General features: G+C 59.3%; 54 protein-coding genes (1 of these 54 running past the window's edge). 33 read left to right on the plus strand and 21 right to left on the minus strand.

Annotated features, from left to right (window positions below; genetic code table 11):
- Positions 1–45: 45 nt before the first annotated feature.
- Positions 46–1,563 carry an MDR family MFS transporter gene (locus tag AC1D2Q_RS13270; RefSeq protein ID WP_477813457.1) on the plus strand — a complete coding sequence of 506 codons (1,518 nt, stop codon included), beginning with the start codon at positions 46–48 and terminating at the stop codon, positions 1,561–1,563.
- 71 nt (positions 1,564–1,634) lie between these two features.
- Here AC1D2Q_RS13270 and AC1D2Q_RS13275 read toward each other — a convergent pair whose 3' ends face one another.
- From AC1D2Q_RS13275 to AC1D2Q_RS13285, 3 genes are all read right to left on the minus strand, one after another.
- Entirely contained in the window at positions 1,635–2,504 is an 870-nt protein-coding gene (locus AC1D2Q_RS13275; protein ID WP_477813458.1) for an ATPase, read from the minus strand.
- A gap of 116 nt (positions 2,505–2,620) precedes the next feature.
- On the minus strand, positions 2,621–3,613 hold the full coding sequence (locus AC1D2Q_RS13280) for an NAD-dependent epimerase/dehydratase family protein (protein WP_230174919.1): 993 nt from the start codon (positions 3,611–3,613) through the stop codon (positions 2,621–2,623).
- 68 nt (positions 3,614–3,681) lie between these two features.
- Complete coding sequence (locus AC1D2Q_RS13285; protein WP_477813459.1) at positions 3,682–4,575, minus strand: LysR family transcriptional regulator ArgP; 894 nt, start codon at positions 4,573–4,575, stop codon at positions 3,682–3,684.
- Between the two features lie 96 nt (positions 4,576–4,671).
- Between AC1D2Q_RS13285 and AC1D2Q_RS13290 the strand changes: the two genes are divergently transcribed.
- The 10 genes from AC1D2Q_RS13290 to AC1D2Q_RS13335 all read left to right on the plus strand — a co-directional run bounded on the left by AC1D2Q_RS13290 (position 4,672) and on the right by AC1D2Q_RS13335 (position 18,643).
- Positions 4,672–5,073 (plus strand): ACT domain-containing protein, encoded by a 402-nt coding sequence (locus AC1D2Q_RS13290; protein WP_477746898.1) that lies wholly within the window; start codon positions 4,672–4,674, stop codon positions 5,071–5,073.
- A 7-nt stretch (positions 5,074–5,080) separates the two neighbouring features.
- Positions 5,081–5,683, plus strand: a complete 603-nt coding sequence (locus AC1D2Q_RS13295) for a LysE/ArgO family amino acid transporter (protein ID WP_477813460.1) — start codon at positions 5,081–5,083, stop codon at positions 5,681–5,683.
- A 176-nt stretch (positions 5,684–5,859) separates the two neighbouring features.
- Complete coding sequence (locus AC1D2Q_RS13300; RefSeq protein WP_007938876.1) at positions 5,860–6,456, plus strand: superoxide dismutase; 597 nt, start codon at positions 5,860–5,862, stop codon at positions 6,454–6,456.
- A gap of 341 nt (positions 6,457–6,797) precedes the next feature.
- The gene (locus AC1D2Q_RS13305) at positions 6,798–8,849 is read left to right on the plus strand and encodes a putative bifunctional diguanylate cyclase/phosphodiesterase (RefSeq protein ID WP_477813461.1); all 2,052 of its coding nucleotides are present in this window, start codon (positions 6,798–6,800) and stop codon (positions 8,847–8,849) included.
- Between the two features lie 206 nt (positions 8,850–9,055).
- Complete coding sequence (locus AC1D2Q_RS13310) at positions 9,056–10,399, plus strand: imelysin family protein (protein ID WP_477813462.1); 1,344 nt, start codon at positions 9,056–9,058, stop codon at positions 10,397–10,399.
- A gap of 251 nt (positions 10,400–10,650) precedes the next feature.
- Positions 10,651–12,078 carry a di-heme oxidoreductase family protein gene (locus AC1D2Q_RS13315; RefSeq protein ID WP_477813463.1) on the plus strand — a complete coding sequence of 476 codons (1,428 nt, stop codon included), beginning with the start codon at positions 10,651–10,653 and terminating at the stop codon, positions 12,076–12,078.
- A 27-nt stretch (positions 12,079–12,105) separates the two neighbouring features.
- Complete coding sequence (locus AC1D2Q_RS13320) at positions 12,106–13,170, plus strand: imelysin family protein (protein ID WP_477813464.1); 1,065 nt, start codon at positions 12,106–12,108, stop codon at positions 13,168–13,170.
- A 14-nt stretch (positions 13,171–13,184) separates the two neighbouring features.
- On the plus strand, positions 13,185–14,285 hold the full coding sequence (locus tag AC1D2Q_RS13325) for a DUF1513 domain-containing protein (protein WP_477813465.1): 1,101 nt from the start codon (positions 13,185–13,187) through the stop codon (positions 14,283–14,285).
- A 169-nt stretch (positions 14,286–14,454) separates the two neighbouring features.
- Complete coding sequence (locus AC1D2Q_RS13330) at positions 14,455–15,603, plus strand: efflux RND transporter periplasmic adaptor subunit (RefSeq protein WP_477813466.1); 1,149 nt, start codon at positions 14,455–14,457, stop codon at positions 15,601–15,603.
- 13 nt (positions 15,604–15,616) lie between these two features.
- On the plus strand, positions 15,617–18,643 hold the full coding sequence (locus AC1D2Q_RS13335) for a multidrug efflux RND transporter permease subunit (RefSeq protein ID WP_477813467.1): 3,027 nt from the start codon (positions 15,617–15,619) through the stop codon (positions 18,641–18,643).
- A 57-nt stretch (positions 18,644–18,700) separates the two neighbouring features.
- On the opposite strand, the gene AC1D2Q_RS13340 is transcribed toward AC1D2Q_RS13335, so the two are convergent.
- The 4 genes from AC1D2Q_RS13340 to colR form a co-directional block, all read right to left on the minus strand.
- Positions 18,701–18,928 (minus strand): hypothetical protein, encoded by a 228-nt coding sequence (locus AC1D2Q_RS13340; RefSeq protein ID WP_253416541.1) that lies wholly within the window; start codon positions 18,926–18,928, stop codon positions 18,701–18,703.
- Positions 18,929–19,069: 141 nt separating this feature from the next.
- Positions 19,070–19,738 (minus strand): class I SAM-dependent methyltransferase, encoded by a 669-nt coding sequence (locus AC1D2Q_RS13345; RefSeq protein ID WP_477813468.1) that lies wholly within the window; start codon positions 19,736–19,738, stop codon positions 19,070–19,072.
- A gap of 148 nt (positions 19,739–19,886) precedes the next feature.
- Positions 19,887–21,161: a sensor histidine kinase gene (locus AC1D2Q_RS13350; protein WP_477813469.1), complete on the minus strand. Its 1,275-nt coding sequence runs from the start codon at positions 21,159–21,161 to the stop codon at positions 19,887–19,889.
- Positions 21,151–21,834 (minus strand): two-component system response regulator ColR, encoded by a 684-nt coding sequence (gene colR / locus AC1D2Q_RS13355; RefSeq protein WP_305411321.1) that lies wholly within the window; start codon positions 21,832–21,834, stop codon positions 21,151–21,153. Before colR ends, AC1D2Q_RS13350 begins: the two co-directional genes overlap by 11 nt.
- Positions 21,835–22,035: 201 nt before the next feature.
- On the opposite strand from colR, the gene AC1D2Q_RS13360 reads away from it, so the two are divergent.
- Entirely contained in the window at positions 22,036–23,985 is a 1,950-nt protein-coding gene (locus tag AC1D2Q_RS13360) for an LTA synthase family protein (RefSeq protein WP_477813470.1), read from the plus strand.
- A gap of 53 nt (positions 23,986–24,038) precedes the next feature.
- The gene (locus tag AC1D2Q_RS13365) at positions 24,039–24,782 is read left to right on the plus strand and encodes a phosphatase PAP2 family protein (protein ID WP_477813471.1); all 744 of its coding nucleotides are present in this window, start codon (positions 24,039–24,041) and stop codon (positions 24,780–24,782) included.
- A gap of 150 nt (positions 24,783–24,932) precedes the next feature.
- On the opposite strand, the gene groL is transcribed toward AC1D2Q_RS13365, so the two are convergent.
- From groL to AC1D2Q_RS13385, 4 genes are all read right to left on the minus strand, one after another.
- The gene (gene groL / locus AC1D2Q_RS13370; protein ID WP_305411318.1) at positions 24,933–26,579 is read right to left on the minus strand and encodes a chaperonin GroEL; all 1,647 of its coding nucleotides are present in this window, start codon (positions 26,577–26,579) and stop codon (positions 24,933–24,935) included.
- A gap of 49 nt (positions 26,580–26,628) precedes the next feature.
- Positions 26,629–26,922: a co-chaperone GroES gene (locus AC1D2Q_RS13375; protein ID WP_018926588.1), complete on the minus strand. Its 294-nt coding sequence runs from the start codon at positions 26,920–26,922 to the stop codon at positions 26,629–26,631.
- A gap of 245 nt (positions 26,923–27,167) precedes the next feature.
- Complete coding sequence (locus AC1D2Q_RS13380; RefSeq protein ID WP_477813472.1) at positions 27,168–27,644, minus strand: FxsA family protein; 477 nt, start codon at positions 27,642–27,644, stop codon at positions 27,168–27,170.
- A gap of 66 nt (positions 27,645–27,710) precedes the next feature.
- Positions 27,711–28,442, minus strand: a complete 732-nt coding sequence (locus tag AC1D2Q_RS13385) for a HugZ family pyridoxamine 5'-phosphate oxidase (protein ID WP_026286457.1) — start codon at positions 28,440–28,442, stop codon at positions 27,711–27,713.
- A gap of 165 nt (positions 28,443–28,607) precedes the next feature.
- On the opposite strand from AC1D2Q_RS13385, the gene AC1D2Q_RS13390 reads away from it, so the two are divergent.
- Entirely contained in the window at positions 28,608–29,366 is a 759-nt protein-coding gene (locus AC1D2Q_RS13390; RefSeq protein ID WP_477813473.1) for an SDR family oxidoreductase, read from the plus strand.
- Between the two features lie 110 nt (positions 29,367–29,476).
- On the opposite strand, the gene apbC is transcribed toward AC1D2Q_RS13390, so the two are convergent.
- Positions 29,477–30,571: an iron-sulfur cluster carrier protein ApbC gene (gene apbC, locus AC1D2Q_RS13395; protein WP_019581546.1), complete on the minus strand. Its 1,095-nt coding sequence runs from the start codon at positions 30,569–30,571 to the stop codon at positions 29,477–29,479.
- A gap of 254 nt (positions 30,572–30,825) precedes the next feature.
- On the opposite strand from apbC, the gene metG reads away from it, so the two are divergent.
- From metG to AC1D2Q_RS13435, 8 genes are all read left to right on the plus strand, one after another.
- Entirely contained in the window at positions 30,826–32,880 is a 2,055-nt protein-coding gene (gene metG, locus AC1D2Q_RS13400; RefSeq protein WP_018926594.1) for a methionine--tRNA ligase, read from the plus strand.
- Between the two features lie 172 nt (positions 32,881–33,052).
- On the plus strand, positions 33,053–33,622 hold the full coding sequence (locus AC1D2Q_RS13405) for an electron transport complex protein RnfA (protein WP_477813474.1): 570 nt from the start codon (positions 33,053–33,055) through the stop codon (positions 33,620–33,622).
- Positions 33,619–34,623 (plus strand): electron transport complex subunit RsxB, encoded by a 1,005-nt coding sequence (gene rsxB / locus AC1D2Q_RS13410; RefSeq protein ID WP_477813475.1) that lies wholly within the window; start codon positions 33,619–33,621, stop codon positions 34,621–34,623. Before AC1D2Q_RS13405 ends, rsxB begins: the two co-directional genes overlap by 4 nt.
- A complete protein-coding gene (locus AC1D2Q_RS13415) occupies positions 34,610–35,602 on the plus strand; it encodes an RnfABCDGE type electron transport complex subunit D (protein ID WP_477813476.1) in 993 nt (330 codons plus the stop codon). The genes rsxB and AC1D2Q_RS13415 overlap by 14 nt, the downstream gene beginning before the upstream one ends.
- Positions 35,599–36,210, plus strand: coding sequence for an RnfABCDGE type electron transport complex subunit G (locus tag AC1D2Q_RS13420; RefSeq protein WP_477813477.1), 612 nt, complete (start codon positions 35,599–35,601; stop codon positions 36,208–36,210). The genes AC1D2Q_RS13415 and AC1D2Q_RS13420 overlap by 4 nt, the downstream gene beginning before the upstream one ends.
- Positions 36,203–36,817, plus strand: a complete 615-nt coding sequence (locus AC1D2Q_RS13425) for an Rnf-Nqr domain containing protein (protein ID WP_477813478.1) — start codon at positions 36,203–36,205, stop codon at positions 36,815–36,817. Before AC1D2Q_RS13420 ends, AC1D2Q_RS13425 begins: the two co-directional genes overlap by 8 nt.
- Positions 36,814–37,452, plus strand: coding sequence for an endonuclease III (gene nth, locus AC1D2Q_RS13430; RefSeq protein ID WP_019651361.1), 639 nt, complete (start codon positions 36,814–36,816; stop codon positions 37,450–37,452). Before AC1D2Q_RS13425 ends, nth begins: the two co-directional genes overlap by 4 nt.
- 107 nt (positions 37,453–37,559) lie before the next feature.
- Entirely contained in the window at positions 37,560–37,739 is a 180-nt protein-coding gene (locus AC1D2Q_RS13435; RefSeq protein ID WP_018926601.1) for a PA3496 family putative envelope integrity protein, read from the plus strand.
- A gap of 91 nt (positions 37,740–37,830) precedes the next feature.
- Here AC1D2Q_RS13435 and AC1D2Q_RS13440 read toward each other — a convergent pair whose 3' ends face one another.
- Positions 37,831–38,457, minus strand: a complete 627-nt coding sequence (locus tag AC1D2Q_RS13440) for a response regulator transcription factor (RefSeq protein ID WP_018926602.1) — start codon at positions 38,455–38,457, stop codon at positions 37,831–37,833.
- Positions 38,458–39,029: 572 nt separating this feature from the next.
- On the opposite strand from AC1D2Q_RS13440, the gene AC1D2Q_RS13445 reads away from it, so the two are divergent.
- Entirely contained in the window at positions 39,030–39,611 is a 582-nt protein-coding gene (locus AC1D2Q_RS13445) for a hypothetical protein (protein ID WP_477813479.1), read from the plus strand.
- Positions 39,612–39,781: 170 nt separating this feature from the next.
- Here the strand turns inward: AC1D2Q_RS13445 and AC1D2Q_RS13450 are convergent, their stop codons facing one another.
- Positions 39,782–40,999, minus strand: coding sequence for an argininosuccinate synthase (locus AC1D2Q_RS13450; protein WP_020799894.1), 1,218 nt, complete (start codon positions 40,997–40,999; stop codon positions 39,782–39,784).
- 129 nt (positions 41,000–41,128) lie between these two features.
- Positions 41,129–42,037, minus strand: coding sequence for a flagellar protein MotY (locus tag AC1D2Q_RS13455; protein WP_018926605.1), 909 nt, complete (start codon positions 42,035–42,037; stop codon positions 41,129–41,131).
- Positions 42,038–42,194: 157 nt separating this feature from the next.
- Here AC1D2Q_RS13455 and pyrC point away from each other — a divergent pair, with 157 nt between their 5' ends.
- Positions 42,195–43,241 (plus strand): dihydroorotase, encoded by a 1,047-nt coding sequence (gene pyrC / locus AC1D2Q_RS13460; protein WP_477813480.1) that lies wholly within the window; start codon positions 42,195–42,197, stop codon positions 43,239–43,241.
- Positions 43,238–43,915, plus strand: coding sequence for a ribonuclease T (rnt, locus tag AC1D2Q_RS13465; protein ID WP_007938919.1), 678 nt, complete (start codon positions 43,238–43,240; stop codon positions 43,913–43,915). The genes pyrC and rnt overlap by 4 nt, the downstream gene beginning before the upstream one ends.
- Positions 43,916–43,991: 76 nt before the next feature.
- Here the strand turns inward: rnt and AC1D2Q_RS13470 are convergent, their stop codons facing one another.
- Positions 43,992–44,594 (minus strand): peroxiredoxin, encoded by a 603-nt coding sequence (locus tag AC1D2Q_RS13470; RefSeq protein WP_477813481.1) that lies wholly within the window; start codon positions 44,592–44,594, stop codon positions 43,992–43,994.
- Between the two features lie 313 nt (positions 44,595–44,907).
- Between AC1D2Q_RS13470 and AC1D2Q_RS13475 the strand changes: the two genes are divergently transcribed.
- Positions 44,908–45,126 (plus strand): bacterioferritin-associated ferredoxin, encoded by a 219-nt coding sequence (locus tag AC1D2Q_RS13475; RefSeq protein WP_007938921.1) that lies wholly within the window; start codon positions 44,908–44,910, stop codon positions 45,124–45,126.
- A 200-nt stretch (positions 45,127–45,326) separates the two neighbouring features.
- Positions 45,327–45,800, plus strand: coding sequence for a bacterioferritin (gene bfr, locus AC1D2Q_RS13480; protein WP_007898512.1), 474 nt, complete (start codon positions 45,327–45,329; stop codon positions 45,798–45,800).
- A gap of 117 nt (positions 45,801–45,917) precedes the next feature.
- Here bfr and grxD read toward each other — a convergent pair whose 3' ends face one another.
- From grxD to AC1D2Q_RS13495, 3 genes are all read right to left on the minus strand, one after another.
- Positions 45,918–46,259, minus strand: a complete 342-nt coding sequence (gene grxD / locus AC1D2Q_RS13485; RefSeq protein ID WP_007938922.1) for a Grx4 family monothiol glutaredoxin — start codon at positions 46,257–46,259, stop codon at positions 45,918–45,920.
- A gap of 97 nt (positions 46,260–46,356) precedes the next feature.
- Positions 46,357–48,465: a molybdopterin oxidoreductase family protein gene (locus AC1D2Q_RS13490; protein WP_477813482.1), complete on the minus strand. Its 2,109-nt coding sequence runs from the start codon at positions 48,463–48,465 to the stop codon at positions 46,357–46,359.
- A 135-nt stretch (positions 48,466–48,600) separates the two neighbouring features.
- Positions 48,601–48,891, minus strand: coding sequence for a hypothetical protein (locus AC1D2Q_RS13495; RefSeq protein ID WP_018926610.1), 291 nt, complete (start codon positions 48,889–48,891; stop codon positions 48,601–48,603).
- 407 nt (positions 48,892–49,298) lie between these two features.
- On the opposite strand from AC1D2Q_RS13495, the gene argF reads away from it, so the two are divergent.
- A complete protein-coding gene (gene argF, locus AC1D2Q_RS13500) occupies positions 49,299–50,219 on the plus strand; it encodes an ornithine carbamoyltransferase (protein WP_019581556.1) in 921 nt (306 codons plus the stop codon).
- The gene (locus AC1D2Q_RS13505; RefSeq protein WP_305411303.1) at positions 50,216–51,325 is read left to right on the plus strand and encodes an ABC transporter ATP-binding protein; all 1,110 of its coding nucleotides are present in this window, start codon (positions 50,216–50,218) and stop codon (positions 51,323–51,325) included. Before argF ends, AC1D2Q_RS13505 begins: the two co-directional genes overlap by 4 nt.
- A 48-nt stretch (positions 51,326–51,373) precedes the next feature.
- Here the strand turns inward: AC1D2Q_RS13505 and AC1D2Q_RS13510 are convergent, their stop codons facing one another.
- On the minus strand, positions 51,374–52,156 hold the full coding sequence (locus AC1D2Q_RS13510; protein ID WP_477813483.1) for a PhzF family phenazine biosynthesis protein: 783 nt from the start codon (positions 52,154–52,156) through the stop codon (positions 51,374–51,376).
- 117 nt (positions 52,157–52,273) lie between these two features.
- On the minus strand, positions 52,274–52,744 hold the full coding sequence (ybaK, locus tag AC1D2Q_RS13515) for a Cys-tRNA(Pro) deacylase (RefSeq protein WP_477813484.1): 471 nt from the start codon (positions 52,742–52,744) through the stop codon (positions 52,274–52,276).
- A gap of 369 nt (positions 52,745–53,113) precedes the next feature.
- On the opposite strand from ybaK, the gene AC1D2Q_RS13520 reads away from it, so the two are divergent.
- From AC1D2Q_RS13520 to glpD, 4 genes are all read left to right on the plus strand, one after another.
- The gene (locus AC1D2Q_RS13520) at positions 53,114–53,965 is read left to right on the plus strand and encodes an MIP/aquaporin family protein (RefSeq protein WP_138866891.1); all 852 of its coding nucleotides are present in this window, start codon (positions 53,114–53,116) and stop codon (positions 53,963–53,965) included.
- 75 nt (positions 53,966–54,040) lie between these two features.
- On the plus strand, positions 54,041–55,546 hold the full coding sequence (glpK, locus tag AC1D2Q_RS13525) for a glycerol kinase GlpK (RefSeq protein ID WP_018926616.1): 1,506 nt from the start codon (positions 54,041–54,043) through the stop codon (positions 55,544–55,546).
- Between the two features lie 95 nt (positions 55,547–55,641).
- The gene (locus AC1D2Q_RS13530) at positions 55,642–56,397 is read left to right on the plus strand and encodes a DeoR/GlpR family transcriptional regulator (RefSeq protein WP_007938932.1); all 756 of its coding nucleotides are present in this window, start codon (positions 55,642–55,644) and stop codon (positions 56,395–56,397) included.
- Positions 56,398–56,642: 245 nt separating this feature from the next.
- Positions 56,643–56,649, plus strand: partial view of a glycerol-3-phosphate dehydrogenase gene (gene glpD / locus AC1D2Q_RS13535; RefSeq protein WP_477813485.1) — the start only. It continues 1,532 nt past the right edge of the window; 7 of the gene's 1,539 nt are visible here — the first part of the coding sequence; it begins with the start codon at positions 56,643–56,645; its stop codon lies off the right edge, out of view.

Consider the following 56,649-nt stretch of genomic DNA (forward strand, 5'->3'; position numbering starts at 1 on the left):
CTCGCCTTGCCCCCTGCGGGTCCATCACTGCCCGCAGGTTTTACCGTGACCAATCTCAACCGGCCTGAAACGCCCAAACCAGCCATTCGCAGCGTGCTGATCGCCCTGATGCTGGCGATCTTTCTGGGCGCGCTGGACCAGACCATCGTCGCTGTGTCGATGCCGGCGATTTCCGCGCAGTTCAAGGACGTCAGCCTGCTGGCCTGGGTGATTTCCGGCTACATGGTGGCGATGACCGTGGCGGTGCCGATCTACGGCAAGCTCGGCGATCTGTATGGCCGCCGCCGGTTGATGCTGTTCGGCATGGGCTTGTTCACCCTGGCTTCATTGTTCTGCGGCATGGCGCAAAGCATGGAGCAACTGGTGCTGGCGCGGATCTTTCAAGGCATCGGCGCCGGCGGGATGATTTCGGTGAGCCAGGCGATCATCGGCGACATCGTTCCACCGCGCGAACGCGGTCGCTATCAGGGCTACTTCAGCAGCATGTACGCGGTGGCCAGCGTGGCCGGCCCGGTACTCGGTGGCTACATGACCGAATACCTGTCCTGGCGCTGGGTATTCCTGATCAACCTGCCGTTGGGCCTGGGTGCCTGGTGGGTGGCTTATCGCACGCTGGTAGGGCTGCCGGTGCCGCAGCGCAAGCCGATCATCGACTACCTCGGTACGTTGCTGATGATCATTGGCCTGACGGCGTTGTTGCTGGGCATCACTCAGGTTGGCCAAGGGCATTCGTGGCGCAGTCCCGAAGTGGCGGGTTTGCTCGGTTGTGCGGTGGCGGTGCTGGCGGTGTTCGTCTGGCATGAACGGCAGGTGCGGGAACCGTTGCTGCCGATGCACTTGTTCGCCAACCGCAATACAATCCTTTGCTGGTGCACGATTTTCTTCACCAGTTTCCAGGCGATTTCCCTGATCGTGCTGATGCCGCTGCGCTTCCAGAGCGTCACCGGCGCCGGGGCCGACAGCGCGGCACTGCACCTGTTGCCGCTGGCCATGGGCTTGCCGATAGGCGCCTATTTCGCCGGGCGCCGGACCTCGGTGACCGGTCGTTACAAACCGATGATCCTGACCGGCGCGTTGCTCATGCCGTTGGCGATTCTCGGCATGGCGTTCAGTGCGCCGCAGGCGTTTGTGCTGAGCAGCCTGTTCATGTTGCTCAGCGGCATCGCCAGCGGAATGCAGTTCCCGACGTCGTTGGTGGGCACGCAAAACTCGGTGGATCAACGGGACATTGGCGTTGCCACCAGCACCACCAATCTGTTCCGCGCTCTGGGCGGTGCAGTGGGCGTGGCGTTGATGTCGGCGCTGTTGCTGGCGTTGTTGCAGGATTCCAGTTTCGCGCACCTGGCCGGCTCGTCGCTGATTGCCGAGGGCCGTTCGGGGAATGTCTTGCTCGATGGTTTGAACGCCGCGCCGGGGGATGCGCAAAACGCCTTGCGCGCCGAGTTGCTGCTGACCTTCAGGCATTTGCTGATGGTCAGCGCGGCGGTGTCGCTGCTGGGGCTGGCGGCAGCGATTGCCATGCCGAAYAGGGTGTTGCGCGGGCGGGAAGACAAGGTTCGGTAACCCCTCCGACCGATCGTTCCCACGCTCTGCGTGGGAACGATCAACGCCACAGGCCCCATCCCTGCATCGGGCTATTGAGGCCGGGCGTGCAGCTGTTGTTGCAGGTTCTGGATCTGCGCCTGCAGGGTGTTGATGTTGCGGGTGACCTGGCCACGGAAGGCGTCGAACTCGGCGGTATTGTTACCACCTTGCGCGGCGGCCGGGCGGTTGTCCTGTTGGCTTTTGAGCACGATCATGTCTTGCTCCAGACGCTCGACTGCAGCGCTCGGGTTGCCTTGGCGCTTCAGCGCAGCGATATCGGCGCCAAGGCTTTTGAGTTGGGCGTCGACTTTGCTGGTATCGGCCGGCGCACTCTTCAACGCGGCCAGTTCGCCGCTCAAGGCTTTGACCTGGGCCTGCAACTGGGCATTGGCGGCTTGTTGTTCGCTGGCCTGCGTGGTCATTTGCGCCAGGCGCTTGTCCAGATCGGAGGTCTGGCCGAGCACGCCTTGCTGCTGTTTGCTCTGATCCTGGAGTTTGCTTTCCAGCTGTTTGCTCTGGTCCTGGAGCTTGCCTTCCAGTTGTTTGATTTGCAGCTTCAACGCTTCACTGCCGGTGTTGACGGTGGACTGGCTGGCCACGACCTTGCCGGAAATGTCCTGCAAGCGCCCCGCCGCTTCCTCACTGATACGGGCGAAACTTTCCTGGGTCGCCACCAGTTGTTGTTCCATCAGCGAGATCTGCTGAAAACTCCACCAGGCAAGGCCGGCGAAGGCAAAGAATAACGCACCGACCAACGCCCACAGCGGGCCGGTGCTCGGGCCTTTGACCTTGACTACCGGCGCGGTGCGCGAATGCACGGAAGTGCGAGCGGTGGTCGGAAAATCATCGTCGTCGAGGCTGTCGGCACGCAGGCTCGGTACATCGTCGAAGTCGTCGTTGGCATCGTTACGCATGGACATTGAGTCAACCTTTGTAAAACGCGGTGATGGCTTGATGCGGCGAAGTATAACTCCCGCTGGCGCACCGGTTGACCCTGAACCCCTAACTCGGTTCAGTAGGGGGCGGCCCTTGTGTGTCAGCGAATGTCCTGAGCCTTCCACCAGGCGCAAAATTCATCGAGGGCGGTCCAGAGGCTGACTTTCGGATCGTAATCCAGATAATGCCGGGCGCGACTGATGTCCAGGGTGAAATTTTTGTTCATTACCTGCATGCCCAGCCGCGACAGGGTCGGCTCGGGACGACCCGGCCACAGCTTGCAAACACCCTCGTTGAGCGCGGCAAGGCTGTAGGCCAAGCCGTAGGAACGGTAACGGGTCACCTGTGGCACATCCATTTTTCGCATCACGTAATTGACCACATCCCACAACGGCACCGGCGCTCCGTTGCTGATGTTGTAGGCCTTGCCCAAGGCCGAACCGCTGGCCAGCAAGCTGCTGAACAACGCCTCATTGAGGTTTTGCACACTGGTGAAGTCAACCTTGTTCAGGCCATTGCCGATAATCGCCAACCGCCCTTTGCGCTGCATCTTCAGCAACCTGGGGAAAATGCTCATGTCGCCTGCGCCCGTCACGAAACGCGGGCGCAGGGCCAGGGTTTCGAGGCCGAACTCCTGCGCACCGAAAACTTTTTGCTCGGCCAGGTATTTGGTTGCGGCGTAGGGATGCTTGAAGCGCTTGGGCACCTGGTCTTCGGTCAACCCCAGATGATCGCGGCCATCGAAGTAAATCGATGGCGACGACAAATGCACCAGGCGCCTCACCCGTTGTTTCAGGCAGGCCTCGACCACGTTTTCGGTGACTTCGACGTTGCCTTGATGAAAGTCCTGATAGCGCCCCCACAGACCGACGGCGCCGGCGCAATGGACCACGGCTTCGACGTCGGAACACAGGTCGCGCGCCAGTTGCGGGTCGCTCAAGTCGCCCTGGATGAACTCGGCACCACGGCGCACCAGATGCTCGACGCTCTCGGCCCGGCGACCGTTGACCCGCACGTCCAGGCCCTGCTCCAGGGCGAAACGCGCAAAGCGTCCACCAATGAAGCCGCTTGCGCCGGTGACCAGAATCTTCATGTATTGCTCCGAATATTTCGTTTTGCGTTTTACGTTTTGCATAGGGCGTGAGGTCTTGACGCCAGCCGTCAGTCCAACGGCACCAGCCATTGTTTCGACGAGCGCACCAATTGATCGGTGAGTAACCCCAACAGCTGACCGCCATTGCGCCAATGATGCCAGTACAGCGGCACATCGATCGGCTTATCTGGCAAAAGCTCCACCAATTGGCCGCGCGCCAGTTGCTCGCGCACCTGCAATTCAGGCACCAGGCCCCAGCCAAGCCCTGCTTCCGTGAGACGAAGAAACCCTTCGGAAGACGGGCATAAATGGTGTTCGAAACCGCCATCCACGCCTAATGACGCGAGGTAACGATGCTGCAGGAAATCGTCCGGGCCAAACACCAGGGCCGGGGTTCTGGCCAGCCGATCGGCGCGCACGCCTTCGGGAAAATGCCGGGCAATGAACGCCGGGCTGGCCAACGCACGGTAGCGCATCGCCCCCAACAGCACGCTGCGCGCGCCGGCCACCGGCCGCTCACTGGCGCAAAGACATCCCGCCACTTCACCCGCGCGCATGCGTTTGAGGCCCACGGTCTGGTCTTCCACCACCAGGTCGAGCAACAGATGCTCCTGCGCGCAAAAGTCCCCCACCGCCGCCGCCCACCAGGTGGCCAGGCTGTCAGCGTTCAACGCGATGCGCAGGCGGTCCGGCAGGCCTTCCTCGTCCAGCGCCGGCACCAGGCTTTGCAGATCGCGCTCCAGCAATCGCACCTGCTGCACATGGTTGAGCAATCGCCGGCCAATCTCCGTCGGAGCCGGAGGCGTGACCCGCACCAGCACCGGTTGGCCGACCCGCGCCTCGAGCAGTTTGATGCGCTGGGAGATGGCTGATTGGGACAAGCCCAGGACCTGCGCGGCGCGTTCGAATCCGGCCTGCTCGATCACGGCGGCGAGCGCGGACAGTAATTTGTAGTCGAACATCAGCTCTCCTAATGAGCGATCATCACTATTGGTTTTTCTTATACAACTTCCCACCGGAGAATGGCCAGCAAGAACTCTTGAACAAGGATCACCGACATGGCTGGCGAAACCTCATTGGCAACCCTGCTGCGCAGCATGAGCCCGCAACTCAACGACGGCGAATACGTGTTCTGCACGTTGCCTGACGGCAAGCTGCCCACAGGCCTTGAGATTGTCGGCAGCTTTCGCGAACAGGAAGGGCTGACGGTGATTCTGCAACGTTCCCACGCCGAGAAGGCCGGTTTCAGCTTCGACTACATCGCTGCCTGGATCACCTTGAACGTGCACTCAGCCCTTGAAGCCGTCGGCTTGACCGCCGCGTTCGCCACGGCACTGGGCCAGGCCGGCATCAGTTGCAACGTGATTGCCGGCTACTACCACGACCATTTGTTCGTCGGCCAGGCCGATGCCGAACGCGCCCTGCAGGTACTGCGGGATCTGGCGGCCAACGCGGAGTAAAAATCTTATGTGGCAAAGCTATGTGAACGGCCTGTTGGTGGCCGCCGGGCTGATCATGGCGATCGGCACTCAGAATGCGTTTGTGTTGGCGCAGAGCCTTCGACGTGAACATCACCTGCCGGTGGCGGCGCTCTGCGTCACCTGCGATGCGTTGCTGGTAGCCGCCGGGGTGTTCGGCCTGGCGACGTTGCTGGCGCAGAACCCGACTCTGTTGGCCATCGCCCGTTGGGGTGGCGCGGCGTTTCTGCTGTGGTATGGCAGCCTTGCGCTGCGTCGGGCCTGCTCGAAACAAAGCCTGCAACACGGCGAGAACCGGACCGTGCGCTCGCTGCGGGCGGTGCTGCTCAGCGCTTTGGCGGTGACCCTGCTCAACCCGCACGTTTATCTGGACACCGTGTTGCTGATCGGCTCCCTTGGCGCACAACAGACCGAGCCCGGTGCTTATGTCGTGGGCGCAGCCAGTGCTTCGTTGCTGTGGTTTTTTACCCTGGCCCTCGGCGCAGCGTGGCTGGCGCCGTGGTTGGCGCGGCCGAGCACATGGCGAATTCTCGACCTTTTGGTGGCCGTAATGATGTTCACCGTAGCGTTCCAGTTGATCATCGCTTCATGATTTATTCCAAAAGGCTCTGGAACCTCTATCCCACACAGTTGTTGCGTGGTTATGCCGCACCCCCGGTGCTATGATCCGATCCCTGCGCCGCAAAGAGTACAAACTCCCCGGCGTATGTCTGGCCGCCCGTGATCGGCCTTGCGCTCACCGCAACTGACCTGATTAGGAGAATCATCATGGCTTTCGAATTGCCGCCGCTGCCTTACGCGCACAATGCCCTGCAGCCGCACATTTCAGAGGAAACTCTGCAATACCACCACGACAAGCACCACAACACCTATGTCGTGAACCTGAACAACCTGGTGCCAGGCACCGAGTTCGAAGGCAAGACCCTGGAAGAAATCGTCAAGACTTCCTCGGGCGGTATCTTCAACAACGCCGCTCAGGTCTGGAACCACACTTTCTACTGGAACTGCCTGGCGCCAAACGCCGGCGGTCAACCAACCGGCGCCCTGGCTGATGCCATCAACGCTGCTTTCGGTTCGTTCGACAAGTTCAAGGAAGAGTTCAGCAAAACGTCCATCGGCACCTTCGGTTCCGGTTGGGGCTGGCTGGTGAAAAAGGCTGACGGTTCCCTGGCCCTGGCCAGCACCATCGGCGCCGGCAACCCGCTGACCAGCGGCGACACCCCGCTGCTGACCTGCGACGTCTGGGAACACGCTTACTACATCGACTACCGCAACCTTCGTCCGAAGTACGTCGAAGCGTTCTGGAACCTGGTCAACTGGAAATTCGTGGCTGAGCAGTTCGAAGGCAAAACCTTCACCGCTTAAGCTTCGCGCCAGTCAAGAAACCCGGCTTTTATGCCGGGTTTTTTACGCCATCGAAAATCCGTACGTGGGGCGTGCTTTCCCACAACGCGAGCCGCATTCGCCCTCTTGCCCCCGCAGCACAGCGGTCTAACATCAACACAAGGAAAAATTGCCTCAACCTCCTCAAGTTGAAGGCCTCGGCAACCGACACAGTGTTAATAGGGCAAATACTCCAAACAGCAGCCTATCGGCCAAGCTACCGGCAATATCCCCCGGGTTGGATTGTCCCTTTGACTGCCATCACGGGATTGCCAATACTCATGGCAACTTGACGCTACCCGCACGGAACAAGGAATAACCCTTTGAAGCTGGAACTCAAGAACAGCTTGTCGGTGAAGTTACTCCGGGTCGTGCTCCTGTCGGCATTGATCGTCGGCGTGGTCTTGAGCTGCGCACAAATTGTTTTCGATGCCTATAAAACACGTCAGGCGGTTGCCAACGATGCCCAGCGCATCCTCGACATGTTCCGCGATCCCTCCACTCAGGCGGTCTACAGCCTGGATCGGGAAATGGGCATGCAGGTGATCGAAGGCCTGTTCCAGGATGACGCCGTGCGCATGGCCTCCATCGGCCACCCTCACGAAGCCATGCTCGCGCAAAAATCCCGCGAGCTGCAGCAGTCCCACAGCCGCTGGCTGACAGACCTGATCCTCGGCCAGGAACGCACATTCACCACCCAACTGGTGGGTCGCGGTCCCTACAGCGAGTACTACGGCGACCTGAGCATTACCCTCGACACCGCCACCTACGGCCAGAGCTTCATCGTCAGCTCGGTGATCATCTTCATCTCTGGTGTCTTGCGCGCCCTGGCCATGAGCCTGGTGTTGTATCTGGTTTACCACTGGCTGCTGACCAAACCATTGTCGCGGATCATCGAACATCTGACTGAAATCAACCCGGACCGGCCCAGCGCCCACAAGATCCCACAGCTCAAGGGTCATGAAAGAAACGAGCTGGGAGTCTGGATCAACACTGCCAACCAGCTGCTCGAATCCATTGAGCGCAACACTCACCTGCGCCACGAAGCGGAAAACAGCCTGCTGCGCATGGCCCAGTACGACTTTCTCACCGGTCTGCCGAACCGCCAGCAATTGCAGCAACAGCTGGACAAGATCCTCGTCGACGCCGGCAAATTGCAGCGTCGGGTCGCGGTGTTGTGTGTCGGGCTCGATGACTTCAAAGGCGTCAACGAACAGTTCAGCTACCAGACCGGCGACCAGTTGCTGCTGGCCCTGGCCGATCGCCTGCGGGCTCACAGCGGCCGCCTCGGCGCCCTCGCCCGCTTGGGTGGCGACCAGTTCGCGCTGGTCCAGGCCGACATCGAACAACCCTACGAAGCCGCCGAACTGGCCCAAAGCATTCTCGATGATCTGGAAGCGGCGTTCGCCCTCGATCATCAGGAAATCCGCCTGCGCGCCACCATCGGCATCACCCTGTTCCCCGAGGACGGTGACAGCACCGAGAAGCTGCTGCAAAAAGCCGAGCAGACCATGACCCTGGCCAAGACGCGCTCACGCAACCGCTATCAGTTCTATATCGCCAGCGTCGACACGGAAATGCGTCGGCGTCGCGAGCTGGAAAAAGACCTGCGCGACGCCTTGATCCGTGACCAGTTCTACCTCGTCTACCAGCCGCAGATCAGCTACCGCGATCATCGCGTGGTAGGTGTCGAGGCGTTGATTCGCTGGCAGCATCCCGAGCATGGGCTGGTACCGCCGGACCTGTTCATCCCGCTGGCCGAGCAGAACGGCACCATCATCGCCATTGGCGAATGGGTGCTGGACCAGGCCTGCAAACAACTGCGCGAGTGGCACGATCAGGGCTTCGTCGACCTGCGCATGGCGGTGAACCTGTCCACCGTGCAATTGCACCACGCCGAGTTGCCGCGGGTGGTCAACAACCTGCTGCAGATCTACCGCCTGCCGCCGCGCAGCCTGGAGCTGGAAGTCACCGAAACCGGCCTGATGGAAGACATCAGCACCGCCGCCCAGCACTTGCTGAGCCTGCGTCGCTCCGGCGCGCTGATCGCCATCGACGACTTCGGCACCGGTTATTCGTCATTGAGTTATCTGAAAAGCCTGCCGCTGGACAAGATCAAGATCGACAAGAGCTTCGTTCAGGACCTGCTCGATGACGACGACGATGCGACCATCGTCCGGGCCATCATCCAGCTGGGCAAAAGCCTGGGCATGCAGGTGATTGCCGAAGGCGTGGAAACCGCCGAACAAGAGGCCTACATCATCTCCGAAGGCTGCCACGAAGGTCAGGGCTATCACTACAGCAAACCGCTGCCGGCGCGGGAATTGAGCGTCTACCTCAAGCAGGCCCAGCGCAGTAATGCGTTCATTTTGTAAGGGCACAAAGATCGCAGCCTCGTTTCACTGTAGGAGCTGTCGAGTGAAACGAGGCTGCGATCCTTTAATGCGTCACACCTCTTTGCGTGAATAAGAAATATTTACAGGCGCAACCCTTTACAGATAATGCGAAAGATTTGCATTATGTCGCAGTTTTGCGCGCCGCCCGTGCGCGCCCAATCCATTACCGAAGCAGGATGTTCGCCATGATTCGTATGCCTCTGGCCACCGCCAGTCTGCTGGCCATCGCTATTTCCCTCGCTGGTTGCGGCGAAGGCAAAGACAAGGCCGCCGCTCAACAAGCGCCGACCCCGGCCGCCAGCACCGCTGCCCCGGCTGCACCTGCTGCCACCGCTAAAGTCGACGAAGCCGCCGCCAAGGCTGTGGTCGCGCACTACGCCGACATGGTCTTCGCCGTTTACAGCGATGCCGAATCCACCGCGAAAACCCTGCAAACCGCCGTCGACGCGTTCCTCGCCAAGCCGGACGCCGACACCCTCAAAGCCGCCCGGGCTGCCTGGGTAGCGGCCCGCGTGCCTTACCTGCAGAGCGAAGTGTTCCGCTTCGGCAACACCATCATCGACGACTGGGAAGGTCAGGTGAACTCCTGGCCACTGGACGAAGGCCTGATCGACTACGTCGACAAATCCTACGAACACGCACTGGGTAACCCGGGCGCCACTGCCAACATCATCGCCAACACCCAGGTTCAGATTGGCGAAGACAAGGTCGACGTGAAAGACATCACCCCGGAAAAACTTGCCAGCCTGAACGAGCTGGGCGGTTCCGAGGCCAACGTCGCCACCGGCTACCACGCCATCGAATTCCTGCTCTGGGGCCAGGACCTGAACGGCACCGGCCCTGGCGCCGGCAACCGTCCAGCCTCCGACTACCTGGAAGGCAAAGGCGCTACCGGCGGTCACAACGATCGTCGTCGCGCTTACCTGAAATCCGTGACCCAACTGCTGGTCAACGACCTGGAAGAAATGGTCGGTAACTGGAAGCCGAACGTGGCCGACAACTACCGCGCCACCCTGGAAGCGGAACCGGCTGAATCCGGTCTGCGCAAAATGCTGTTCGGCATGGGCAGCCTGTCCTTGGGCGAACTGGCGGGCGAGCGCATGAAGGTTTCCCTGGAAGCCAACTCCCCGGAAGACGAACAGGATTGCTTCAGCGACAACACCCACAACTCGCACTTCTACGATGCCAAAGGCATTCGTAACGTGTACCTGGGTGAATACACCCGTGTCGACGGCACCAAAATGACCGGCGCCAGCCTGTCGTCCCTGGTGGCCAAGGCCGACCCGGCTGCCGACACCACGCTGAAAGCCGACCTGGCGGCGACCGAAGCCAAGATCCAGATCATGGTCGATCACGCCAACAAAGGTGAGCACTACGACCAACTGATCGCTGCCGGTAACACCGCTGGCAATCAGATCGTGCGCGACGCCATCGCCTCGCTGGTCAAGCAGACCGGTTCGATCGAAGCCGCTGCTGGCAAACTGGGCATCAGCGACCTGAACCCGGACAACGCTGATCACGAGTTCTGATCAACGCTGGCTGAGTGAATAGAAAGGCGACCTTCGGGTCGCCGATCGTTCCCACGCTCTGCGTGGGAATGCCTCAACGGACGCTCCGCGTTCGGCTGTTGATGTGACGCAGAGCGTCACGGGCTGCATTCCCACGCAGAGCGTGGGAACGATCAGTGCCTCACATCAAGCAAACGATAATTCCTCTTATTCAAACTCCCCTGCCCTGTTAGACTTTGCGCCCTTGTTTTGCTCGTCTTGCAGGATGTCCGATGCCCACGCTGCCTCTTCGCTTGTCTGCACTGTTGCTGGCCCTGGGCCTGAGTGCCTGCGATGACGCCCCGCGTTTTACCCAGGCCGAACCCGGTGAAGCCCGGTCCGGTGGCAGCGCGACAGTGCGCAAGACCGATAAGAACGCATTCTCCTTGCCGTCCGCCAATCTGCCGCCATCACGGCGCGTCGATTTCAGCGTCGGCAACAGCTTCTTTCGCAGCCCCTGGGTGATCGCGCCGTCGACCACCACCGCCCGCGATGGCCTCGGCCCGTTGTTCAATACCAACGCCTGCCAGAACTGCCACATCAAGGACGGGCGCGGTCATCCGCCAACGCCCGATGCGCCGAATGCGGTGTCGATGCTGGTACGCCTGTCGATTCCCAATTCGCCGGCCTACGCCAAAGTCATCGAACAACTGGGCGTGGTGCCGGAGCCGGTCTACGGCGGCCAGTTCCAGGACATGTCGGTGCCCGGCGTCGCGCCGGAAGGCAAGGTGCGCGTCGATTACACGCCGGTCCCGGTACGCTTCAAGGACGGCAGCGAAATCGAGTTGCGTAAACCAATCTTGCAGATGACCCAACTCGGCTACGGCCCAATGCACCCGGATACACGTTTCTCGGCGCGCATCGCACCGCCGATGATTGGCCTGGGCTTGCTTGAAGCGATTCCCGACGAGGCCATCCTGGCCAACGCCGAGGCTCAGGCCCGGGAGAAAAACGGCATCGCCGGACGACCGAACCGGGTCTGGGACGACGCGCAGCAGAAGACTGTTCTCGGACGATTTGGCTGGAAAGCCGGGCAACCGAACCTCAATCAGCAGAATGTTCATGCGTTCTCTGGTGACATGGGCCTCACGACCAGCCTGAAACCCATTGATGACTGCACCGACGCCCAAACTGCTTGCAAGCAGGCGCCCAACGGCAATGGCCCGGATGGCGAGCCGGAAGTCAGCGACAACATTTTGCGTCTGGTGCTGTTCTACAGCCGTAACCTCGCCGTGCCGGCCCGTCGCGATGTTGGCGCACCTGAGGTGCTGGCCGGCAAGAATCTGTTTTTCCAGGCCGGATGCCAGTCCTGTCACACCCCTCAATACACCACCGCCGCCAACGCCGCGGAACCTGAATTGGCCAATCAAGTGATTCGCCCTTACAGCGATCTGCTGCTGCACGACATGGGCGACGGTCTGGCCGACAACCGCACCGAGTTCCAGGCCAGTGGCCGCGACTGGCGTACGCCGCCGTTGTGGGGCATCGGCCTGACGCAGACGGTCAGCGGCCACACCCAGTTTTTGCATGACGGCCGCGCCCGCAACCTGCTCGAAGCCGTGCTCTGGCATGACGGCGAGGCAAAAGCGGCGCAGCAACAGGTTTTGTCTTTCAACGCCGAGCAGCGCGCGGCGTTGCTGGCGTTTTTGAATTCCCTTTAATACGTATTCCTTCAGCGGGAGCCCGACATGTTCCGTCCCAAATTGTTGTTCACCAGCCTTGCCGCCCTCGCCCTGGGCGCCTGTTCGCCCCAGGATCCGCAAGCGGTCACCTCGGCGGCCATCGCCAAGCAAGTGATTCTGCCGAGCTACAGTCGTTGGGTGGAAGCCGACCGGCAATTGGCGGTCAGCGCCTTGGCGTTTTGCCAAGGCAAGGAAACCCTCGACACCGCTCGCGCCGACTTCCTGCACGCGCAAAAAGCCTGGGCCGAGTTGCAACCGCTGCTGATCGGGCCGCTGGCCGAGGGCAACCGTTCATGGCAGGTGCAGTTCTGGCCGGACAAGAAAAACCTCGTCGGCCGTCAAGTCGAGCAACTGGTCACTGCGCAGCCGCAGATCGATGCTGCAGCCCTGGCCAAGTCCAGCGTCGTGGTACAAGGCCTCTCGGCTTATGAATACATCCTGTTCGACAGCAAGATCGACATGGCCGATAGCGCTCAGAAAGCCAAATACTGCCCGCTGCTGACCGCCATTGGCGAGCGTCAGAAGCAACTGGCCGAAGAGATCCTGTCGCGCTGGAACACCACCGACGGCATGCTCGCGCAGATGAGCAAATTCCCTAACCAGCGCTACGCCGACTCACACGAAGCGATCGCCGATCTGCTGCGTGTGCAAGTGACTGCGCTGGACACCCTGAAGAAAAAACTCGGCACGCCGATGGGCCGTCAGAGCAAGGGTACGCCACAGCCATTCCAGGCCGATGCCTGGCGCAGCCAATCGTCGCTCAAAGGCATGGAAGCAAGCCTGACTGCTGCGCAAACCGTCTGGGTGGGTGTCGACAACAAAGGTCTGCGCGGTCTGTTGCCGAGCGAGCAAAAACCGTTGGCCGACAAGATCGACGCGGCCTACGCAGCGTCCCTGAAACTGCTTGCCGGCAACCAGCGCTCGCTGACCGACATGCTCACCGACGATGCCGGTCGCCAGCAGTTGAACGACATCTATGACAGCCTCAACGTTGTCCACCGCTTGCACGAAGGCGAACTGGCCAAGGCGCTGGGCATCCAACTGGGCTTCAACGCCAACGACGGCGACTGATGAGGGCAAGTGCCATGCTGCGACGCCAGGCTCTGACGTTAGGGAGTTTGCTGCTGGGTGCGGTGACACTGGGCGGCTGGACGCTGTTCAAGCAAAAGGACAAAAGCCCGCTGCTGCTCTCGGCGCGGGACGACGGTGACGGCAAGCACTATGCCGTCGGTTATCGGCTGGACGGCACCCGGGTGTTTGCGACCCAGGTCGGCCAGCGCTGCCATGACATCATCAACCACCCGACACTGCCGATTGCGCTATTCGTCGCTCGGCGTCCGGGCACCGAGAGCTACCTGATCGACCTGCGCGACGGCACGCTATTGCAAACCGTGGTGTCGCAGCCGAACCGGCACTTCTACGGTCACGCGGTGATTCACCAGAGCGGTGACTGGTTGTACGCCACCGAGAACGACACCTCCGATCCGGGCCGTGGCCTGCTTGGTGTGTATAAGTTCGAAGGTGAGCGACTGGTGCACAGCGGCGAAATTTCCACCCACGGCGTCGGCCCGCATCAGGTGTCGTGGATGCCCGATGGCGAAACACTGGTGGTGGCCAACGGCGGCATTCGCACCGAGGCCGAAAGCCGGGTCGAGATGAACCTCAATGCCATGGAACCGAGCCTGGTGCTGATGAAGCGCGACGGCACGCTGCTGAGCAAGGAAACACTGGCCCAGCAGATGAACAGCGTGCGGCACTTGGGTATCGCCAGTGACGGCACCATCGTCGCTGGTCAGCAGTTCATGGGCGATGCTCACGAGTCTTCGGAGCTGCTGGCGATCAAGCGTCCCGGCCAACCGTTCGTGGCGTTCCCGGTGCCTGAGCATCAGTTGCAGGCCATGGGGCATTACACCGCCAGCGTTGCCGTGCACAGCGAACTGCGCCTGGTCGCCCTGACCGCGCCGCGGGGCAACCGCTTTTTCATCTGGGACCTGGACAGCGGTGAAGTACGCCTGGATGCACCGCTTCCCGATTGTGCCGGGGTCGGTGCCGTGGCCGACGGGTTTGTCGTGACCTCGGGTCAAGGCCGCTGCCGGTTCTACGATTGCCGCCAGACAACCGTTGTGGCAAAACCTCTGGAATTGCCTGCTGGTCTCTGGGACAACCACCTGCATTTGATGGCTTGAAAGATCGCAGCCTGCGGCAGCGCCTACAGGGGAATGCGTACCCTTAGGAGCTGCCGAAGGCTGCGATCTTTTTCGTAAGAACACGCAAAAAACATCCATTGGAATCCCCCTCATACTCGGAGTAATGTTCCCGACAGTCTCACCTGATTTTCTCCAAGGAAATGGAAATATGCTGCGTCGCCGCATGCTGATCATGTTGGGTGTTGTCCTGCTAATCGTGATGGTCCTGGCCGGTTACAAAGCCTTCTCCATCTATACGATGATGAAGGGCTTCTCTGTGCCGAAACCACCGATCAGTGTCGCCGTGGCCACCGCCACCGAACGTCCGTGGCAAAGCCGTTTGCCAACGGTCGGCACCCTTACGGCGCTGCAGGGAGTCGATCTGAGCCTGGAGGTCGACGGCACCGTCAAGGAAGTTCAGTTCGAGTCAGGACAGAAGGTCAAGGTCGGTCAGCCGCTGCTGCAACTCGACAGCGCCGTGGAAACCGCCCTGCTGGCAACCGCCCAGGCCGACCTGGGACTGGCGCAACTGGATTACGGTCGGGGTAGCCAACTGGTGGGCAGCCAGGCTATTTCCAAAGGCGAGTTCGACCGACTCTCGGCGGTATTGCAAAAGAGCCGGGCCACGGTCAATCAGCTCAAGGCGGCGCTGGAGAAAAAACGAATCCTCGCACCGTTCAGCGGGACCATCGGTATTCGTCGGGTAGACGTCGGCGACTACGTGGCCAGCGGCACGATGATCGCCACCCTGCAAGACCTCAGCAGCCTCTACGTCGACTTCTTTGTACCCGAGCAGGACGTGCCGAAGATCACCCTCGGCCAATCGGTACAGGTCATAGTCTCGGCCTACCCGACGGAGACTTTCCCCGGCACCGTCAGCGCGATCAACCCGAAGGTAGAAAGCAGCACCCGCAACGTGCTGGTGCGCGCGACCCTGGCCAACCCCGATGGCAAACTCCTGCCGGGGATGTTTGCCAGCCTGCAGGTGTTGTTGCCCGCCCCGCAGCCGCACATCGTGGTGCCGGAAAGCGCGATCAGCTACACCCTTTATGGCAACTCGCTGTATGTCGTCGCGCAGAAAAAGGCCGAAGACGGCAGCCTCGAAAAAGACGATAAGGGCCAACCGGTTCTGATCGCCGAACGACGTTTCGTCGAAACCGGCGAGCGCCGCGACGGGATGGTCATGATCACCAAAGGCGTGCAGAACGGCGAAAAAGTGGTCACGGCTGGTCAGCTCAAACTGGACCACGGCGTGCACGTTGCCATCAGCGACGACAAGACCCTGGCTGAGAAGAACAGTCAGCCGCGCGCTGACTGATCAAGGAATCCCCATGGCTTTTACCGATCCGTTCATCCGCCGCCCGGTGCTCGCCACCGTGGTCAGCCTGTTGATAGTGCTGCTGGGCTTCCAGGCCTGGAGCAAGTTACCGCTGCGCCAATACCCACAAATGGAAAACGCCCTGATCACGGTGACCACCGCTTATCCCGGAGCCAACGCCGAGACCATCCAGGGCTATATCACCCAACCGATGCAGCACAGCCTGGCCAGCGCCGAGGGCATCGACTACATGACCTCGGTCAGTCGCCAGAACTTCTCGGTGATCTCGATCTACGCGCGCATCGGCTCCAACACCGACCGCCTGTTCACCGAACTGCTGGCCAAGGCCAACGAGGTCAAGAACCAGCTGCCCCAGGATGCCGAAGACCCGGTGCTGAGCAAGGAAGCCACCGGCGCCTCGGCGCTGATGTACATCAGTTTCTTCAGCAACGAGCTGAGTAACCCGCAGATCACCGACTACCTGTCCCGGGTTATCCAGCCGAAACTGGCGACCCTGCCGGGCATGGCCGAAGCCGAGATTCTCGGCAACCAGGTGTTCGCCATGCGCCTGTGGCTGGATCCGGTGAAGCTCGCCGGTTTCGGCCTGAGCGCCAGCGATGTGACCAACGCCGTGCGCCAGTACAACTTCCTCTCCGCCGCCGGCGAAGTGAAAGGCGAGTACGTGGTCACCAGCATCAACGCCAACACCGAACTCAAATCCGCCGAGGCCTTTGGCGCAATTCCGCTCAAGGTCGACGGTGACAGTCGTGTGCTGTTGCGAGACGTGGCGCGGGTCGAGATGGGCGCGGAGAACTACAACACCATCAGTTCCTTCGGCGGCACACCCTCGGTGTACATCGGCATCAAGGCCACACCCGGCGCCAACCCGCTGGATGTGATCAAGGAAGTGCGCAAGATCATGCCGGACCTGAAGGCCCAACTGCCGCCGAACCTCAAGGGCGAAATTGCCTACGACGCCACGTTGTTCATCCAGGCCTCCATCGACGAAGTGTTGAAGACCCTGTTCGAAGCGGTACTGATCGTGATCGTGGTGGTGTTCCTGTTCCTCGGCGCCCTGCGTTCGGTGGTGATCCCGGTGGTGACCATTCCGCTGTCGATGATCGGCGTAATGTTCTTCATGCAGATGATGGGCTACTCGATCAACCTGCTGACCTTGCTGGCGATGGTCTTGGCCATCGGGCTGGTGGTGGACGACGCCATCGTGGTGGTGGAAAACATCCACCGGCACATCGAAGAAGGCAAGACACCGTTGGATGCGGCCATCGAGGGCGCCCGGGAAATCGCCATGCCGGTGGTGTCGATGACCATCACCCTGGCGGCGGTCTATGCACCGATCGGCTTCCTGACCGGCCTGACGGGGGCGTTGTTCAAGGAGTTCGCCCTGACCCTGGCCGGGGCGGTGGTGATTTCCGGTGTCATCGCCCTGACGCTGTCGCCGATGATGTGCGCCATGCTGCTGCGCCACGATGAAAACCCCAGCGGCCTGGCCCATCGCCTGGACGTGATCTTCGAAGGCCTAAAGCGCCGCTACCAGCGTGTGCTTCACGGCACTCTCAACACCCGGCCGGTAGTGCTGGTATTCGCGGTGATCGTGCTGTGCCTGATTCCGGTACTGCTCAAGTTCACCAAGTCGGAACTGGCGCCGGACGAAGACCAGGGCGTGATCTTCATGATGGCCAACGCCCCGCAACCAGCCAACCTCGACTACATGAACGCCTACACCGACGAATTCGTCGCCATTTTCAAGGAGTTTCCCGAGTACTACTCCTCGTTCCAGATCAACGGCTTCAATGGCGTGCAATCGGGGATCGGCGGCTTCCTGCTCAAACCCTGGAATGAACGCCACCGGACCCAGATGCAGATCCTGCCGTTGGTCCAGAGCAAGCTGGAAAGCATTCCCGGGCTGCAAATATTCGGCTTCAACCTGCCGTCCCTGCCAGGCACCGGCGAGGGCTTGCCGTTTCAATTCGTGATCAACTCGGCTAACAGCTACGAGGCGCTGTTGCAGGTGATGGACCGGGTGAAAAAAAGAGCGATGGAGTCCGGCAAGTTTGCTTTTGTCGACGTCGACCTGGCCTTCGACAAGCCCGAAGTCGTGGTGGATATCGATCGCGCCAAGGCTGCGCAGATGGGTGTGTCCATGCAGGACCTGGGCGGTACTCTTGCGACGATGCTGGGCGAGGCGGAGATCAACCGGTTCACCATCGAAGGTCGCAGCTACAAGGTCATCGCTCAGGTGGAACGGCCCTACCGCGATAACCCTGACTGGCTGAACCATTATTACGTCAGGAACACCAAGGGCGAACTGCTGCCCCTGTCGACCCTGATCACCGTGACTGACCGCGCGCGGCCGCGTCAGTTGAACCAGTTCCAGCAACTCAACTCGGCGATTCTTTCCGGGGTCCCGCTGGTCAGCATGGGTGAAGCCATCGACACCGTGCGCCAGATCGCCCGGGAAGAGGCACCGACGGGTTACGCCGTCGACTATGCCGGTGTCTCACGGCAATACGTTCAGGAAGGCAGCGCGCTGTGGGTCACCTTCGCCCTGGCCTTGGCGATCATCTTCCTGGTGCTGGCGGCCCAGTTCGAAAGCTTCCGCGATCCGCTGGTGATTCTGGTGACTGTGCCGCTGTCGATCTGTGGCGCATTGATCCCGCTCTTCCTCGGCTGGTCGAGCATGAACATCTATACCCAGGTGGGGCTGGTGACGTTGATCGGACTGATCAGCAAGCATGGGATCCTGATCGTCGAGTTCGCCAACCAGTTACGCAAGGAGAAAGGCCTGACACCTCGCGAAGCGGTGGAGGAAGCGGCGGCCATTCGTCTGCGCCCGGTATTGATGACCACGGCGGCGATGGTGTTCGGCATGGTGCCGTTGATCATCGCCACGGGCGCGGGAGCCGTCAGCCGGTTCGACATCGGCACGGTGATCGCAACGGGGATGTCGATCGGGACACTGTTCACCTTGTTCGTGCTGCCATGCATTTACACGTTGCTGGCCAAACCCGATAAACCTTAACGTCAAAAACCAAAAGGCCTCGCATTCGCGAGGCCTTCTATGTGGGCTTCAATCTGTTCAACTCTGTGGCCTCAGTCCCTGAGAAAGTCCGAACATGAACAGTAACAAGTCATGATCAGGTTGAGTGGCCATGGGTGCTTTGGCGACCCGGGGCAATGGACAATGCGCGTCACCGTGCACTGAACTGAGGACTTGCATGCGGGGCTGCTCCCAGGCAGCCACCGCCAAAGAAGCAACTGCCAAGGCTCCGGCTAAAAACAAACCTCGCGCAATTTCGAGTTTCATCACGATAAGCCTTTGATAGCGCTGCCAAACGCCTTGTTATAAAAGTAGACGAGTTTTTTCCAGTCTGTATCGCTGAACGACGAGTGGCGACGCCCTTGCTTCAGGTCATGGGGCGCAGCTGCATAGTGCACTGTCATTCTGTTACCTCTTGCGTAATACATAGACCCGCCACATGGCATAGAGCGGTAAAAAATCCATTTGCCCCTGAATACGGAAACCCGCCTGCTCGAACTCCTTTTCAATTGTAGCCGCCGGTAACACAAATCGAGTCTGGTAACCTTCCTGCCCACGCTGCCTCTCGGCGCGCTTGCGTTTCCAGGCCTTGAAATTGCCGTCTACCCATAGCGAAACGATCACGCTGTCGCGGGTGACACGCTCGAATTCGCGCAGGATGGTCAGTCGTTGCTCGGCTTCACCGACGTGATGGAGCAGACGCATGCAGAAAATGCTGTCGACCGCGTTATCGGGCAAGGCAATGTCGAATGCAGACGTGTGCAAGGGTTGCACCCTTTTGACCACGTCGGCGGGTTGCGTGCGCATGGCAGTCTTGAGCATGGACACCGAGTTGTCGGCCCCGATGATGACACGGTTGTGCTTTTCCGCGAGCAACGGCCAGAAACGCCCGGCACCGCAGGGCAAATCGAGGACCAGGCCAGGTTCACCGGCCAACGCCAGGGCCTTTCGTGCCAGGTGTTCATCACGCCATTGGGACAGCCGGCGACCGAGCCCCACCTGGTGCTTGCGCACATTTTTCTGTGCGGGTCGATCGTCGTATTTTTCGGAGAAGCCGAGCTTTATCGGGCCAGCCATGACTGCAATCTCCTGAGCTTCTGATGACAACCACCTTAAGTTACGGGGTGTCAGCGTCAGGTCATGCCTTGGTGAAAATTTCGTCAGGTAAAGCCCGGAATCATTTCAGGGTTTTGCGGAGCCGATTTGATTTTCAACCCATTCACCGCTATTTCTGACTCAACTCCACCTGGAAGCGACAACCGTTGGGTTCCATGTTCGTCAGGCTGACACTCCAGCCCTGGTTCTCACATATCCGCTGCACCAGCGACAGTCCCAGCCCCAAGCCCTCGCCACGCTTTTCGCTGCCGCGCACGAAAGGCTCGAACATCGCCTCGCGCTTTTCCTCGGGAATGCCTACACCACTGTCCTCGACCACGAACCCCGTATCCGTCAGGGCCAAGCGGATAAACCCATGCTCGGTGTAATGCAGCGCATTACGCAACAGGTTGCCCATCACCGCGTGCAGAAGCGTCGCGTTATAGCGAGTGTCCGGCGGGTTGCCCAACTCGACGTTCAACGTCAGACCCTTGGCTTCGATCGGTTCGCGCCATTGGCAAAGCAACCCGTCGGCCACCTGACTGAGGCTCTGCTGGGGACCCATGCTGGCGTCTTCATGCTGAGCGCGGGCCAGCATGAGGAAGGTCTGCACCAACTCGCGCATCTCTGCGCAAGCCCGGGCGATCCGCTCGACCTGGGCACGCCCGCGCTGATCGATGCCGGGGTTTTCCAGCAACAATTCACAGGAACTGGCCAACACCATCAATGGCGTGCGCAGTTCGTGGCTGACGTCACTGGTGAACAATCGCTCACGGGTCAACGCCTGACGCAAACGCCCGAGGGTGGCGTCGAAGGCCACGGCCAGCTCGCCCACTTCATCGGCGGCATAATCCGGCGCCAGTGGCGGTGCCAGGCCCAACAGCTGATCGCGATGGCGCACCTGGCGGGCCAGTCGCACCACCGGCGCCATCACCTTGCGCGCCAGCACCCAGCCCAGAAATACCGCCAGCGCCAGGCTCAGCACGAAACCCACCAGCACTACGGCAAACAGCACCCGTTCACGCTCTTCGAAATCGCTTTGGTCCTGCAACAGCACGTAGCGCCGTCCGTCGACGATTTCGACCATGGCGTGATACGACAGATGGTCGCGAAAGACTTCATGAAAACCAGAGTCCAGGTGCCGCAAATCCTTGGGTAACTCAAAGTCGCCCGGCCCGCCGCTGAAATAGAACAACTGGTCCGGCTCGGGGCGGTGGCTCCAGTCCGACACGCTGTCCATCAGCAACAGGCGTTGCAAATCGCCGCCCAGACCTGCCGAAATCAGTTTTTCTTCCACCAGGTGCACGGTCGCGATGATGCCTATCGCGAAGGCTCCCGCGACCAATGCGCTCATCAACGCAAAAGCGATGATGATCCGTTGGGCAAGGCTCTGCTTAAACTCCATCACGACCCTCGGCCAAGCGATAACCGACGCCGTGCACCGTGTGCAGCAAGGGCTTGTCGAACGGCTTGTCGATCACCTGGCGCAGTTGATGGACGTGGCTGCGCAGACTGTCGCTGTCCGGGCAGTCGTCGCCCCACAGGGCCTCTTCGAGAATTTCCCGACGCAGCACGTGCGGGCTTTTCTGCATCAACACCGCCAGCAGCTTCAGGCCCACCGGGTTGAGTTTCAGCAGACGGCCTTCGCGTGTCACCTCCAGGGTATCGAGGTCGTAGCTCAGATCGCCGACCTGCAAGGCACGGCGACCGCCACCCTGGGCACGGCGCATGACCGCCTCGATGCGCGCCGCCAGTTCGGACAGGGCAAAGGGTTTGATCAAGTAATCGTCGGCGCCGGATTTGAAGCCTTGCAGACGGTCGTCCAGCTGATCGCGCGCGGTGAGCATGATCACCGGCGTATCACGGCGGGCGTCTTCGCGCAGGCGTTTGCACAGGGTGTAGCCATCGATGCCGGGCAGCATGATATCGAGTACGATCAAGTCGTAATGCTCGGTGGCCGCCAGGTGCAAGCCAGATAAACCGTCCTGTGCGCAATCCACGGTGTAACCTTTGAGCCCCAGATAATCGGCCAGGTTGGCCAGGATATCGCGGTTGTCTTCAACCAATAGAATTCGCATCGGCACCTCCTCCGTATACAGTAACGGCCGTCTTGGCCCGCGCAGCTTAAGGCCAAGTGTGACTCAGGGCTAGGGCGGCCGGTCGTAGAATCGATGCGCTCAACCAAATAATGGTGCTAACAAGTTTTTCACTGTCGGTTCACAACCTGACTACAGCGTTCAAGAGAAACTTTCGCGCGATTGAAATAGGGAATGTAGATAATGGATTGTTTGAAGACGGCGCCAATGCGCCTTCTGCTGCTGGTAACCGGTTCCTGGCTGGTCATTTTTCTCCTGACCCGAAGCGTTCTGCTCCTCACTCACCTGGATGAGGCCGGCAGCGGGCTCCTGTCCGTGTTTGGCATCGGCCTGCTTTATGACCTGGGTTTCATTGCCTACGCGGCGCTGCCCATGGGCCTCTATCTGCTGCTATGCCCGCCGGCCTTGTGGCGCCGCCGTGGCCATCGCTGGTTCCTTCAGGGCCTGCTGACCGTCAGCCTGTTCGCCATGCTGTTCACGTCGGTGGCCGAATGGCTGTTCTGGGATGAGTTCGGTGTGCGTTTCAACTTCATCGCCGTCGATTACCTGGTCTACTCCGACGAAGTGCTGAATAACCTGCTGGAGTCGTACCCGATCGGCAAGCTGCTGAGCCTGCTCGCGGTGCTGGCCGTGGTCCTGAGCCTTGCCCTGCGCAAATCCTTCAACGCTGCGCTGGACGCACCATTGCCTGCCATGCGCGGGCGTCTGCTGAATGCGCTCGGCCTGCTGATCGTCGCTGGCCTGAGCGCGCAACTGCTCAGCCAGGATGCGCCGCGCGCTCAGGGAGGCAATGCCTATCAGAACGAACTGGCGAGCAATGGCCCATACCAGTTCTTCGCCGCCTTTCGCAATAACGAACTGGATTACCCGCAGTTCTACAGCACCCTGCCGACCTCCGTCGTCGCGCAACAGATTCGCGCTGAACTGACCGAGCCCAACGCTCGCTTCATCGGCGAGGATCCGCAGGACATCCGCCGGATGATCGATAATCCCGGCACCGAACGAAAACCCAACATCGTGCTGGTCACCATCGAAAGCTTCAGTGCCAAGTACATGGGCAGCAATGGCGACGATCGCAACCTGACACCAAACCTCGATGCCTTGCGCAAACAAAGCCTGTACTTCAATAATTTCTACGCCACCGGCACCCGCACCGATCGCGGCCTGGAGGCCATCACCCTGGCCATTCCACCGACGCCGGGGCGCTCGATCGTCAAGCGCGTGGGTCGTGAAAGCGGTTTCGCCAGCCTCGGCCAGCAACTCAGCGCCGTGGGTTACGACAGCGTATTCGTGTATGGCGGGCGCGGTTACTTCGACAACATGAACGCGTTCTTCAGCGGCAACGGCTATCGCGTCGTCGACCAGAGCAGCGTCGATGAATCAGAGATTCACTTCAAGAACGCCTGGGGAATGGCTGACGAAGACCTCTATAACCAGACCCTGAAACTGGCCGATGCCGACTACGCCAGGCAACAGCCGTTTCTGCTGCAACTGATGACCACCTCCAACCATCGCCCCTACACCTACCCGGATAACCGGATCGATATCAAATCCGGTAGCGGACGCGACGGTGCGGTGAAGTACACCGACTTCGCCATTGGTCAGTTCCTCGATCAGGCGCGCAAAAAACCCTGGTTCGATAATACAATCTTCGTCTTCGTTGCCGATCACACGGCTGGCAGCGCCGGTAAAGAAGACTTGCCTATCAACAACTATCAGATTCCGCTGTTCATCTATGCACCGAAGCTGATCGACGCTCGGGAAACCGCACAGCTGGCCAGTCAGATCGACCTTGCGCCAACGTTGCTCGGGCTGCTGAACCTGGATTACCAGTCGACGTTCTTCGGTCGCAACCTGTTGCAGGACAATCCACTGCCGCCGCGAGTGGTGGTTGGCAACTATCAACATCTGGGCTTGTTCGATGGTAAGGATTTAGCGATCCTGAGCCCGCGTGAGGGTCTGCGTCGCCACGACGATGCACTGACCGACAGTCGCGAATCACGGGCCACCACCGTTGATCCGTTGATCACCCGCGCAATCACTTATTACCAAACTGCCAGTCATGGCTTCAAGCAACAGCTGCTCGGCTGGAAAGCGCCCACGGAGGGCACCCGCCAAGTCAGCGAACGTTAACCGAATGGCCCCGGGCTGATGCCCCGGGGTTTTTCCATTCATCAGGATCCACCATGTCATCAACCGCTGTCCGTCCCGCCTCCCGCCCGCTCAACTTCTGGCTGTATCTGGGAGTGCCCGCCATTGCGGCGATCACTCTGATGCTGCTCGAGTTGACGTCCCTGGACATGGACCTTGCCAAGCTGTTCTATGATCCGGTCGCCGGTGCATTCATCGGGCGCCACAGTTATTTCCTGGAAGACATCCTGCATGACCGGGCCAAGCAAGTGGTCATTGCCTTTTCGGTGTTCTCAATCCTGGGCTTTGTCGGCTCCTTCTTCATTGGAAGGCTCAAACCGTTCAAACGTGAAATGGGTTGCCTGGTGTTGTCTCTGGCGCTGTCAACCTCCTTTGTCACTCCGCTCAAAGCGGCAACGGCGGTGCAATGCCCATGGAGCCTGGAACAATTCGGCGGGCACGAAACCTACAGCGAACTGCTGAGCCCTCGCCCGCATACCGACAAGCCAGGCCGCTGCTGGCCAGGTGGTCATGCGGCGACCGGTTTCACCCTGTTTGCGTTGTTCTTTGTGTTGCGTGACCGACGCCCAAGGCTGGCACGCTATGCGTTTATCTTCGCTTTCACGTTGGGCTCGGTGTTTTCCATCGGCCGGATGATGCAGGGCGCGCACTTCTTCTCGCACAACGTGTGGACGGCGATTTTCTGCTGGCTGTTTTGCCTGGGAGCGTACTACTACATCCTGTACCGGCCGGCCTCCAAGACTGAACAGGCGAACGAGGCAAAACCGGTCAGCGCCTGAACAAAGATCAAAAGATCGCAGGCTTCGCCAGCTCCTACACGGGATTGCGAACCTCTGTAGGCGCTGCCGAAGGCTGCGATCTTTTGAAGGGCAATAAAAAGCCCCGCCTGCTCAACGCAGGCGGGGCTTTTTTATAGGGGTAAGGCTGGCTTACATCATGCCGCCCATGCCACCCATACCACCCATGTCTGGCATACCGCCGCCAGCTGCGCCTTCTTTCTTCGGCGCTTCGGCAACAGCGGCCTCGGTGGTCAGGATCAGACCGCCAATCGAGGATGCAGCTTGCAGAGCCGAACGGGTCACCTTGGTTGGGTCCAGGATGCCCATTTCGATCATGTCGCCGTATTCGCTGGTGGCAGCGTTGTAACCGAAGTTACCCGCACCTTGCTTGACCTTGTCGACAACCACGCTTGGCTCGTCGCCGGAGTTGGCAACGATCTGACGCAGTGGCGCTTCGACCGCACGACGCAGAACAGCGATACCGACGTCCTGATCGGCGTTGTCGCCTTTCAGTTCGCTGATGGCTTGCAGGGCACGGATCAGTGCCACGCCGCCGCCAGGTACCACGCCTTCTTCAACGGCTGCACGGGTAGCGTGCAGGGCGTCTTCAACGCGGGCTTTCTTCTCTTTCATTTCTACTTCGGAGCCAGCGCCAACCTTGATCACTGCAACGCCGCCGGACAGTTTGGCCAGGCGCTCTTGCAGTTTTTCACGGTCGTAGTCGGACGAAGTGTCAGCCACTTGCTGACGGATCTGGGTCACGCGAGCCTGGATATCAGCCTCAACGCCGGCGCCGTCGATCACGGTGGTGTTTTCTTTGGACAGGATCACGCGCTTGGCATTACCCAGGTGTTCCAGGGTAGTGCTTTCCAGGCTCAGACCGATCTCTTCGGAGATCACGGTACCGCCGGTCAGAACAGCGATGTCCTGCAGCATGGCCTTGCGACGGTCGCCGAAGCCTGGAGCCTTGACGGCTGCGACTTTAACGATGCCACGCATGTTGTTCACAACCAGAGTCGCCAGGGCTTCGCCTTCAACGTCTTCGGCCACGATCAGCAGTGGACGGCCGGCTTTGGCAACGGCTTCCAGTACTGGCAGCATTTCGCGGATATTCGAGATCTTTTTGTCGACCAGCAGGATCAGCGGACCGTCCAGCTCGGCAGTCATGGTCTCTGGCTTGTTGACGAAGTACGGGGACAGGTAGCCACGGTCGAACTGCATGCCTTCAACAACCGACAGTTCGTTTTCCAGGCCCGAGCCTTCTTCAACGGTGATCACGCCTTCTTTACCGACTTTTTCCATGGCTTCGGCAATGATGTCGCCGATGGAGTTGTCGGAGTTAGCGGAGATGGTACCCACCTGAGCGATTGCCTTGGTGTCAGCGCAAGGCTTGGACAGGGCTTTCAGTTCCTTGACGATCGCGATGGTCGCTTTGTCGATACCGCGCTTCAGGTCCATCGGGTTCATGCCGGCAGCAACGGCTTTCAGGCCTTCGTTGACGATCGACTGAGCCAGAACGGTAGCGGTGGTGGTGCCGTCGCCTGCGTCATCGTTGGCACGGGAGGCAACGTCTTTGACCAGCTGCGCGCCCATGTTTTCGAAGCGGTCTTCGAGTTCGATTTCTTTGGCTACGGAAACGCCGTCCTTGGTGATGGTCGGAGCGCCGAAGCTCTTCTCGATGATCACGTTACGGCCTTTCGGGCCCAGGGTCGCTTTTACTGCGTCAGCCAGAACGTTGACACCGGTGAGCATCTTCTTGCGGGCGGAGTCGCCGAATTTAACTTCTTTAGCAGCCATGATCGATATTCCTTAAATACTTTGTAGTAGCGGGAAAATGAGCGGGGAATCAGCCTTCGACAACAGCGAGAATCTCGTTCTCAGCCATGATCACCAGGTCTTCGCCATCGACTTTCACAGTGTTGCTGCCGGAGTACGGGCCGAACACCACCTTGTCACCCACTTTCACGGACAGTGCACGCACTTCGCCGTTGTCCAGCACTTTGCCAGGGCCTACAGCCAGGACTTCACCCTGGTTTGGCTTTTCAGCAGCCGAACCTGGCAGGACGATACCGCCAGCGGTTTTCTTTTCTTCTTCGCTGCGACGGATAACGACGCGGTCATGCAGAGGACGAAGCTTCATTGTCGATCTCTCCTAATTGCGGTTTTCATCGGCCGGTGTAGTCCCGGCGGGTTTAACAAATCCGGCGGCGCCGGGTGCGGTTCGTCGAGCGAACCGCGGAAGTCTGTCTGGCGCAATTGCCAGAAACCTTGCGGTGACCGTTACATAAGGGCGCGCGAGCCTATTTCAAGGGCCGTGAGCGAAATTTTTACGTCGTGGCCCTGAAAACGAACACGGCACCCGAAGGTGCCGTGTCGATGGAAGTGTTACTTGGAATCGCGGTGTTCGAATTCGCCTTCGATCACGTTGGGCTCACGGCCCAGCGGCTGGCGTGGAGCAGGACCGCCCCGCGGCTGAAGGTCATCGGCAAACGCACGCTGGCGCATCGCTTGTTCCTCGGCACGCAGGCGCATTTTATTGGCCAGCAGTCGACGAGAGAGCGGCAGCAACATGATCAGGCCCAACACGTCGGTGACGAAGCCCGGCAGGATCAACAGACCGCCAGCCAGGGCCAGCATCAGGCCTTCGAGCATGGTCTGCGCCGGCAACTCGCCGCGGTTCAGACTTTCACGGGCGCGCAGCGCAGTAGCCAGACCGGCGATACGCAGCACGAACACGCCGAGCATCGAGCCGAGAATGATCAGCAGCAAGGCCGGGAAAAACCCGATCGCCCCGCTGACCTTGACGAATACGAACAGCTCCAACACCGGGAACAGTACAAAGAGCAACAAAAAAGGGCGCATCAAATGGTTCCTCAACGCAAGTAAGCCTTGCCAGTGTTCCTTAGATGACGTCGCCGTTTCGTGAATTCAAGCGTCGGCCACTTGATTTTTCGGCCAATGTTCGGCGTGAGCCAGGAAAACCAAGGCTTCCCGGACTTGTGTCGGCGTATTACAAGGCGCTTGAAACGGCAGCCAGTAAAGCCCCTGGCCGATGCGCAAGTGCATGCCTTCGCTGTCGATGCCGACCAATTGCGCTGGCACGGTTTTCGGCAGGCCCGCCAGGTCGACATAGTGGGCGATGGCTTTGGCGTGATCGGCATTCATATGCTCGACCATGCTCACTTCGGCCTTGCCAGCGAACGGGTTGGCGAGGGTCAGTTGGTCGACCCAGTGAATCGCGCCAAAGCCGCCGATGTAACGGTGGCGTACCGGTTTGAGCACCCAGAAATCGAAATCGTGGGCCTTGTGATAGTTCTGCGAATCCGGGAAATAGCGGTAGTAACGCTCGGCTGCCGCTTCGATGGCTGCGGTGTCCTCGAGTTTTTCCCCTTCGGCCAGGTAGGTCAGCCGACCAACGGCTTGCACGTCTTCGGCCTCGCGTTCACCCACCAGCAGCGAGCATTTCGGATCCTTCAGCAGGTTGTGAGTGTGCTGAGCAATGCGGCTGATAAGGATCAGCGGCCGGCCCTGTTCGTCCAGACAGTACGGAACCACGGAGCCAAACGGGAAACCGGGCATCGCTTTGGAGTGCGTCGAGAGCACTCCACGGTATTCCTTGAGAAGCAATTCTCGGGCATGCTTAGCCACTACAACGCTCAATTTATGACTCCTTATATAGATTCCGTCGAAAAAACGGACAGGCGTCTGGGTGTAAGTTCCAGTACGCCACAGGGGCAGTTCTCATGTGCAGCCAAGCCACATCAGGCTCAGATCGAGAGGCCCTCTAGAAGGAGAAACACTCCGATCGGCTATGGGGCTATGCGAATGCAACTCACTGACAAAGTAATCATTATCACCGGCGGTTGCCAGGGTTTAGGCCGTTCCATGGCCGAGTATCTTGCAAGTCGTGGCGCCAAGCTGGCCCTGGTGGACCTGAACCAGGAAAAACTCGACGCCGCCGTCGCCGCTTGCAAGGCCAAGGGTGTCGAGGCTCGCGCCTACTTGTGCAACGTCGCCGATGAAGAGCAAGTGACCCACATGGTCAGCCAGGTGGCCGACGATTTCGGCGCGATCCATGGCCTGATCAACAACGCCGGCATTTTGCGTGACGGCCTGTTGCTGAAGGTCAAGGACGGCGAAATGACCAAGATGAGCCTGGCCCAATGGCAAGCGGTGATCGACGTCAATCTGACCGGCGTGTTCCTGTGCACCCGTGAAGTCGCGGCAAAAATGGTCGAGCTGAACAACAGCGGCGCGATCATCAATATCTCGTCGATCTCGCGCGCCGGCAATATCGGCCAGACCAACTACTCCGCCGCCAAGGCCGGTGTCGCTGCGGCGACCGTGACCTGGGCCAAGGAACTGGCACGTTATGGGATTCGCGTGGCGGGCATTGCGCCGGGCTTCATCGAAACTGAAATGACCCTGAGCATGAAACCTGAAGCGCTGGAAAAGATGACTTCCGGGATTCCGCTCAAGCGCATGGGCAAACCCGAAGAGATCGCCCAGTCGGCGGCCTACATTTTCGAGAATGACTACTACACCGGTCGGATTCTGGAGTTGGATGGCGGGTTGCGTATCTAAAGCAAGATCAAAAGATCGCAGCCTCGCTTCGCTCGACAGCTCCTACATGGATTGGCTTACACCTGTAGGAGCTGTCGAGCGAAGCGAGGCTGCGATCTCTTTTCAGCGATTTAATCGTCGCTGACGGTGATGTTCGGCATCGCCGGCGTCGCAGCTTCCTGCAACACAATCCGCGCACCGACATGGCGGGCCAGTTCCTGGTAAACCATCGCAATCTGGCTGTCAGGCTCGGCGATCACCGTTGGCTTGCCGCCATCGGCCTGTTCACGGATCAGCATCGACAGCGGCAACGAAGCCAACAGTTCGACGCCGTACTGGTTGGCCAGCTTCACACCGCCGCCCTCACCGAACAAATGCTCGGCATGCCCGCAGTTGGAGCAGATGTGCACGGCCATGTTTTCGACCACGCCCAGCACCGGGATGTTGACCTTGCGGAACATTTCCACACCCTTGCGCGCATCCAGCAATGCCAGATCCTGCGGGGTGGTCACGATCACCGCACCGGCCACCGGGACTTTCTGCGCCAGGGTCAACTGGATGTCGCCGGTGCCTGGCGGCATGTCGATGACCAAGTAATCCAGATCGCCCCAGGCCGTTTGCGTGACCAGTTGCAACAAGGCGCCGGACACCATCGGCCCACGCCAGACCATCGGCGTGTTGTCGTCGGTCAGGAAGGCCATGGACATCACTTCGACGCCATGGGACTCGATCGGAATGAACCATTTCTGATCCTTGACCTGAGGACGGGTGCCTTCAGGGATGCCGAACATGATGCCCTGGCTCGGACCGTAGATGTCCGCGTCGAGAATCCCCACTTTGGCACCTTCACGAGCCAACGCCAGCGCCAGGTTGGCGGCCGTGGTGGATTTGCCCACGCCCCCCTTGCCAGACGCCACGGCCACCACGTTCTTGACGTTGGCCAACCCCGGAATCTGTGCCTGGGCCTTGTGCGCGGCAATCACGCTGGTGATCTCGACGCGGGCAGTGACCACGCCGTCCAGGCCCTCGATGGCCAGTTGCAGCAACTGCGCCCAGCCACTCTTGAACAGACCGGCGGCGTAACCCAGCTCCAGCTGGACGCTGACGCGATCGCCCTGAATATCGATGCTGCGCACGCACCCGGCGCTGACCGGGTCCTGGTTCAGATAAGGGTCGGTGTATTGGCGAAGGACGGCTTCCACCGCTGCGCGATTGACGGCGCTCATGGGCAACTCCGATAGCAAGACTGGAAAATCAGGCGGGTATCGTACCTGTTCTGATGGTTTGGCGGGATGCCAAAAAGATCGCTGCCTTCGGCAGCTCCTACAAGTTCGGCGCAATCCCTCTAGGAGCTGCCGAAGGCTGCGATCTTTTGACTGATTTAGCCGTTACTCATCCAATGAAACAGGCTCACGGGGTGAAAAATATGCGCCGGCGCTTTATAGTGGCCGACCTCCGTTTCATCAAGTAGCCGAGCCCCATGTCCGAGCCACGCAAGATCCTCGTCACCAGCGCCCTGCCCTATGCCAATGGTTCGATCCACCTCGGCCATATGCTGGAATACATCCAGACCGATATGTGGGTGCGCTTCCAGAAGCACCGCGGCAACCAATGCATTTACGTCTGCGCCGACGACGCCCACGGTTCGGCCATCATGCTGCGCGCGGAAAAGGAAGGCATCACCCCGGAACAACTGATCGCCAACGTCCAGGCTGAACATAGCGCCGACTTTGCCGAGTTCCTGGTGGACTTCGACAACTTCCACTCCACTCACGCCGAAGAAAACCGTGAGCTGTCGAGCCAGATCTACCTGAAGCTGCGCGACGCCGGGCACATCGCCACGCGCTCGATCACGCAGTACTTCGACCCGGAAAAGAAAATGTTCCTGGCCGACCGCTTCATCAAGGGCACCTGCCCGAAATGCGGCACCGAAGACCAGTACGGCGACAACTGCGAAAAATGCGGTGCAACCTACGCGCCGACCGACCTCAAAGATCCGAAGTCGGCAATCTCCGGCGCCACGCCGGTGCTCAAGGATTCCCAGCACTTCTTCTTCAAGCTGCCGGACTTCCAGGAAATGCTGCAAGCCTGGACCCGCAGCGGCACCTTGCAAGAGGCCGTGGCCAACAAGATCGCCGAATGGCTGGATGCTGGCCTGCAACAGTGGGACATCTCCCGCGATGCGCCGTACTTCGGCTTCGAAATTCCCGATGAGCCGGGCAAGTACTTCTACGTGTGGCTGGACGCGCCGATCGGCTACATGGCCAGCTTCAAGAACCTGTGCAACCGTACGCCTGCACTTGATTTCGACGCGTTCTGGGGCAAGGACTCCACCGCCGAGCTGTACCATTTCATCGGCAAGGACATCGTCAACTTCCACGCCCTGTTCTGGCCAGCGATGCTCGAAGGCGCCGGTTTCCGTAAACCGACCGGCATCAACGTGCACGGCTACCTGACCGTCAACGGTCAGAAGATGTCCAAGTCCCGCGGCACCTTCATCAAGGCCCGGACCTATCTGGATCACCTGTCGCCGGAATACCTGCGCTACTACTACGCGGCCAAGCTGAGCCGTGGCGTCGATGACCTGGACCTGAACCTCGAAGACTTCGTGCAGAAGGTCAACTCGGACCTGGTCGGCAAAGTCGTCAACATCGCCAGCCGTTGCGCCGGTTTCATCCACAAAGGCAACGCTGGCGTGCTGGTGGCCGGCAACGCCGCGCCGGAGCTGACCGAAGCGTTCCTGGCCGCAGCACCGAGCATCGCTGAAGCCTACGAGGCGCGTGACTTCGCCCGGGCCATGCGCGAAATCATGGGCCTGGCCGACCGAGCCAACGCCTGGATCGCCGACAAGGCGCCATGGTCGCTGAACAAACAGGAAGGCAAGCAGGATGAAGTCCAGGCCATTTGCGCCCTGGGCATCAACCTGTTCCGCCAACTGGTGATTTTCCTCAAGCCGGTGCTGCCGCTGTTGGCCGCCGATGCCGAGGCGTTCCTGAACGTCGCCCCGCTGACCTGGAACGACCACGCCACCTTGCTCAGCAACCATCAGCTGAACGAGTTCAAACCCTTGATGACCCGCATCGACCCGGTAAAAGTGCAAGCCATGACCGACGCCTCGAAAGAAGACCTGACCGCCAGCCAGACCGACACCGGCGAAGCTGCCGCACCTCAAGGCAACGGCGAACTGGCCAAGGATCCGCTGTCGCCGGAGATCGAGTTCGATACCTTTGCCGCCGTCGACCTGCGCGTCGCCCTGATCCTCAAGGCCGAAGCCGTCGAAGGGGCCGACAAACTGCTGCGCCTGACCCTGGACATCGGTGACGAGCAACGCAACGTGCTCTCCGGCATCAAGAGCGCCTACCCGGACCCGGCCAAGCTTGAAGGTCGCCTGACCATGATGATTGCCAACCTCAAGCCCCGCAAAATGAAATTCGGGATCTCCGAAGGTATGGTGATGGCGGCCGGCCCTGGTGGCGAAGAAATCTACCTGCTGAGCCCCGACAGTGGCGCCAAGCCAGGTCAGCGCATCAAGTAAGGTTCTGCGCTAAACCGATCCCACAGTCGTGCCCGGCGCGACTGTGGGATTTTCATATCTGGCCCACCCTCCTTCCTTGCCGGATAATGCCTAATCTCTTTTTAGAGAGTTCTTTTTAGAGAGCCCTTTCTAGAGAGCCCCTTAAGAAAGCCCTGTTCTTACCGGCACGATCATGACCGAACTGCTTCTTACGCTTATCAGCGCTGCCCTGATCAACAACCTCGTGTTGCACTGGCCGCTGGGCGTCGATCCGGTGCTGGGCAGCGAGCGGCGACAGGTGCATGCATTGGGCATCGCGACGACGTGCCTGATGCTGATCGTCGGCACGCTCGGCCATGCGCTCTACCACTGGCTGCTGGTGCCGCTGGGGCTGACGTCGCTGCGACTGTTCGCATTCCTGCCGCTGAGCGTTCTGCTGATCGGCCCACTGCTGAAGCTGCTTCCACGGTTATTCGCCAAGCTTTCATTCGAGGGTCTCTGGCCCCTGCTGCTGGGCAATGCCGGCGTGCTTGGGCTGACCTTGCTCAACGCCCAGGACGACAAGGGACTTTTCCACGCCATAGCCTTGAGCCTCGGTGCCGGGCTGGGTTTCTGGCTGGTGCTGAGCCTGTTCAGCGACTTGCGCCAACGCACACTCGATAACGATGTCCCCCTGCCCTTTCGCGGCCTGCCGATCGAATTGATCGGCGCCGGATTGATCGCAGTGGTTTTTCTCGGATTCAGCGGGCTGATCAAAACATGAGTCTGATTCAACGCATCGATGCCCTCTTGCCGCAGACTCAATGCGGCAAGTGTGGCCACCCCGGATGCAAACCGTACGCCGAAGGCATCGCCAGCGGCGAGCCGATCAACAAGTGCCCTCCGGGCGGCAGCGAAACCATCGCGGCCCTCGCCGAGCTGCTGAAAGTGCCGGTGCTGGAACTGGACGTCAGTCGCGGTTCGGCACCGGCGCAAATCGCGTACATCCGCGAAGCCGAATGCATCGGCTGCACCAAATGCATTCAGGCCTGCCCGGTCGACGCGATTGTCGGCGCGGCGAAATTCATGCACACGGTCATCGTCGACGAATGCACCGGTTGCGACCTCTGCGTGGCGCCCTGTCCGGTGGATTGCATCGAGATGCATCCGCTACCGCTGGCCACGCTGCCGATTGTCGGTGGGCTGGCGTTCAGCCTGGAGGAGCAACAGGCGCGGGCCGTCAAGCGCAACCGCGCGCGACGCCGATTCGAACAGCGCAATGCCCGCCTACATCGCGAAGAGCAACAGAAGCTCGCCGAACGTCAGGCCCGCGCCCAACGCGCCGTGCAGTACAGTGAAGTGACGCTCGACCCGGTTCAGGCTGCGCTTGAGCGTGTTCGCGCACAAAAGGCTGCCAATGCCGATGTGGCACTGAAAAAGGCCAAGGTCGATCTGGCGATGAGTCGGGCGCAGCTGAATAAATCGCTCAAGGCCTTCGGGCATCCACCGACCTTCGAACAGCAATCGCAACTGATCGTGCTGCAACAGCAGTTCGAAGCCGCTGAACAGGCGCTGTTGCTGCTGGAAAGCAGTGCACCGATGGTAGCTGCTCCACCTGTTCAGACAAACGATGCCGAGCTGAAACGGGCGAAGATCCAGTTGGCCATGCGCCGCGCCGAACTCAAGAAGGCTCAAACAAACGAAGCGTCGGCCGAACAGATCGCAGCATTGCAACATGCGCTCAGCGAAGCCGAGCGGCAGGTGGATGCCTATGCCGCCCCTTGAATCGGTGGATGAACGCCTTCAGCAGGCCATGAAGCTGGTATTACTGGCCACCCTGCCGGGAATGCTGATGTTGTTCTGGCTGTACGGTTGGGGCGTGTTGATCAACCTGATTCTGACGGCAGCTACCGCACTGGCCGTTGAAGCAGCGGTGTTGCAGCTGCGCAAACAACCTGTAAAACCGACAGTGAGCGATGGCAGTGCACTGGTCAGCGCGACCCTGTTGGCACTGGCCTTGCCGCCTTATTGCCCGTGGTGGCTGACGGTGAGCGCGGCGGCATTCGGACTTTTTTTCGGCAAGCACCTGTATGGCGGCGTCGGCAGGAATCCGTTCAACCCCGCGATGCTCGGCTTCGCTGTGGTTCTAGTCACGTTCCCTCAGCCAATGACCCATTGGCCGTCGTCCCATGGCATGGACTTTCTCGCGGGCCTGCAACAAGTGTTCGGCTTCAGTCTCGGCCAGACGCCGGATGCCTGGGCCCAGGCCACCGCGCTGGACAGCCTGCGAATCAACAAAAGCCTGACCATGGACGAACTGTTTGCCGGCAACCCGGCATTCGGCCATTTCGGCGGCCGGGGCGTGGAATGGGTCAACCTGGCCTTCCTGGCCGGCGGCGCGTTTCTGCTGCAACGGCGGGTGTTCAGCTGGCATGCGCCGGTCGGCATGCTCGCCAGCCTGTTCGTCATCAGCCTGTTGTGCTGGAACGGTTCGGGCTCCGATTCCCATGGCTCGCCACTCTTCCATCTGCTCACTGGCGCGAGCATGCTGGGTGCCTTCTTCATCGTGACGGAACCGGTATCCGGCGCGAAAAACCCCACGGCCCGGTTGCTGTTCGGCGCCGGAGTGGGGCTGCTGACTTACCTGATTCGCACGTGGGGCGGCTATCCCGACGGGGTGGCCTTTGCCGTCCTGCTGATGAACCTCTGTGTACCGGCGCTGGAGCGGTTTGCGGCCTCCAGACAAGCGCAGGTCAGCCCATGAACCGAGCGACGAGCGTTGTGACCCTGGTAATACTGGCAAGCCTGGGGACAGGCGCGACTTACCTCGCGCAGCACACCAGCGCCGCACGCATTGCCGCCGAACAACGCCTGATCGACAGCCGCAATTTGCTGGACCTGCTAGCGCCCGACAGCTACGACAATCAGCCACTGGAACACCCCCTCAGCGTCGAAAACACTCGCCTGCCCAATAGCACGCTGCTGAATGGCTACCTGGCGTCCAAGGCCGGCCAACCGAGCGCCGTGTTGCTGCGCAGCCAGACACTGGGCTACGCCGGCGCCATCGACTTGCTGATCGCCATCGACCCCCATGGCAAGTTGCTTGGGGTCAAAACCCTCAAGCAATCGGAAACCCCGGGGCTGGGCGGCAAACTCGCCGACTGGCCCAATGCCTGGCTGCAAGTGTTTACCGGCAAGTCTCTAGGCGAACCAAGCGACACTGGCTGGGCCTTGAAAAAGGACCAAGGGCAATTCGATCAGATCGCAGGCGCGACCATCACCTCAAGAGCGGTGATCAATGCCACCCACGATGCGTTGCGCTACTTCGATGAACACCGGCAACCGCTGATCGGGAGCAGTGCCCATGAATAAGTCATCAACCCTGCAGAACTCGCTGATGCTTGCGCCTCTGATCGGCGTCACTGATTCGTTGGTAACGGCCCTGGGCCTGTGGCTGATGTTCGCTCTGGTGCTCAGTGTTTATGACGTGAGCATGGGTATCTTGCGCTCGCGACTGATTCCGGCAACCCATTTACTGGCCTGCCTCCTGCTGGCTGCCACACTGACCAGCTGTGCGGAACTCGCCACGCAAGCCTGGTCGCTTCAATGGCACCAGCATCTGGGGCTCTATGCCGGATTGATCGCCTTGCAATGCGTGGTGCTGGAACATAACGGTTTTTTCCAGGGCACAAGGCGTGATCGCCTGCGCCTGTGCGGCCTGTTTGGCGCCTTGATGATTGGCCTGGGCCTGCTGCGCGAGCTCATCGGCAACGGGACACTGGGTAGCCATCTGCCCTGGCTGACCGGTGCCATGCAACCGGACTGGCAAGGTTGGGTGCTCACCGCTGACGGTGGCCTGCGCTTGGCCACGCTGGCCCCCGGCGGGTTTATTCTGCTGGGGCTGCTGATCGCCGCACGTCAGGCCTGGACCCGCCCGACACCCACATTGACCTCCTTCGAGGAAACGCATCGCCCATGAATGCCGCAAAACGTCTGGAAATTTTCCGCAGGTTTCACGAAGACAATCCTGAACCGAAGACCGAGCTGGCCTATTCCTCGCCGTTCGAACTGCTGATCGCCGTGATTCTCTCGGCGCAATCGACCGATGTCGGCGTCAACAAGGCCACCGCCAAACTGTTTCCGGTGGCCAATACGCCGGCGGCGATTCATGCCTTGGGCGTCGAAGGATTATCGGAGTACATCAAGACCATCGGCCTGTATAACAGCAAAGCAAAAAACGTGATCGAAACCTGTCGCTTGCTGGTAGAGCGCCATGGCGGTGAAGTGCCGCAGACCCGCGAAGCGCTGGAAGCGTTGCCCGGCGTCGGTCGCAAGACCGCCAATGTAGTGCTCAATACCGCCTTTCGTCAGCTGACCATGGCCGTGGACACCCACATTTTCCGGGTCAGCAACCGTACCGGCATTGCTCCGGGCAAGAATGTGGTCGAGGTGGAGCAGAAACTGATGAAATTCGTGCCGAAGGAGTATCTGCTCGACGCCCATCACTGGCTGATTCTCCACGGACGCTACGTTTGCCTGGCCCGCAAGCCGCGTTGTGGCAGCTGCCGGATCGAGGACTTATGCGAATACAAGCAAAAGACCTCGGACGATTGAGGCTCTATTAGTTTTCTTGATTAACCGATTGAAAAAATCTTTTTTACCCGCCGGGAAATTGTCGATATAAGGAGCGCCAAAGGCAGTCTTAGCCTGGAGTTGACCTTATGAGCACTGGCAAAGAGCAATTGGACGTAGAAGACGACTTCACCGCCGTTGAGGCCGATGACGCAGAACCGGTGGTGGAAGTAGCGAAGACCAACCTGAGCAAACGCCGCACCATCGACAATCTGCTGGAGGAGCGCCGACTGCAAAAGCAATTGGCCGATTACGATTTTGACCTATGACACCTAAAAGCCTCCCGAAACGGAGGCTTTTTACTAAGTGCCCATCCCCGACAAACGCCCGCTCATCGCCCCTCGTCAAACGCTGGCGTTCTCATACCAGGCCATTACGTTGAGCCAATTCAATAAGATCGACCAGTGAGCGAGCATTGAGCTTCAGCAACAGGCGAGTCTTGTAAGTACTGACGGTTTTATTGCTGAGGAACATCCCATCGGCGATTTCCTTGTTTGTCTTTCCTCGGGCCAACTGCTGCAGGACCATCATTTCCCGCCCGGACAATCGATCCACCATATCGGCTTCACTGGCATTCCCAAGACTGGAGCGCACAGTATGTAGCGCCTGATTAGGAAAGTAGCTATAACCTGACAGCACGGCCTTTATTGCACTGAGCAACTCAGTAAGGTCCTGTTGTTTACAGACATATCCGGCGGCACCCGATTGCATACAACGCATGGAAAAATGCCCTGGAGCCTGGGACGTCAATATCAGCACTTTAAGAGGCATCGCCGCCGAGGTCAGGCGCGCGATAACTTCCAGCCCATCCAGCTTCGGTATTCCAATATCCAGGATAACGATATCCGGCATAAGTTCACGAGCAAGTTGCAATGCATCCACGCCATTGTCTGTTTCTGCAATGACTTCGTAGCCATGACGCTCCATTAGCATACGTACCGCAAGACGAATGACGGGGTGATCATCCACGATCAGCACTTTATTCATGGGCAATTCCAATTTTCGCTGTTCGAATTTTTAGAGCCCGCACCATAGCCTAGTCGTTTCACCCATGGCATGCCGTCCCCCTCGACCACTCGCACCGAGAGACATTACCTACAAACAACACGGATTATTCCTACAAGAAATCATTGCGCACGATGAGCCAGAGACTTTATTGGCCGGACACTGCTAAACGCTTCGACAATTTCTTTGTAACAATTCACACCCAAAAAAACAGGGTTCAACGCCCTTGGTCCGACAGACTGCGACTATTAAGCTACCCTTAAAGGTAACGAGTATCTTGCAGAATCTTACATAACCCGGCCCGAACTGCTCGAAAAATCTTACACACAGCAACACTTCACAAGCAAAACAAACCCACACAACTTTAAAACAGATAAACAGCCATACCCAGCTCCAGAACAATGCAGCTACTATATCAACCTCAACCACACAACAAAAAGAAACTTAAAATAACAAAAACAAAAACAAAAACAAAAACCACACTCATACATGCACCACCAAAAAACACCCTATAAACCAACAGAGAAAAAGATAATACCTAATGAGTAAAAAACATGATGAAACTCAAAAAAAGAATCACCAACCCCATGACAATCATTGCGATATTTGCAGCACTGTCCGAAACATCAGCTGCTGTATCCCTGCCCTTTCTTGACCACAAGGAGAGAGAGCTCTACATCTGGTTCCTGATCAGCTTTCCCTTTTATTTGCTTTTTCTTTTCTTCGCCACACTTAACTTCAATTATCGATCGCTTTACGCGCCCTCCGATTTCGAGAAGGGAAAGCATTTTATAAAAGTCATGGACAACGCTGATCACTCTGGAAACAGCACTTGCAGTGTGTCGCCTGAACGCTCGGTCCAACACCATGTGCAGCTGCCCGCGCCGCTGAAGGATCTGCACATCATTGATGCACGCTGGATAACCAAAAAAATGGGGTTCAGCGCCCTGATGGAGAGTATCCAGCACGCTCCGGATAATCCTGCACACGTGATCGTATTTCTCACGTGCGCCGATTCGGAGGTAGTGCTGAAGGACAGCGCGCTCAAGCACTGGAAACAACTAAAGAAACGCAGCAACGCAACGTTCTGTGTTTCTTACAATTTGAGCTCACATGGCGTGACGATCATGGGCTAGGTTTTGACCCGTCGCACAGAGCAAGGCAGCCCTTGAAGGAGATCAAAGGCAGGCAGAAGGAACGGTTAGAAGAAACCAGCAGAAAGCGAAACGTAATATGCAGCAGCCCTTTTTCAGAACTGTGGCCTTGTCATCGACAAGGCCACAGTTCCATTACCGCATCAAAGGTCTCAGAACAGCTTGCGGCCTTTGTTCGCCGCGATACGCATGCGCAAGGCGTTGAGCTTGATGAAACCCGCCGCATCGGCCTGGTTGTAGGCGCCGCCATCTTCCTCGAAGGTCGCGATGTTGGCGTCGAACAACGACTCGTCGGACTTGCGGCCGGTGACGATCACGTTGCCCTTGTACAGTTTCAGGCGCACTACGCCGTTCACGTGGGCCTGGGAAGCATCGATCATCTGTTGCAGCATCAGACGCTCTGGGCTCCACCAGTAACCGGTGTAGATCAGGCTGGCGTATTTAGGCATCAGCTCGTCTTTGAGGTGAGCCACTTCGCGGTCCAGGGTGATCGATTCGATCGCACGGTGAGCGCGCAGCATGATGGTGCCGCCAGGCGTTTCGTAGCAACCACGGGACTTCATGCCCACATAGCGGTTTTCGACGATATCCAGACGGCCGATACCATGTTCGCCACCGATACGGTTCAAGGTCGCCAGCACGGTGGCCGGGGTCATTTCGACGCCGTCCAGTGCAACGATGTCGCCATTGCGGTAGGTCAGTTCCAGGTACTGCGGTTTGTCTGGAGCCTTCTCCGGGGAGACGGTCCAGCGCCACATGTCTTCTTCGTGCTCGGTCCAGGTGTCTTCCAGCACGCCGCCTTCATAGGAGATGTGCAGCAGGTTGGCATCCATCGAGTACGGGGATTTTTTCTTGCCGTGACGCTCGATCGGGATCGCGTGCTTCTCGGCGTAATCCATCAGCTTCTCACGGGACAGCAGGTCCCATTCGCGCCATGGAGCGATCACTTTCACGCCTGGCTTCAAGGCGTAGGCGCCCAGTTCGAAACGAACCTGGTCGTTGCCCTTGCCGGTCGCGCCGTGGGAAATGGCGTCAGCACCGGTTTCGTTGGCGATTTCGATCAGGCGTTTGGCGATCAACGGACGAGCGATGGAAGTACCCAGCAGGTACTCGCCTTCGTAAACGGTGTTGGCGCGGAACATCGGGAACACGAAATCACGCACGAATTCTTCGCGCAGATCGTCGATATAGATTTCTTTTACGCCCATGGCCTGTGCCTTGGCGCGGGCCGGTTCGACCTCTTCGCCCTGACCCAGGTCAGCGGTGAAGGTCACTACTTCACAGTTATATGTATCCTGCAGCCACTTGAGGATCACCGAAGTGTCCAGGCCGCCGGAATACGCCAGAACGACCTTGTTTACGTCCGCCATGCCATCACTCCACGGGGTTCTACGGAAAGCTGTCAAGTCTACCGCTCATGCAGGATAATTTACAGAGGCGCGACAGCTTATGACGACGAAGCGACAGATTATGTCGAGCGAGCGACGAATTCAGCAGATTCAGGAGGTCGTCGCGCTGCTCGCGGCGGCGGTGGCTTGAGGCGCAGGTTTCTCGGTCGGTGCGACCCGTTCGAGGCGTACGGCAACCCGGCGGTTCTTCGCCCGGTTGGCGGCATTGTTGTTGGGCGCCAGCGGATAGCGCTCACCGTGAAAACGCAGGGTGATCTGCGATTCCTGCACACCATTGGCCTTGAAGAAATCCATCACCGCCAGCGCCCGGCGTCGTGACAGTTCACGGTTGGTCAGGCGGTTGCCACTGTTATCGGAATGGCCGTCGAGTTCAATGTGGTTGACCGTCGGATCGGCCTTCATGAACTCCAGCATGACCTGCAACTGGGCCTTGGCCCTGGCATCGAGATCGATACCCTCCCCCGGGAAGCCGACCTCGGATTGCTTCACTTGCTCGAAATTCTGTGGCAACAACTTGGCCACGCAACCCTGATAGTCACCATAGGCCTTGCTGAACTTGACCGGCAGCAGACGCACTTCAGACACCCGACCGTCGCCCGATGAGTGCCGAACGACCGGGCTGCGCCCCTCCATCAACCCGCTGATCAGGCGCCCGGCCTGCACTTGCGAGCTGTTGAACAGCACGTTGCCACTACCGATTCTCACCGACCCCAGGTTTATGTCGCCACGCCCCGGCTGCCATGGCGCGGCTGCCGCCAGCAAAGTCGCAGATCCCCCACCAATCATTGAGTTGTAGGCCTTCAGACGAAATGTCGCCTGCTCGCCGGCGCGACGCACAAACTCACCCGAACCGAAATCGGTAATCGGTTGAGTCAGGCGGCATTCGAATTTGTCACCTTCGACCGTCCACTCGATGCTCTCCAGACGAGTCTGGAAAGTGAGCGCCATCGCGGGAAGGCTGGCAAACACACTGAGCAAGGCTAAATAACGCTGGCGCACGGGAGGCTCCACTGGCTTCTACGACAAAAAGACCGACACACAAATTCACGGCCTGCCTGTTGGGTATCGGAAGCTTGTCGTAAAACTTGATAGCGAGTGCCTGGAAGAGTCTTTTCCGGTAGCATTCCCCTGAGTTTGACCCGCCTGGAATTCCCTCATGTCCGACCGCCTGACCCTGCTGCGTCCCGACGACTGGCACATTCATCTTCGCGATGGTGCCGTGTTGACCAATACCGTCGCGGATGTCGCGCGCACCTTTGGTCGCGCCATCATCATGCCCAACCTGGTACCTCCGGTGCGCAACGCTGCTGAAGCCGATGGCTATCGCCAGCGGATTCTCGCCGCACGTCCGGCCGGCAGCCGTTTCGAACCGCTGATGGTTCTGTACCTGACCGACCGCACCCAGCCCGAAGAAATTCGTGAGGCCAAGGCCAGCGGTTTCATTCACGCCGCCAAGCTGTACCCGGCCGGCGCGACCACCAACTCGGACTCTGGCGTCACCAGCATCGACAAGATTTTCCCTGCACTGGAGGCCATGGCCGAAGTCGGGATGCCTTTGCTGGTTCACGGTGAAGTCACCCGTGGCGATATCGACGTTTTCGATCGGGAAAAAATCTTCATCGATGAGCACATGCGTCGCGTGGTCGAGCGTTTCCCGACGCTCAAAGTGGTGTTCGAACACATCACCACCGCCGATGCCGTGCAGTTCGTCAACGCGGCTCCGGCCAACGTTGGCGCCACCATCACCGCGCATCACCTGCTGTACAACCGCAACCACATGCTGGTGGGCGGGATTCGGCCGCACTTCTATTGCCTGCCGATCCTCAAGCGCAATACCCACCAGGAAGCCCTGCTCGACGCCGCCACCAGCGGCAGCGACAAGTTCTTCCTCGGCACCGACTCGGCCCCCCATGCCCAGCACGCCAAAGAAGCGGCTTGCGGCTGTGCCGGTTGCTACACCGCTTATGCCGCGATCGAGATGTATGCCGAAGCCTTCGAACAGCGTAATGCGCTGGACAAGCTCGAAGCCTTCGCCAGCCTCAATGGCCCGCGTTTCTACGGTCTGCCGGCGAACACCGATCGCATCACCCTGGTCCGCGAAGAGTGGACCGCCCCAACCAGCCTGCCATTTGGCGAGCTGACCGTTATCCCGCTGCGCGCCGGTGAAAAACTGCGCTGGCGCCTGCTGGAGGAACACGCGTGAGTGAAGACCATTTCGACGACGAACAGGACGGTCAAGGCGGTGGAGGTGGTCCTCGTCATCCAATGGCTGCCAGATTCCGTGGTTACCTGCCGGTTGTCGTCGACGTAGAAACCGGTGGCTTCAACTCGGCCACCGACGCCCTGCTGGAAATTGCTGCAACCACCATCGCCATGGATGAAAAAGGGTTCGTGTACCCCGATCACACCTACTTCTTCCGGGTCGAGCCATTCGAAGGCGCCAACATCGAAGCAGCGGCCCTGGAATTCACCGGGATCAAACTCGATCACCCGTTGCGCATGGCAGTGAGTGAAGAAGCGGCGCTGACCGATATCTTCCGTGGCATTCGCAAGGCCCTGAAAGCCAACGGTTGCAAACGGGCGATTCTGGTCGGTCACAACAGCAGCTTCGACCTGGGTTTCCTCAACGCGGCAGTCGCGCGCCTGGACATGAAACGCAATCCGTTTCACCCGTTCTCCAGCTTCGACACCGCGACCCTCGCCGGTCTTGCCTACGGTCAAACCGTACTGGCCAAGGCCTGTCAGGCAGCGGACATCGATTTCGACGGTCGCGAGGCTCATTCGGCTCGCTACGATACCGAGAAGACCGCTGAGCTGTTCTGCGGCATCGTCAATCGCTGGAAACAGATGGGCGGCTGGGAAGACTACAACGACTGAGGCTGGTCGCCGTTTTATCCCGCCCATAAAAAAACCGGCCTCAGTGAGGCCGGTTTTTTATTGCCGGACGCCTGGCTTACAGCGCAGCAGCGTGCTCGGTCAGGTAAGCCGCAACGCCTTCTGGCGAAGCGTTCATGCCTTTGTCGCCTTTTTTCCAGTTGGCAGGGCAAACTTCGCCGTGCTCTTCGTGGAATTGCAGAGCGTCAACCAGACGGATCAGCTCTTCCATGTTACGGCCCAGCGGCAGGTCGTTGACGATCTGCGAGCGGACAACGCCTTTGTCGTCGATCAGGAACGCACCACGGAAAGCCACGCCGTCAGCGGACTGAACGTCGTAAGCCTTCATGATTTCCTGCTTGATGTCAGCAGCCATGGTGTAACGAACCTGGCCGATACCGCCATTGTTCACCGGGGTGTTGCGCCACGCGTTGTGGGTGAAGTGCGAGTCGATCGAAACGGCGACCACTTCAACGTTGCGTGCCTTGAAGTCAGCCATGCGGTTGTCCAGAGCGATCAGCTCGGACGGGCAAACGAAGGTGAAGTCCAGTGGGTAGAAGAACACCAGGCCGTATTTGCCTTTGATGGCCGCGGACAGGGTGAAGCTGTCGACGATTTCGCCATTGCCGAGTACGGCCGGTACGGTGAAGTCAGGGGCTTGTTTGCCTACGAGTACGCTCATTGGATATCTCCTGGTGTAATAACGTTGAAGAACAGGGCTCATGCCAGCCTGTCACCCTCAGGCGACAGCCCTGTGACACGAACCTCCTTCGCAAAAGGCCGACCATCATACACCGCGTTTTTCGCCTGTCCTTAGCGGTTTTTTTCTGACGGGCAAAATGGCCGCTGCAATATTTTTTACAGTGCGCGAGAGTAAACCGTTCGTCAGTCATAGGCCCTTATGACGAAAAGCCTTCTGAAACCACTTTGACAATCATTCTCGTTAACATTAAGATCCATCGCAATTGAGTCACAACCAGCGACGGTTCTCACTTATGTATGTCTGCCTCTGCACTGGCGTCACCGACGGTCAAATCCGCGATGCAATCTATGAAGGTTGCTGCAGCTACAAAGAAGTCCGTCAGGCTACCGGCGTAGCCAGCCAATGCGGCAAATGCGCTTGCCTGGCCAAGGAAGTGGTGCGTGAAACTCTGGGCAAACTGCAAACGGCCCAGGCGGCGATCCCCTACCCCGTAGAATTTACAGCCGCATAACTACCGTATTTCGAAGAACCGGACTTGATGTCCGGTTTTTTTATGTCTGAAAATCAATCGCTTAGGCCTTAGACGCGGAACACAAACATTCTTATTCCGATTAATTTTCATTTAAGTTTCAATAACTTAGGTTTGACACTGTTAATTACGCAGCTCAAACTCCGCCTTATATACAGCTAATACAGGGCAGGACTCCCACCATGAAAGGCGACGTTACAGTCATCCAGCATCTCAACAAAATCCTTGCCAATGAACTGGTCGCGATCAATCAGTACTTCCTGCACGCGCGCATGTATGAAGATTGGGGCCTGAACAAGCTCGGCAAGCACGAGTACCACGAATCCATCGACGAGATGAAGCACGCTGACAAGCTGATCAAGCGCATCCTGTTCCTTGAAGGCCTGCCGAACGTCCAGGACCTGGGCAAGCTGCACATCGGTGAACACACCAAGGAAATGCTTGAGTGTGACTTGAAGATCGAACGCGACGGTCATGCCGACCTGAAAGTCGCTATCGCCCATTGCGAAACCGTTGGCGACTTCGGTAGCCGTGAACTGCTCGAAGACATTCTTGAATCCGAAGAAGAACATATCGACTGGCTGGAAACCCAGCTGGGCCTGATCGATAAAGTCGGCCTTGAGAACTATCTGCAATCGCAGATGGGCGAAGAGTAAGTTCTACGCCGCTAACCCCGACGCAATAAAAAGCCCCGCTCTCTTTACAGAGGCGGGGCTTTTTACATGCTGAAGATCAAAAGATCGCAGCCTGCGGCAGCTCCTGCGGGAACCGAATCAGGCTTCGGTCTTGGCAGCGGCGGCTTTGGCGGCGGCGTCTTTGATCAGTGCCTGCAACGAACCGTCGGCAGACATTTCAGTCATGATATCGCTACCACCAACCAGCTCACCGGCAACCCACAGTTGTGGGAAGGTTGGCCAGTTGGCGTACTTTGGCAGGTTGGCGCGGATTTCCGGGTTCTGCAGGATATCCACATAGGCAAACTTTTCACCACAGGCCATCACAGCCTGGGCGGCTTTCGCGGAGAACCCACACTGCGGGGCATTCGGCGAGCCTTTCATGTAAAGCAGAATGGTGTTGTTGGCAATCTGCTCTTTAATCGTTTCGATGATATCCATGGAGCACCTCGGCTGAACTTTCCGACTCAGTGGTCGGCACGGTGGCGCATTGTAACGGAAACCCGAGCGCCATGCTCGGCCTCCCCGACAGACATGTTCACGCCGCCACCACGGTCACCGGCACGCCGTTCAACGCCGCATTGCCCGACAACTCATCGAGTTGACATTCGTCAGTCAGGTCATTGGCGCTGGAACCTGGCTGGCCACTGGCAATCGTCATCTGCACGCCCGGTCGCGCATGACCCCAACCGTGGGGCAGGCTGACCACTCCTTTCATCATATCGAGGCTGGCGACCACTTCAACCTCGATCACGCCGACCCGTGAACTGACGCGCACCCGCTGCCCATCGCTGAGCCCGCGGCTGGCCAGGTCGTCGGGGTGCATCAACAGTTGATGGCGCGACTTGCCCTTCACCAGACGGTGATAGTTGTGCATCCATGAGTTGTTGCTGCGCACATGGCGGCGACCGATCATCAGCAACTCATCGGCGGCTGGTGCTTGCAACGCCGCAAAGCGCGCCAGATCGGCGAGGATCTCCACAGGCGCCGCCTGGACACGCTGATTGGCTGTTTTCAGGCGTGGCGCCAGGTTGGGCTTGAGTGCGCCGAGATCGACACCGTGAGGGTGATCGAACAAGGTCGCCAGCGACAGTTTGTGCTCTGAAGCATCGCCATACAGGCCCATCCGCAGCCCCCGGTCGATCATCTGCGCCGGCGCAATGGTCGGTTTCAGCTCCTTGCCGGTCTTCGCCGCAAAGGCCTTGGCCAGCCCCACGAAGATCTCCCAGTCATGCAGCGCGCCTTGCGGCTTGGCGAGAATCGCCCGGTTGAAACGGGTGACGTTGCGCACCGCGAACATATTGAACGTGGTGTCGTAATGATCGTTTTCCAGCGCCGAAGTCGACGGCAGGATCAGGTCGGCATAACGCGTGGTTTCATTGATGTACAGGTCGACGCTGACCATGAACTCCAGCCCGTCCAGCGCCTGCTCCAGCTGTCGGCCATTGGGTGTGGACAACACCGGATTACCCGCCACGGTGATCAGCGCACGGACCTGCCCTTCCCCTTCGGTGAGCATCTCTTCGGCCAGCGCCGCCACCGGCAACTCGCCACCGTATTCAGGACGCCCGGACACGCGGCTTTGCCACAGATTGAAATGGCCGCCCGACGTGGACGCCACCAGGTCCACCGCTGGCTCGGTGCACAACGCACCGCCGACACGATCAAGGTTGCCGGTCACCAGATTGATCAATTGCACCAGCCAATGGCACAAGGTGCCGAAGGCCTGGGTCGAGACGCCCATGCGGCCATAGCAGACCGCCGTCGGGGCTGCCGCGAAGTCCCGCGCCAGTTGACGGATCTGTTCGGCGGGTACTGCGCACAGCGCGCTCATGGCCTCGGCAGTGAAACCTGCGATCGCCTGGCGCACTTCATCCAGACCATCGACCTGCAAATGACTGTCGCGAGTCAGGCCTTCAGCGAATAACGTATTGAGCAGCCCGAACAACAGCGCCGCATCGCCGCCGGGGCGCACGAACAAATGCTGGTCGGCAATCGCCGCCGTTTCGCTGCGACGCGGATCGATCACCACCACTTTGCCACCCCGGGCCTGAATCGCCTTGAGGCGCTTCTCCACATCCGGCACGGTCATGATGCTGCCGTTGGAGGCCAGCGGATTGCCGCCCAGGATCAACATGAAATCGGTGTGATCGATATCCGGGATCGGCAACAGCAAGCCGTGGCCGTACATCAGATGACTGGTCAGGTGATGGGGCAACTGATCGACCGACGTCGCGGAAAACCGGTTACGGGTTTTCAACAGGCCAAGGAAGTAATTGCTGTGGGTCATCAACCCGTAGTTGTGCACGCTGGGGTTGCCCTGATAGACCGCCACCGCGTTCTGCCCGTGACGCTCCTGAATCGCCGCCAGGCGTTCGGCTACAAGGCTGAACGCATCTTCCCACTCGATTGGCTGCCACTCGCTACCCACTCGCTGCATCGGCTGACGCAGGCGATCCGGGTCGTTCTGAATGTCTTGCAGGGCCACCGCCTTGGGGCAGATATGCCCACGGCTGAAGCTGTCCTGAGGGTCGCCCTTGATCGAGGTGATCTGCGCACCGCTGCCTTCGACCTCGGTGGTTTCGATGGTCAGGCCGCAGATGGCTTCACACAGGTGGCACGCACGGTGATGGAGAGTCTTGGTCATGGCCAGTCTCTGTTTTGTTCTGGGCGGGCAATGTCGGCCGCGGGAACAAAACTATGGCGCGTGACTCGCCACCGCGCCAGCGACGTTCGTCTTGTGAATCGACGACCATCAGGCCGGCCGATGGCAGCAAGGGGATCAGTTCGGCGGCAAACTCGGCGGCGCCTGCAGCTGGATTTCCTCGATGGTTTCGATCTGCTCGTGGGCGACGTGCACGCCGGTGAGTTCGCCGATCAGCCGCCAATGCTCGTCGAGCCCGGCGCTGATGGTGGCCATGCGATCGATCATGCGCCGGCCAGCCGCCTTGGTGACTTCGTCTTCACTGCGTAACAACTCGAAAGACATCGAGGTCATGGAAGCTGTGAGATGGGTCAGAGAGCGAGCCGTAAGGCCGAGTAGCTCCATCAATAACTGTTCTTTCGATTCCATTCCTGAGGCTTCCTGCGTCGCTCGTGCTTTATTTATAACCCAGCACTTTGCATTAGCAAATGTTTCAGATCAGACACATTGTCCGCCAAAGGTTCGAATGACAGGTCAAAAACCGACTGCCAGTATGTCGCCCGCGCCCAGTCTGATTGCCAAGCCCGGCGAGCCCAGTGTACAAATGGTCAGCTGCTGTCAGGAAACAGGCTTCAAAAGCGCTACCGCGGTCACCCCCGTAGCCTCTCTGAAATCCTCTAAACACTGTAGCCTATTGGAAAAACGCGACATTTAATGTCAATATCGCGCCTCCCCCTATTTCGTCGCCCCGTGCGGCTTACGCCGCAGGTCTCGCCCGTTTTTCAGTTAAACAAGGCTTTGAGTATCTGCGGTCTGTTGCAAAAAGGTAGTCAATGATGAGCGCAAGGCACTTTCTCTCCCTGATGGATTGCACGCCCGAAGAGCTGGTCAGCGTGATCCGTCGAGGCGTTGAGCTCAAGGACCTGCGTAACCGCGGCGTACTGTTCGAGCCTTTGAAAAACCGCGTCCTGGGGATGATTTTCGAGAAGTCCTCGACCCGTACCCGTATTTCGTTCGAAGCCGGCATGATCCAGCTCGGTGGCCAGGCGATCTTCCTGTCGCCGCGCGATACTCAGCTGGGCCGTGGCGAACCGATCGGCGACGCCGCCATTGTCATGTCGAGCATGCTCGATGCAGTGATGATCCGTACGTTTTCGCACAGCACCCTGACCGAATTCGCCGCCAATTCGCGAGTCCCGCTGATCAACGGCCTGTCCGATGATCTGCACCCGTGCCAGTTGCTGGCCGACATGCAAACCTTCCTCGAACACCGCGGTTCGATCCAAGGCAAGACCGTGGCCTGGATCGGCGACGGCAACAACATGTGCAACAGCTATATAGAAGCGGCGATCCAGTTCGACTTCCAGTTGCGCATCGCCTGCCCGGAGGGTTACGAACCCAACCCTGAATTCGTGGCCAAGGCCGGCGATCGTGTAAGCATCGTCCGCGATCCTCAGGAAGCCGTGCGCGGCGCGCATCTGGTGAGCACCGACGTCTGGACCTCCATGGGCCAGGAAGAGGAAACCGCCAAGCGCCTGAAGCTGTTCGCACCGTTCCAGGTCAATCGTGCCCTGCTCGACCTGGCCGCACCGGACGTGCTGTTCATGCATTGCCTGCCGGCCCACCGTGGCGAGGAAATCAGCCTCGACCTGCTCGACGACCCGCGTTCGGTGGCCTGGGATCAAGCCGAAAACCGCCTGCATGCACAAAAGGCCCTGCTCGAGTTTCTCGTCCCACCTTCGTACCATCACGCATGAGCCAGCCATTACTGCTGAACCTGCGCAATCTGGCCTGTGGTTATCAAAACCAGCGGGTTGTGCAGAACCTCAACCTGCATTTGAATGCCGGCGATATCGGTTGCCTGCTGGGCTCCTCGGGCTGTGGCAAAACCACCACCCTGCGGGCCATTGCCGGTTTCGAACCGGTGCACGAGGGTGAGATCCAGTTGGCGGGCGAGACCATCTCCAGCGCCGGTTTCACCCTCGCCCCGGAGAAACGTCGGATCGGCATGGTGTTCCAGGATTACGCGCTGTTTCCGCATTTGAGCGTGGCCGAGAACATCGCCTTCGGGATCCGCAAGCACCCGCAAAAGGATCGTGTCACCGAAGAATTGCTCGAACTGGTCAACCTGAAAAACCTCGGCAAGCGCTTTCCCCATGAGCTGTCCGGTGGCCAGCAGCAGCGGGTTGCACTGGCCCGCGCCCTGGCGCCGGAACCGCAACTGTTGTTGCTCGACGAACCGTTCTCCAACCTTGACGGTGAACTGCGACGCAAGCTCAGCCATGAAGTACGCGACATTCTCAAGGCTCGCGGCACCAGTGCGATTCTGGTGACCCACGACCAGGAAGAAGCCTTCGCGGTCAGCGACCATGTCGGCGTTTTCAAGGAAGGTCGCCTGGAGCAGTGGGATACGCCCTACAACCTCTATCACGAACCGCTGACACCGTATGTGGCCAGTTTCATTGGCCAGGGTTACTTCATTCGCGGTCAGTTGAGCAGCCCGGAGTCGGTGCAGACCGAGTTGGGTGAATTGCGCGGCAACCGTGCCTACACCTGGCCGATCGGTGGCGCCGTGGACGTATTGCTGCGTCCGGACGATATCGTCTATGCACCGTCCAGCCCACTGAGGGCGCAGATTGTCGGCAAGAGCTTCCAGGGTGCATCAACGCTGTACCGCTTGCAGTTGCCTACAGGCGCACAACTGGAGTCGATCTTCCCGAGCCATGCCGATCATCTGGTCGGTGCTGAAGTAGGCATTCGGGTAGCGGCGGAACACCTGGTGCTGTTCCAGGCCTCCGGCAGTACAGCGGCGCAGATTCCGACGATCGAGTCCGGGGTTCGGCGCTACAGCGCTGCCAGATGAACAACGCGGACATAGGTGGGAGCGAGCTCCCACCTATTGGATTTTCGTTTAACCCAGCATTAGCGTTCCGCTCGCGACCAGCGTCGCATTCCCGCCAATACTCACCCGATCCCCTTCCAGCTGACAAAACAACTCCCCGCCACGCGCCGAGCACTGATAAGCCGTCAGACTCGACTTGCTCAAGCGTTTCGACCAGTACGGAATCAGGCTGCAATGGGTTGAACCGGTCACCGGGTCTTCGTTGATGCCGATCGCCGGGGCAAAGTAGCGCGACACAAAATCATGCTTGTTGCCTCTGGCTGTCACGATGGCGCCCGGCCACGGCAGTTTCGCCAGGGCAATCATGTCCGGCTGACAATCGAGCACCGCCTGCTCGGACTCCAGCACCACGAACAATTCCTTCGAGCCCAGCACATCGACCGCCTCGACGCCCAAGGCGCGCTCGACATCCCGGGTCATGCCCACTTCCGACGGCACGACTGCCGGGAAATCCAGCCACAAGCGCCCACCCTCTCGGCTGACACTCAACGGGCCGGACTTGCAGATGAAGTCCAGTCGCTCGACCGGTTCTTTATAGAGTTCAAACAGCACGTAGGCGCTGGCCAGGGTCGCATGACCGCACAACGGGACTTCCGTGGTCGGGGTAAACCAGCGGATGCGCCAGACAGAACCCTCACGCACCAGGAACGCGGTTTCGGCGAGGTTATGTTCGGCGGCGATTTTTTGCATCAACTCATCATCGAGCCAGCTGTCGAGCCGGTACACCATCGCGGGGTTGCCACTGAACGGCCTATCACTGAACGCATCGATCTGATGAAACTCAAGCTCCATGGCACTGCTCCTTTTTCCAGGTCGCCGAGCATGACGCCGTGGACAATGCTTCACCAGTGACAGAACGAATCAATTTTCACCATACAGCGCCAGGACGAAAACCCGAGCCCCCTCTATTCAGGCGCGACCGATATCGGCGAACTTCGCCTGGGTGTGTTCGGCCAACACGGCAGGCGCCACTTCGACTTCCAGGCCGCGCCGCCCGGCGCTGACGAAGATGCTGGAAAACGGCTGGGCCGAATGATCGATAAAAGTGCGCAGGCGCTTCTTCTGTCCGAGCGGGCTGATACCGCCCAACAGATATCCCGTCGAACGCTGCGCAGCGGCTGGATCGGCCATTTCGACTTTTTTCACGCCTGCGGCCTGTGCCAGCGCCTTCAAGTCCAGACTTCCGACGACCGGCACCACCGCCACCAATAACTCCCCCTTCTCGCTGGCCGCCAGCAATGTCTTGAACACCTGCGCGGGGTCCAGGCCCAGTTTTTCCGCGGCCTCCAGACCATAGGACGCTGCCTTCGGATCATGTTCGTAACTGTGCACGCGATGTTCGGCACGAACTTTTTTCAACAAATCCAATGCGGGTGTCATGACAGCTCCAGGCTTGGCGGCAGAAGAAAAATACTGCGCAGGATTCTAGGTCATTGATCGATAAAAGGCTCTATTGCGGTGCTATTTCCAGAGCCTGGCCGGACTTTCGGTCGTTCGTCCACACGCTTCTCGCCCGATGAACGATGCGATCATTCACAGGACTAATAGTTTAAATATGACTGATGGTTCACTTTCGACCTTTGACAGCAGCGCTTCTTGTCTATATTTTTTCGAATGTGAACACAGCACGAATATCTCACCGCAGCACCCGGCAGTATGCCGAGCACAGGATGGGGATCCTGCCTCGGTGAAAATCGCGCTTTGACCTCGATGGAAAAGCGCCACACAACAACAAAAACGAGGTTTTCAATGACAACTGCGTTACAACAACCGTCGCTCTCGAGCCAATGCATGGCCGAGTTTCTGGGTACTGCACTGCTGATCTTTTTCGGTACCGGCTGCGTTGCCGCGCTCAAGGTGGCGGGTGCCAGCTTCGGCTTGTGGGAAATCAGCATCATCTGGGGGATTGGCGTCAGCATGGCGATCTACCTCACCGCCGGCGTTTCCGGTGCGCACCTCAACCCTGCCGTGAGTATCGCGCTGAGCATTTTCGCTGACTTCGAAAAGCGCAAACTGCCTTTCTATATCTTCTCCCAGGTCGCCGGCGCCTTCTGCGGGGCATTGTTGGTTTACACGCTGTACAGCAACCTGTTCTTCGATTTCGAACAAACTCACCAAATGGTTCGTGGCACCGAAGCCAGCCTTGAATTGGCCTCGGTGTTCTCCACCTTCCCGAACCCTGCCCTGTCCACGGGCCAGGCCTTTCTGGTTGAAGTGATCATCACCGCCATTCTGATGGGCGTGATCATGTCGCTTACCGACGACAACAATGGCCTGCCCAAAGGACCGCTGGCGCCGTTGCTGATCGGCCTGCTGATTGCCGTTATCGGCAGCTCGATGGGCCCGCTGACCGGTTTCGCGATGAACCCGGCCCGCGACTTCGGTCCTAAACTGATGACTTTCTTCGCAGGCTGGGGTGAAATTTCCTTCACTGGCGGACGCGATATCCCGTACTTCCTGATTCCGGTTTTCGCACCGATTGTCGGTGCCTGTCTCGGTGCTGCAGCTTATCGCGGGCTGATTGCCCGTCATCTGCCCAGCGCCATACCTGCTACAAAGGACGCAGCACTGGCCATTGACGGCAAACCAAGAACGTCTTGAAACCGTTGGCGCGTGATCCTGCCCATTTGATCCCGCGCCTGACTTCACTTCCTTATTTCGTCCAAGGCAATCGACATGACCGACATTCAGAATAAGAACTACATCATTGCCCTCGATCAGGGTACGACCAGCTCCCGCGCGATCATTTTCGATCGCGACGCGAACGTGGTTTGCACCGCCCAGCGTGAATTCGCACAGCATTACCCGCAAGCCGGTTGGGTTGAACACGACCCGATGGAAATCTTCGCCACCCAAAGCGCCGTGATGGTCGAGGCCCTGGCTCAAGCCGGCCTGCATCACGACCAGGTCGCGGCCATCGGCATCACCAACCAGCGCGAAACCACCGTGGTCTGGGACAAGACCACTGGCCGCCCAATCTACAACGCGATCGTCTGGCAGTGCCGCCGCAGCACCGAAATCTGCCAGCAGCTCAAGCGCGATGGCCACGAGCAATACATCAGCGACACCACGGGCCTGGTCACCGACCCGTACTTCTCCGGCACCAAACTCAAGTGGATCCTCGACAATGTCGAAGGCAGCCGTGAGCGGGCGCGCAAGGGTGAACTGCTGTTCGGCACCGTCGACAGCTGGCTGATCTGGAAATTTACCGGCGGCAAGGTGCACGTCACCGACTACACCAACGCCTCGCGCACCATGCTCTTCAACATCCACACGCTGGAGTGGGACGCGAAGATGCTGGACGTCCTCGACATCCCGCGCGAGATGCTGCCGGAAGTTAAGTCCTCGTCCGAAATCTACGGCCACACCAAAAGCGGCATCGCCATTGGCGGTATCGCCGGCGACCAGCAGGCCGCCCTGTTCGGCCAAATGTGTGTCGAGCCTGGCCAGGCGAAAAACACCTACGGCACCGGCTGCTTCCTGCTGATGAACACCGGCGACAAAGCGGTGAAGTCCAAGCACGGCATGCTGACCACCATCGCTTGCGGCCCGCGCGGCGAAGTGGCCTATGCGTTGGAAGGCGCGGTGTTCAACGGCGGCTCCACCGTGCAGTGGCTGCGTGACGAACTGAAGATCATCAATGACGCCCACGACACCGAATACTTCGCCAACAAGGTCAAGGACAGCAACGGCGTGTACCTGGTGCCAGCCTTCACCGGCCTGGGCGCTCCGTACTGGGACCCGTATGCCCGTGGCGCGTTGTTCGGCCTGACCCGTGGCGTACGCGTGGATCACATCATTCGTGCGGCGCTTGAGTCGATTGCCTACCAGACCCGCGACGTTCTGGACGCCATGCAGCAGGATTCCGGCGAACGCCTGAAAGCCCTGCGCGTGGACGGCGGCGCAGTGGCGAACAATTTCCTGATGCAATTCCAGGCCGACATCCTYGGCACTCAAGTCGAGCGCCCGAAAATGCGCGAAACCACCGCGTTGGGCGCCGCTTACCTGGCGGGTTTGGCCTGCGGTTTCTGGGGCAGCCTGGACGAGTTGCGCGGCAAGGCGGTGATCGAGCGCGAGTTTGAACCAGCGCTGGACGAAACCGCGAAGGAAAAACTCTACGCTGGCTGGAAAAAAGCCGTCAGCCGCACTCGCGATTGGGAACCGCACGAAGGCGCTGAATAAGCCACGGACCGGACTCGTATCCGGTTGTAACTGGTAGGGAGCGGATTCCTGCGGCATCATGGGCAAATTTTGCACGGCAGCCCAAAGGAAGCCCCATGAATCTGCCTCCCCGTCAGCAGCAAATCCTTGAACTGGTCCGCGAACGCGGCTATGTCAGCATCGAGGAAATGGCCCAGCTGTTCGTCGTTACACCGCAAACCATCCGCCGCGATATCAATCAACTGGCGGAAGTGAATCTGTTGCGTCGCTATCACGGCGGCGCAGCCTACGACTCCAGCGTCGAAAATACCGCCTACGCCATGCGCGCCGATCAGATGCGCGATGAAAAGCAGCGTATTGGCGAAGCCATTGCGGCGCAGATTCCCGATCATGCCTCGCTGTTCATCAATATCGGCACCACCACCGAATCCATTGCTCGGGCGCTGCTCAACCACAGCCACCTGAAGATCATCACCAACAACCTGCATGTGGCCTCGATGCTCAGCGCCAAGGACGACTTCGACGTGCTGCTGACCGGTGGCAACGTACGGCGTGACGGTGGCGTGGTCGGTCAGGCCAGCGTCGACTTCATTAACCAGTTCAAGGTCGACTTCGCCCTGGTCGGCATCAGTGGTATCGATGAAGACGGCAGCTTGCTGGATTTCGACTATCAGGAAGTGCGGGTGTCCCAGGCGATCATCGCCAATGCCCGGCAGGTGATTCTCGCGGCGGACTCCAGCAAATTCGGGCGCAACGCCATGATTCGCCTGGGGCCGATCAGCCTGATCGATTGCCTGGTCACCGACCAGCCGCCTTCGCCGGCCCTGGCGCAGTTGTTGAGCCAGCACAAGATTCGGCTCGAAGTGGTTTAAGGCTTTCAGCCTCTCAAGATCGCAGCCTTCGGCAGCCCCTACAGGATTTGAGTGAACCTGTAGGAGCTGCCGAAGGCTGCGATCTTTTGCTTTTAATGTTCGAAAATTTTCCTTTAGCCGCCCTTCGATCAGTATTTTCAATCGAAGCACGCTGGCTGTGGGCGTCTTTATGGGCTAGTATTTTCGCAAATGAACATTAATGTTCGAATTCAAATATAGAAATCTAAAAAGCCCGAGGCCAGCCGATGCCCA

The sequence above is a fragment of the Pseudomonas sp. P1_A1 genome (assembly GCF_056406935.1).

What these genes read in the sequence shown, in the direction of transcription:
- apbC (WP_019581546.1), bottom strand. Translation starts at nt 30,571, where the DNA reads ATGAGCGCCGTCAATCGCGCAGCGGTGGAAGCCGTCCTTCGCCAATAC.
- AC1D2Q_RS13475 (WP_007938921.1), top strand. Translation starts at nt 44,908, where the DNA reads ATGTATGTCTGCCTCTGCACTGGCGTCACCGACGGTCAAATCCGCGAT.
- AC1D2Q_RS13380 (WP_477813472.1), bottom strand. Translation starts at nt 27,644, where the DNA reads ATGCGCCCTTTTTTGTTGCTCTTTGTACTGTTCCCGGTGTTGGAGCTG.
- AC1D2Q_RS13495 (WP_018926610.1), bottom strand. Translation starts at nt 48,891, where the DNA reads ATGGAATCGAAAGAACAGTTATTGATGGAGCTACTCGGCCTTACGGCT.
- rsxB (WP_477813475.1), top strand. Translation starts at nt 33,619, where the DNA reads ATGAGTCTGATTCAACGCATCGATGCCCTCTTGCCGCAGACTCAATGC.
- colR (WP_305411321.1), bottom strand. Translation starts at nt 21,834, where the DNA reads ATGCGAATTCTATTGGTTGAAGACAACCGCGATATCCTGGCCAACCTG.
- pyrC (WP_477813480.1), top strand. Translation starts at nt 42,195, where the DNA reads ATGTCCGACCGCCTGACCCTGCTGCGTCCCGACGACTGGCACATTCAT.
- AC1D2Q_RS13510 (WP_477813483.1), bottom strand. Translation starts at nt 52,156, where the DNA reads ATGGAGCTTGAGTTTCATCAGATCGATGCGTTCAGTGATAGGCCGTTC.
- AC1D2Q_RS13415 (WP_477813476.1), top strand. Translation starts at nt 34,610, where the DNA reads ATGCCGCCCCTTGAATCGGTGGATGAACGCCTTCAGCAGGCCATGAAG.
- nth (WP_019651361.1), top strand. Translation starts at nt 36,814, where the DNA reads ATGAATGCCGCAAAACGTCTGGAAATTTTCCGCAGGTTTCACGAAGAC.
- AC1D2Q_RS13335 (WP_477813467.1), top strand. Translation starts at nt 15,617, where the DNA reads ATGGCTTTTACCGATCCGTTCATCCGCCGCCCGGTGCTCGCCACCGTG.
- AC1D2Q_RS13280 (WP_230174919.1), bottom strand. Translation starts at nt 3,613, where the DNA reads ATGAAGATTCTGGTCACCGGCGCAAGCGGCTTCATTGGTGGACGCTTT.
- AC1D2Q_RS13405 (WP_477813474.1), top strand. Translation starts at nt 33,053, where the DNA reads ATGACCGAACTGCTTCTTACGCTTATCAGCGCTGCCCTGATCAACAAC.
- AC1D2Q_RS13360 (WP_477813470.1), top strand. Translation starts at nt 22,036, where the DNA reads ATGGATTGTTTGAAGACGGCGCCAATGCGCCTTCTGCTGCTGGTAACC.
- AC1D2Q_RS13450 (WP_020799894.1), bottom strand. Translation starts at nt 40,999, where the DNA reads ATGGCGGACGTAAACAAGGTCGTTCTGGCGTATTCCGGCGGCCTGGAC.
- AC1D2Q_RS13310 (WP_477813462.1), top strand. Translation starts at nt 9,056, where the DNA reads ATGATTCGTATGCCTCTGGCCACCGCCAGTCTGCTGGCCATCGCTATT.
- bfr (WP_007898512.1), top strand. Translation starts at nt 45,327, where the DNA reads ATGAAAGGCGACGTTACAGTCATCCAGCATCTCAACAAAATCCTTGCC.
- metG (WP_018926594.1), top strand. Translation starts at nt 30,826, where the DNA reads ATGTCCGAGCCACGCAAGATCCTCGTCACCAGCGCCCTGCCCTATGCC.
- AC1D2Q_RS13390 (WP_477813473.1), top strand. Translation starts at nt 28,608, where the DNA reads ATGCAACTCACTGACAAAGTAATCATTATCACCGGCGGTTGCCAGGGT.
- AC1D2Q_RS13365 (WP_477813471.1), top strand. Translation starts at nt 24,039, where the DNA reads ATGTCATCAACCGCTGTCCGTCCCGCCTCCCGCCCGCTCAACTTCTGG.
- AC1D2Q_RS13315 (WP_477813463.1), top strand. Translation starts at nt 10,651, where the DNA reads ATGCCCACGCTGCCTCTTCGCTTGTCTGCACTGTTGCTGGCCCTGGGC.
- AC1D2Q_RS13435 (WP_018926601.1), top strand. Translation starts at nt 37,560, where the DNA reads ATGAGCACTGGCAAAGAGCAATTGGACGTAGAAGACGACTTCACCGCC.
- AC1D2Q_RS13440 (WP_018926602.1), bottom strand. Translation starts at nt 38,457, where the DNA reads ATGAATAAAGTGCTGATCGTGGATGATCACCCCGTCATTCGTCTTGCG.
- AC1D2Q_RS13295 (WP_477813460.1), top strand. Translation starts at nt 5,081, where the DNA reads ATGTGGCAAAGCTATGTGAACGGCCTGTTGGTGGCCGCCGGGCTGATC.
- AC1D2Q_RS13350 (WP_477813469.1), bottom strand. Translation starts at nt 21,161, where the DNA reads ATGGAGTTTAAGCAGAGCCTTGCCCAACGGATCATCATCGCTTTTGCG.
- ybaK (WP_477813484.1), bottom strand. Translation starts at nt 52,744, where the DNA reads ATGACACCCGCATTGGATTTGTTGAAAAAAGTTCGTGCCGAACATCGC.
- AC1D2Q_RS13520 (WP_138866891.1), top strand. Translation starts at nt 53,114, where the DNA reads ATGACAACTGCGTTACAACAACCGTCGCTCTCGAGCCAATGCATGGCC.
- AC1D2Q_RS13470 (WP_477813481.1), bottom strand. Translation starts at nt 44,594, where the DNA reads ATGAGCGTACTCGTAGGCAAACAAGCCCCTGACTTCACCGTACCGGCC.
- AC1D2Q_RS13290 (WP_477746898.1), top strand. Translation starts at nt 4,672, where the DNA reads ATGGCTGGCGAAACCTCATTGGCAACCCTGCTGCGCAGCATGAGCCCG.
- AC1D2Q_RS13375 (WP_018926588.1), bottom strand. Translation starts at nt 26,922, where the DNA reads ATGAAGCTTCGTCCTCTGCATGACCGCGTCGTTATCCGTCGCAGCGAA.
- AC1D2Q_RS13300 (WP_007938876.1), top strand. Translation starts at nt 5,860, where the DNA reads ATGGCTTTCGAATTGCCGCCGCTGCCTTACGCGCACAATGCCCTGCAG.
- AC1D2Q_RS13320 (WP_477813464.1), top strand. Translation starts at nt 12,106, where the DNA reads ATGTTCCGTCCCAAATTGTTGTTCACCAGCCTTGCCGCCCTCGCCCTG.
- AC1D2Q_RS13530 (WP_007938932.1), top strand. Translation starts at nt 55,642, where the DNA reads ATGAATCTGCCTCCCCGTCAGCAGCAAATCCTTGAACTGGTCCGCGAA.
- AC1D2Q_RS13425 (WP_477813478.1), top strand. Translation starts at nt 36,203, where the DNA reads ATGAATAAGTCATCAACCCTGCAGAACTCGCTGATGCTTGCGCCTCTG.
- AC1D2Q_RS13505 (WP_305411303.1), top strand. Translation starts at nt 50,216, where the DNA reads ATGAGCCAGCCATTACTGCTGAACCTGCGCAATCTGGCCTGTGGTTAT.
- AC1D2Q_RS13420 (WP_477813477.1), top strand. Translation starts at nt 35,599, where the DNA reads ATGAACCGAGCGACGAGCGTTGTGACCCTGGTAATACTGGCAAGCCTG.
- AC1D2Q_RS13325 (WP_477813465.1), top strand. Translation starts at nt 13,185, where the DNA reads ATGCTGCGACGCCAGGCTCTGACGTTAGGGAGTTTGCTGCTGGGTGCG.
- AC1D2Q_RS13345 (WP_477813468.1), bottom strand. Translation starts at nt 19,738, where the DNA reads ATGGCTGGCCCGATAAAGCTCGGCTTCTCCGAAAAATACGACGATCGA.
- argF (WP_019581556.1), top strand. Translation starts at nt 49,299, where the DNA reads ATGAGCGCAAGGCACTTTCTCTCCCTGATGGATTGCACGCCCGAAGAG.
- AC1D2Q_RS13330 (WP_477813466.1), top strand. Translation starts at nt 14,455, where the DNA reads ATGCTGCGTCGCCGCATGCTGATCATGTTGGGTGTTGTCCTGCTAATC.
- groL (WP_305411318.1), bottom strand. Translation starts at nt 26,579, where the DNA reads ATGGCTGCTAAAGAAGTTAAATTCGGCGACTCCGCCCGCAAGAAGATG.
- grxD (WP_007938922.1), bottom strand. Translation starts at nt 46,259, where the DNA reads ATGGATATCATCGAAACGATTAAAGAGCAGATTGCCAACAACACCATT.
- AC1D2Q_RS13490 (WP_477813482.1), bottom strand. Translation starts at nt 48,465, where the DNA reads ATGACCAAGACTCTCCATCACCGTGCGTGCCACCTGTGTGAAGCCATC.
- AC1D2Q_RS13445 (WP_477813479.1), top strand. Translation starts at nt 39,030, where the DNA reads ATGATGAAACTCAAAAAAAGAATCACCAACCCCATGACAATCATTGCG.
- AC1D2Q_RS13340 (WP_253416541.1), bottom strand. Translation starts at nt 18,928, where the DNA reads ATGAAACTCGAAATTGCGCGAGGTTTGTTTTTAGCCGGAGCCTTGGCA.
- AC1D2Q_RS13275 (WP_477813458.1), bottom strand. Translation starts at nt 2,504, where the DNA reads ATGTCCATGCGTAACGATGCCAACGACGACTTCGACGATGTACCGAGC.
- AC1D2Q_RS13285 (WP_477813459.1), bottom strand. Translation starts at nt 4,575, where the DNA reads ATGTTCGACTACAAATTACTGTCCGCGCTCGCCGCCGTGATCGAGCAG.